Genomic DNA, 57,671 nt, shown 5'->3' with positions numbered 1-57,671 from the left:
AAAAATTTTGTGTTTATATTTCAATAATTCCTGAAAATTCAATCTATAAAAAATGAAAACCTTACAAAACCACCTCATTCTTTTTGATGCCGAATGCCCTATGTGCAACCTGTACACCAAAGCTTTTGTGGCCACGGGGATGTTAGATGAAAATGGCCGCGAAGCCTACCAGCAATACCCCGCCGAAACCTGCCCCCTACTTAACAGGCAGCGTGCTGTTAACGAGATAGCCCTTATCAACCGCTCAACAGGCGAAGTAACCTATGGTGTGCGCAGCTTGCTAAAAATATTTACCTCGGTTGTGCCTGTATTAGGGCCGTTGTTCAGTTTTGCACCACTAGTGTGGTTGTTAAGTAAGTTTTATGCTTTTATATCATACAACAGGCGGGTTATTATCCCCGCAGTTACCGATGATTATCAATACCAACCCACTTTTCGGTTAAGTTACCGGTTGCTATACATCGCTTTTACCTGGTTTATTACTGCTTATATTTTAACCGACTACGTACATTTAATGCAAGGCGTACTGCCACAAGGCAATACTTACCGCGAATATTTGGTATGCGGCGGTCAGTTAGTTTTTCAGGGGCTCATCATTTGCTTTATAGCGCGAAATAAAATATGGAGTTATTTAGGCAACATGATGACAATTTCTTTTGGTGGTGCCCTGCTACTGCTGCCCGGCTTAATTGTTAACCATTGGTTTAGCATTAACCCTGTATGGTATGCGGTTTATTTTATGGCCGTTGCCGGCACGATGTTTTTAGAACATATACGCCGCACAGGCTTATTAAACTTGGGTTATTCACTATCAATAAGTTGGGCAACATACCGTGCCTTAATTTTAGTAGCAATTACTTTAATTAAATAAACCCTCATGAAGTACAATAAAATAATACTGGCAGGTGGCAATGGTTACCTGGGTAAAGTTTTAACGGCATATTATCGCGATAAAGCAACCGAGATCGTTATTTTAAGCCGAAGCCCCAAAGCAGTATCCGGCAACGTAAAAACATTAGTATGGGATGGCAAAACGCCCGGCGATTGGGTAAGCAGCCTGCAAGGTGCGCAATTATTGATAAACCTTTGCGGCAAAAACGTAAACTGCCGCTATAACAAAAAAAATAGGGCCGAAATTTTTGCATCGCGCTTAATACCCACAAAATTATTGGGCGATGTAATTGAAAAAATGGAGCAGCCGCCACAATTGTGGATCAACATTACATCGGCCACCATATACCGCCATGCAGAAGACCGGCCACAGGACGACCTGCATGGCGAGATTGGCAGCGGTTTCTCGGTTGATGTTTGCACCAGTTGGGAACAAACCTTTTTTGCTACCCATACACCAAAAACCCGTAAAGTTGCACTACGCATGGGCATTGTGCTGGGCATAAGCGACAGTGCGTTCCCTTATTTGCTAAGGCTGGTAAAATTTGGTTTGGGCGGCCACCAGGGCAACGGCAGGCAATACGTAAATTGGGTACACCAACAAGATGCCGCCAAATGCACCGAATGGGTAATGGAAAACCCGGATTTAAACGGATCCATTAACTGCGTTGCCCCCTACCCTGCTACAAATAATGCGTTAATGCGCACTATCCGTAAAGTTTATGGAATGCCATTTGGCTTGCCTGCACCAGCCTGGCTGCTGCGTATTGGTGCCCTTGTAATAGGCACCGATACCGAACTGATATTGAAAAGCCGCTGGGTATTGCCTACGCGTTTGCTTAATTCGGGCTATCAATTTTTGTTCCCTAAGGCCGAAGATGCCGTTAAAGATATTTTGAGTGGCAACAAATAAGTTAATACATGTCAATTAAAAACTCACTACAATGAAAATAATTTTACCTCCAAAACTAAAAGGTTTTTTGTTTCCTAACCTGTTTGTAATAAGCATTATCGGCCTTACCAAACTCGCTTTTGCCGAAGAAAGAACCGGCCAGGGTGTCTTCATTTTTTCCGAATTTATTATTGTTCCGGTATTGATGGGTATTTTAAGTACCTTTTGTTGGAGAAACGTGCAATTAAAAAGTGGACAGCTAACCTGGTATTCGTGCGTTAATTCATTTATAGCCATTTTATTGAGTGTAATATTTTTACGGGAGGGTGCAATTTGCCTGCTTATTGTATCGCCGTTAATTCTTTGTTTCGTTATTGCCGGGGCATCTTTAGGGCGCAACATGTTTAAGAGGAATGATACCACACTTAACGTGAGTATTTTAGGACTGCTCGCCCTTATTTTTGTGATCGATTCGGCTTCCAGACATCAATATGAAAACATGGTTTCCGATAGCATCATAATAAATGCTCCACCCGACAATGTTTGGAAAAACGTAGTGAGCTTTGCACCAATTAAGCAAAAAAACAACTATTGGTTGTTTAATTTAGGGATGCCCAGCCCAATGGCTACCACGGTTACCGGGCATTATGTTGGTGCCGGGCGTAAATGTATTTTTAGTAATGGTTATGTATTTGGCGAAAAAATTGTAACCTACAACCAAAACAGCAACCTAACGTTCGATATTATTGAACAGCCCCGCGACCCGGAAATTATGGGCCATATTGATATAGAACGCGGTCAGTTTTTGTTAAAGGATAATGGCAACGGCACAACTACCCTGGTGGGCAATAGCTGGTACAAGTTGTATGTTTTCCCGGTTTGGTATTATGATATTTGGGCACAAAGCATTACCCGTAACGTACACCTGAGGGTGATGGAGCATATTAAGGAAATTAGCGAAAAGAGATAAATTTTAACCACCTGTTTATAACAATACCGCATTGTAAAAGCATGTTTAAATTTATTATCAAATACCTGGGTTTTTTAAAAGTTGTGCCAATGGTTGCGCTGGTGTTTGATTGTATGCTAAAGCTACTGATGTTAATAACCAACCCAGCCATTGCCAACTATATTGACGAACTTGAAGCAACGGTATTACGCTGGCCCGGCACCAGTACAACTTTGCACAAGTACGGAGGCATACAATTTAACTACCGGGGTACCGAAATTGGCCACATACATAGCAACAGTTTACTGGATATATTGCTCAGCCTAAAAACTAAACAAATGCTGCTTGCCGAAGGCAGGGCAACAGACCATCATACGTTTATCAAATCGGGTTGGGTTAGCTTTTACATCAAAAATGATAGCGACGCCCGCTACGCGGTTAAATTGTTAAAGTTGGGGTATCAAAAACATACAAAATCAGTTATCCAATAAACAATTTAACCAGCATGAAACTATACCAATTAATTATTGTTGAGGTAACATGGCACCGTTACATTTTACCCTCAGCAATCAACTTAAAATAATGGTTATACCCGACACCCAGGCCCACCTGGACGGGCATTCTATTATTACTTACACTTACAGTATTTTTTTAGATATTGATGCGGGTAACCCCATGGTTAGCCGAAGCAAGGAAAGTACCCTGCACCTGGAAGACATTAAAGACCCCAACTACTATGGCTATATCACCTTTGAAAGACCAGATAGTATTTTTGGTTACACGCCCGACGGAGAGCAACAACTAACCCGCAACGAAGTTGAAGAAGTTATAGAGCACCTGAGCGATATACGCGATAACCCGGCACTATGGAATGGGTTTGGGTATAATTGATAAGAGCTTTGACAACTCTTCAAGGAGTTGTCAAAGCTAAACACGAATAGAAAAAATCTAAACACAAGCGAATAGAAAAAGCTCTTATACCTCCTAAAAATTTTCAAAGTTACCCAAGGCGCATTTGCACATCCGCACATCAACCCTATTTGCACATTACCTCGGTTTATCCTTATCCAAAACCTCAAAAAATATTTGCAGCCTGCTGCCGTTGGCATCAACAAGGGTTAGTTTGTGTTTGCCTGCCGGGGGATTGAGGGCTAACTGGTGATAGTTTACGGTTTCGCCGATGTACCTATCATCCAGATGCCAAAATATTTTGATGCCCGATTGGCGGTGCGCGGCTGTGCATACCATGCGGCCGCGCGAGCCGTCGGCTTCCAGCGGCACGTAGACTCTTGCGCCATCTTTAGGGTATATTAAATCCATAGGCCGTTGCTGTGTAGTCGACTGGCAATCGGCCCAGAAAGGCGGCAAGGGTTTATACTGGTAGTTTTTTGCCTTATAATAAAATTCCATTGCCGGTGGCAGTACAAACCAACTTTGATGCAACATATTGAGCGGACCTTCGCAGCCGGAATTTACCTGCCATTTGCCGCTACCATCTAAATGAATAAGCTGGTGCCAGGGGCAAACGGGAGCCTTCAATCCGCTTTTGGGAACAAGTAGCGTATCTACATCATTACAATTATCGCCGGCACGGAAACCACTTTGGCGGCACACGGCAACATGCGCCATTTCGCCGTAAGGCATATCAAACCAATCGCGGGTAACGGGCAGTAAACGAAAAACCTCGAACAGGATGGGTGCGGCTGTATTTACGCCGATAAGTCCCGGTCGGCCCTCGCCATTGGTATTGCCAACCCATACACCCACCACATAGCGCGGCGTAACGCCAATTGCCCAACCATCGCGAAAGCCAAAGCTTGTGCCTGTTTTCCAGGCTATGCGCTGGGTACTGCTAAACTGCTGCCACAGCATCTCGTCGCCGGGGCGCATAACTTCTTCCATTGCCTGTAAGGTGTAATAAATGGACGCCGCGTCCATTATTCCGCCTTTTTCTAAAACAGGTTTGGGGGCCGCGGTTGCCGTGTAAACGGGGCTATGAAAATCGGCAGCGTTATATAAACCTTTGTAACGGCTATAATGGTTAAGTACCCGCGCCATATCTGCGTAAGCACCGCTTAATTCCCAAAGGTTGTTTTCGCCGCCACCCAGTATGAGCGATAGGCCGTAATAATCGGCAGGCTGTTTAAGCGTGGTAACGCCCATCTTTCGTAACAAAGCATGAAAACGCTCGTATTTATACTGCTGCAACATGCGCACGGCAGGCACGTTGAGCGAACGCGCCAAAGCCTTTGAAGCAGGTACTGCACCATCGTAACCCAAATCAAAATTTTCGGGATGATAACCTGCTATCTGGGTTGGAATATCCGGAATTAAACTATTGGGCAATATCAAACCATCATGCATCATGCTCGCATACAGCAGTGGTTTTAAGGTACTGCCGGGGCTGCGGGGGGCGCCTATTACATCCACATTGCTTTGAAGCTCCGGGTCCTCAGTATGGAATATGTTGCCAACGTAGGCCAGCGTTTGCCCGGTTTCCACATCAAGCACAATAGCTGCGGCATTCCTGATGTCGTTAGCTTTAAGTATCTGGTGATGACGTTCTAAAATATCAGTTACATTTTGCTGTAGAGCGCTGTTAATTGTGGTTGTGAGTCGCGTCCCGTTTTTATCGTTTGCGGAGTGGTCGTTTTTAAAACGGTCGAGCAAATGCGGTGCTAACTGCGGCAAAGGCATGGGCCTGTCGGGCACGGGTTCCAGTTTAGCCAGCTTGGCGGTGGTGGCATCAATGATGTGTTGGGCGCAAAGCCTATCTAACAATAAGTTGCGTTTTTTGATAAGGATGAGCCGGTTTTTACCGGGATGAACCAGCGACGGCGAATTTGGCAAAACAGCCAAAGCTGCCATTTCGCCCCACGAAAGTTTATCGGCACTGCGGCCAAAATACCGCCACGATGCGGCATCTAAACCAACCACATTACTGCCAAATGGCGCATTGCTGGTATATAAAGCCAGTATTTCGGCTTTTGAATGGGTAAGTTCCAGGCGCATGGCGCGCACAAGCTCTATCAGTTTTTGCCAAACCGTGCGGTGGTTGCGGGTTGCCAACCTTATAACCTGCATAGTTAAAGTACTTCCGCCGCTTACTACGTGTTTGTGGCCCATGTTTTGTTTAATGGCGCGGCCCAGAGCAAGCACATCAAAACCGGGGTGATGCTCAAAGCGTTTATCTTCGAAAGCTATGATACAGGCCTTAAATTTAGCCGGTACTTTAGCGTTATACGGAAAACGCCATTGCCCGTCGGACGCGATGGAAGCACCCAATAGCTGCCCCTGACTATCGTCGATAACAAACGAAGTTGGCGCATTAAACAACTGCCGGGGCAAGCAAAACCAAAATGCCACCAGCAATGCCAATGCTATACAACCAATAATGAGTCTCTTTTTAAATTTCACAACATCTTATCGATAATTATGTAATTCCGTCCACAGGGATAAATCGTCTGTTTGGACTTAGTCTGTTGTGGACTTATCGCTTACAAAAGATTTCTCCCTGTGGACGGAATTACATTGCGTTGTTTAGAATACGTAAACTCAACCGCTACTTAACCACCTCAACCCATTGCCCTTTATTTAAAGCGCTAATTGTTGTGTTGTACATCGCTTCGCAATATACGGGTGGCTGGTAAAATTTGCCTAAATATGCGGCGTTTAACATTACGTAATAGGTTACTTCCTTATTTTCGAACAGGCTGAAATAGGTGTTTACCCGGTCGTCGCGGATGTCGCGATAGTCAGATTCTGACGATTTAAAAGCTTCGTCGTTGTCCATCATCCGGGTGTTCAATATTTCCCAACCTGAGGGGAATATCTGCGAGAGTGCCATGTTATCATACCTGCCCCTCCTTCCCGGATTTTTTATGGTTACCGAGGCCACAAAATCGGTACCCTGTTTTAGTTTTGAAGCATCAACCGGGATGCCTTTGAGCGAGAAATAACTCACCTTCATTTGTAAAATATCGGGGTTATTTATCGGCTTCACGTTTTCGCCGGTAATAGGCTGCCCCTTTTGTATGAGGCGAACGTATAGCCGGTTTTTACCCGTATTCTGGATAGCTACCTTGCCGGTTTGCAACTTAACCGGTAACGACCACAGATAGGTACCCGAAGATACACTGCCTTTTGCACCGTTATTTTGATAGTTAAACAACAGCTTACTTCCGGATGCGTTTTTGCCACAGTATTCGGCAATGGCTACAAGGCAATAGGCAGTAGTTTGGGTACTATACCAGTCGTTTTGCGAAAAACGCTGTGCAACCGTGCGTAATAAACCCGCCGCCTGTGCTCGCTGGCCTAACAAAGTTAAAGTTTCGAGTATCATGGCCTCGTCGCGCAGGTCGCTGCCGTAGGTGCCGTACAGGGTGTAGTAAGGTTTAATAGTTGTTGGCAAGTTGCTTATCATGCGCAAGCCTACTTCCGCTTGGCCGGCCAGTTTGTATGCAGAGGCAAGCCTCCATTTGGCTTCTATGCTTATATACGGAAACTCTTTAAGCCTGTTCATGGCGCCAAGCTCGGGGGCGTGAGCCAGGGCCAGTAAGTATAAACGATAAGCCTGAACCAGATCGGCACCATAAAAACTGCGCGAATCGGGCGCCCACGAAAGGGCTTTTTGCTTTTGATAGTTTTTCCAATGCTCAATAAACCCGGCAGGTAACGCATAGCCTGCAGCCTGCGCGGCTAACACAAAATGGCCTGCATAATTGGTTCCCCATTCGTCGGGTTCGGGGCCGTCGGGCCAATAGCTCAGGCCACCGCCTTTGAGTTGGAAGGCTTGCAAACGGGCTATGGCTACCTTAATATTACGGTCGGCAAAAGCCTTTTGCGACGGTGATAAATCCGTAACCTGCCCCAAATACAATTGCGGAAACGCTGCCGATGTAGTTTGCTCTACACAACCATGCGGATAATCTATCAGGTAATCTAAGCGTTTTGCTAAATTAAGTGCCGGGATATTTGAAACTTCCATTGTAGTTTTATTGGTTCCGGTTACACCTATGGCGTTGTAAGCGGCGTTCCAGCTTTCGCCGGGAGCAAGTTCCTTGTCAATAATTTGGGTGATGGGCGGGTTAGGGTTGCGCACATTTAGTTCTACATCAAAGGCTGCTTTTTCGTTACCGCTTTGTGCAATTACGTGCACTTTGCCTACGCCAATAAAGTTTTTCACCGTTAAATCGAACGTTACCATTTGCTCGCCAGGTTTATCAAAATTGATGGTTTGCGAATTATTGCCACCCAGGTTATCAAACGCGTTCGATTGTATTTGGATGTTAACTGTGCGCACATTGTTTTCCATAGCAAAAACGGTTACCGGCAACTGTATCTTTTCGCCGGGGCCCAAAACGCGAGGCAGGGTAGCGAGTATCATTAACGGTTTTTTAACAGCAACAACTTTATCGGCAGTGCCATAGGCGGCCTTGTGCCCGGCAATTACCATGGCCTTAACCGAACCTATGTATTGCGGCAGCGTAAAAGGATGTGTTTTTGTTTGGCCGGCGGCTAAATGGAACGGACCCATAAATTTAACCACAGGCTTAAACCTGTTTACCGATATATTTTTGTTGAGCGACCGCCCTCCGGCATCACCACCTATGCTTAAAATACGTTCCAGGTCGCCGCCAAAGGCTCCTATTACGTAATCAAACAAGTCCCAGGTTTTTACGCCCAGAGCCTCACGCGCGTAAAATGCCGAATGCGGGTCGGGAGTTTTAAAGTTGCTAATATCCAGTAAACCCTCGTCAACAATAGCCACAGTATAAGTCATTTCCTTGCCCGATGCTTCGGACACGGTAATGGCCGACCGTGTTTCGGGCCGTATCTTATCGGGCATATTAATAACGGGTTTTAATATGGTGGCCGGGTTTTCAACCAATAGTGGGATTGCGCCATACATGCGTATAGGCAAATCGTTAACGGTTTGCGAGTGCGGTTGCAGCAGCGTAACGTTAACAAACACGTTGGGCGCCATAGTTTCGTCAACCTTAAAATGATATTGGGTTTCGCCTTTTTGCGTATTTATCCAATCGGTTTTTAAAACCCGTGTACCGTTTTCAAAACTGATAAGTGCACGGCCATTGGCTGGCGTTGGTATGGTTAACACGGCATCCTCGCCCACGGTATAACTCGGTTTGCTTGATGTGAACGAAAGCATTGATGCTTCGGTAGGGTTATCCTGCTGTAAACGCTGCGCGTAATTAGGCCAATCGAAGTAAACAATTTTGCCTGTGCTGTGGCCGGTTACATCGTCTTTAACCTTAATGAGGTAACGGCCCCAATCCTGGTCGTTAATTTTGAGGCCCCATTTAGCACGGCCATTTTCCAGTGTGATGGTTGCCGTGCTAACCAGTTTGTTGTATTTATCCTGCGTAAAATTGCTTACGGTATTCCCGGTATTATCCCACCACCAGCTCCATTTAATTTTATAAAGTTCAACCTGTACCTTGCGCTGACCCAGCATCAGGTTGCCCTTGGTATCAACATCTACAACATCAAAATAATGCGGCTGGCCGGTATAAAGCATCCCCGAAAGGGCATTACCCTTTTCGGCTTTAATGCCTACGTAGCCAGGGTAAACGTTATATGGCATACTAACCTGGTTAATACTAAAGTTGCCTCCGGGCTCAAAAACCTTAACCATAAAGTTAGCTTTAAGCTGGCCGGGTGCTTGCTTTTCTACATTAATATCGGCATCTATTTTGGTGTTGCCTTCGGCATCTAAACGCCCGTCGAAAACGTTTTGCACCTGGGTATCAAAATTAAGTGTAGGGTCGTCAAAGTCGTAACCTTCAAAATCCTTAAAAGTTGTTTTTTGTGATGACAGATAAGCATCAACCTTGGCCTTTAAATTTTGCGCTATGCCGCCAAATAACCATTTGGCATTGAGCATGCCACCTGTATTTTGCCCCTTGGTTAATTGGGTTTGGTTACCAAAGCTTAGGTTAAGCTTTAGGCGGTTAGGCATTATGGTTTCTATTTTAATATTTTTTTCGAAAGTGGCTCCGCCAACTTTCACCTTGGCTGTCCAGTTGCCGGTAACATCGGATGTTTGGGTGGCCAGGTGGAAACTGTAAAAACCATCTACCGAGTTTGTGCGCGTTACGGTACTGTACAACTGCCCCATCGGGTTGTAAAAATTGAGTTCAACAGGATGGTCGGCAGGTAACTTATTTTGTTTGTCCTCCAAAATAAACGACACATAAATGCTATCGCCCGGGCGCCATACGCCGCGTTCGCCGTATATAAAACCTTTTATACCGTTTTGTACCTGCTCGCCACCAACATTAAAGCGCGTTAGCGGTAACGAACTTCCATCGTCAAGCTTTAAATAGCCACGTTCATCGCCGCGTTTAGCCACTAACAGGTAGGGTTTGCGTTTCAAATCAAACTTAGCCAGCCCGTAGTTATCGGACGTTACTTTGGCGATGATCTGTTTTTGATAATCCAACAGATTGAGCTCAATACCGGCAATGGGTTGTGCCGTTAAAATATCGGTAGCTATAACAACCATGCTGTTATCGGTGCCGCGCTTGGCAACCAGGCCAATGTTTGATGCGATGATATTGCGCGTGGCCCATTTTTGTTTGTTGTAGTACGAATCGGTACAGGGGTTATCCCTATCGGCCCAGTTAAAGCCGGATGGGTAATAGCTATCATATCTCGACCAAAAATCATCGTCCTCGTCGCTCACGTTGCCGCCACTGCTACCATAGCCGCCGCCATAATATTCGCTATCTTCTTCGCTATCAGGCTTAACAGCGGCGCCGCCTGCCTTGCAACTGTATAACGAATACTGTTTGCGGAAACCAATAATTACCCTGTAAATTGCCCCCGGTTCGGCGCGGAACAATTTATCAATATCAAGCATAAAACGCGTTTTTTTATTGAGGTTAACCGTTTTATCGCCATCTAACCTAATGGTTTTTTGTACAATGGGTTTACCCACGCGGCGCAATTCGTTATCGCCGTTAATATCATTATTTTGAAAGTACTGGGGTACATTATCTTCATATATCTTAATAATGGTAACATCTACCGCGTTTAAGTTAACGGCCTCAAAAGGCATCAGCAATTTACCCGAACTTGGCAATATTACGCCCTTGCCGGGGATGGTAACGGCAGGCAGTTTGTTTTCAAAAAATACGTTGGCGGTATAATTTTTCTTTATTTTTTTGTGAGCAATGTTTTCGATGCCCTGGTTTACAAAAACGGTATAATTACCATCTAACCGCTCGGTGGTGTAAACCTTTACCGTGCTGCCTTCAATGGTGTAGGCAGGCTCGGTGGTATTGCTAATGCCTATCAGCCCGTTTAGCTCCTGCCCTATCATTATCGCATCCGAAAACTGAACAAGCACATATTGTTCCTGATCCTGAACGGCCTTAATATCCAGCACGCGGAAATCGCCAATGGCGGGTATCTCAAATTTTTGATAGCCCTTTTTATCCAACCCCAGGCTGCTGCCGTCCCAGGTTACGGTAAGCGGGTTTATGGTATTTGGTAAACGTTGCAGTTTATCAATAGTAAAGTTATGAGTGTGGGTATAGCTGTTATGCTGCCAGCTAATATGTACCGCTGAACTGTAACTCACGTTTATCAGTTTTTCTACCGTTTCGTTTTTTTCGTCATCGGCGGTTTGGATAACGCCGTCAAGTTTCATCTGATCGGCTGAGGTGCGGGTTGCAGTTTGCAAGCCGGTAAAAGTAACGGTAAAATCGGGCTTGGTAGTTTGGAACGAAAACACAAAAGTTTGGTAGTGCTGGGCAACTTTTATAACCTTGCCCAGCTTAAAAGTGGCAGTGTATTGCTTATCTGCATCCAAATTTTTTTGCGGCTTAAACTCAATGGTGCGTGCATCAACCCAGTAAGCCTTGCCTTTTACCGCAGGCGAAATTTCGAAAACGCCGTTAGGCAGTGTTTCGTTTTGCACATGGGTACCCTGCACCTTATCGGCAAGGCGGATACGGATAGTGCTTTCTTTAGAAATAATACCCGAGGTGTACGACTCGATGTATTTACTAAACGAACTATCAACCATAGTTTGGGCTGCCCGGTGCTGTAACGAATACGCAACTAAGCCTACTAAAACCAGAAACAAAATTGCAGGCAAAATGCTCGCTTTACTAAAAAGAGAGCTTTTAAATGATGACATGTGGGGTTGGATTTTGTGATGGAAATTAGCTAATTTTTTAAATAAAAAAGCAATTTTGAAAAAATATTTATTTGAAAACTATAATATATTTACGCAACTTTTAACGGACAGTCGGCAGAAAAAAATTAGCAATAACAGCCTATTTACAACTGTAAAAAAATACCCCAAACTGAAAAAGAAACATTTTTATGGCTGGTTTGAAAGATAAAATACTACCTTGACCACGATTTTTTTTAAGCCCCTTATGCGGAGATACCTCATTATAGCAACCTCATTATTACTGCTTACTAACCATGTAAACGCCCAAAGTAAACATGACTATTGGGACGACGTGCAAACCATTAAAAATTTTGATAAAATGTACAAAGCACCCGCGCATCCGGTGCTGTTTGTGGGTAGTTCGTCTATACGTAAATGGGACGATGTGGAATATACATTTGCGCAATACCACGCACTTAACCGCGGCATTGGCGGTGCAGTAATAAACGATATTATTTATTATGCCGACGACCTGATTTTTAATTACAAACCACGACAAATTGTGCTTTACGTTGGCGAAAACGATGTATTGAGCCCCATAAACAATGGCGATACTATTTTTAACAGAACGCTAAGGTTATATAAACATATCCGCGCCCAAATGCCGGGGGTGCCTATAGTTTATATCTCTATTAAACCAAGCCCTTCGCGCCAGAAGTATATCCAAAAAGTGATTGATGCCAACAAACTGATAAAAGCCTTTTTAGCCAGCGAAAAAAATGTGGTTTATGTTAATATTTTTGATAAAATGGTTGATAAAGAAGGCAAACCCCAACCAGAACTTTTTGTTGCCGATATGCTGCACATGAACCGCGATGGTTACGATATATGGAAAAAGGCCATTAAACCACATCTACTTAAAGAATAAAACAAACAATTAACCCGTTAAATGCTTTTGAGCATATGAAAGTACTTGCCATATCGTTAATAGTTTTAGGAGCGGTGATGCTCATTTGGACAGGATTTACTTACACACGCAAAGAGAAAGTAGTTGACGTTGGTCCCTTACAAATATCTGCCGATCGCCAACATAACGTTAACTGGCCACCCTACGCCGGTGGCATTTTAATTGTTGCAGGTGTAGTGGTTTTGGGTGCTGCCAAAAAATAAGCTTAACTGTTAATTTGGTAACTGGCTATTGGTAAATTACCATTTACCCAAATATCTCTGATAAGGTGATCTACTTGCCTCTAAGCACCGTCTAAAACCGGTTGATGATCGTATTTAACGAGCGACCTAAGCTTAGTTTCGCCGGCTTAGGATAAAAACTTTCAACAGGCCCCTCCACGCGTGCCTTAGGTATTTCAACAACCTTTGCAAAAATATAGCCTAACCTTTTATTCTCTTCGTCAATAAAAGTAAATAATTCGCCAAGGCAGGAATGTACAGATTGCAAAAATTTGTGAAAGGCGGCACGTGGGTTTTCGTAATCAGGGATATGCCAATCGCCCAAATTGCATAGCATTCATATTTGCTTATATTTATCAATCTTAACATTTAAAAAATGGATGTATTTATTTTGCTGCTGCTCCTGGTGATACTCATCGTTCAGTTTACCCAAAAAAACAGCTACAATGAGAAACTTAACGAACTGCAAGACAAAATACTGAGTCTGCAACAACTGGTTAAGCAAAGTATACAAACCAAGCCTCCCACTGTTGAAAACCCAAAGCCATATACGCCGCCAGTTACCGAAAGGCCGAATGTGGTTGTCACAGATAAAATACCTGAGACGCCTAAACCCGCAGCCCCCCCAATAAAACCCGTACCTGCGGAATTTATTGAACGGCATGAAAAAGTTATTGCCGCCCCTACCTCCGTTATTAAAAGGCCGATAATGGCGTCGGACACGCCACCACCCCAATATCAGCATCCGGAACCAGAACTATCTTTTTTTGACAAACACCCCGATTTGGAGAAGTTTATAGGCGAAAACTTAATTAATAAAATTGGCATAGCCATATTGGTACTGGCAATTGGCTTTTTTGTTAAATACGCAATTGATAATAACTGGATTGGCCCGGTTGGGCGTGTAGGCATTGGCGTGCTTTGCGGCGGTATACTAATTGGCCTGGCTCATGCTATGCGCAATTCTTACCGGTCGTTTAGTTCGGTATTGGTTGGCGGTGGGCTTGCCGTTTTATATTTTACTATAACGCTGGCCTATCACCAGTTCCATTTGTTTAGTCAAACTACATCGTTTATTATACTCATTGTTATTACCTGCTTTGCAGTTGCCTTATCGCTACTTTATAATAAGCAAGAGCTTGCCGTAATAGCTTTGCTGGGTGGCCTAAGCAGTCCGTTTATGGTAAGCGGCAATCAAGCCAATTACCACGCCTTGTTTATCTACATCATCATTTTAAATACCGGTCTGTTGGTTATTGCCTATAACAAGCTATGGCGTATATTAAATATTACCGCATTTGTATTAACCATACTGGTTTGCGCAGCTGTTATTTATACCCTGCCCAACGCGGCTAACACAACCTGTTTTTTATACACCAGCATATTATACCTGCTTTATTTTGGCATTAACGTTGCCAATAATGTAAAAGAAAACAAAACCTTCATCGCATCCGATTTTACAATTTTACTGGTGAACACCGGCTTGTATTTTGGCGCAGGGCTATACCTGCTCACAGCAATGCAACACCCTGAATTACGCGGATTATTTTCGGCAGGTTTGGGTGGCATAAACCTGGTACTATCATACATATTATTTAAAAATAAAAAAGCAGATGCCAATATCATTTACCTGCTTATTGGCATAACGCTAACTTTTTTATCCCTCACTGCGCCAATACAGCTACATGGCCATAATATCACTTTGTTTTGGGCTGCCGAAACTGTGTTGTTGTACTGGCTGTACCAAAAATCAAAAATTGAGTTAATGAAATTTACTTCGTTAATTATATGGATAGCTATGCTGTTAAGCTTATTGATGGATTGGATAAATGTTTACGGTTCAACCACTTTGGCACTTAGCGTTATTGCCAATAAAGGCTTTATAACTACGCTGGTGGTATCGGTTAGTTCGTGCCTTTTGGCCACCTTGATAGCTAAAGATGAAAACAAAGAAATTTATAATGTACAAATAAGCATTAACCTTTATAAATACACAGCATTAGTATTGCTGTTTTTAAGTGGCTTTTTTGAAATTAACCATCAGTTTTTAAGCCGGTATCCTAATACGGCCCTAAATAATTTGTACCTGATGCTTTATGCGCCGGCATTTGTTTACGCGTTTTATTTACTATCAAAAAAACTACCTGCAATAAAACTCAATTGGCGCATAAGCGCAGCTATATTGGCGATGTGCATAACAGTTTACCTGGCCTTTAGCCCACAGTTTTTTGATGTACAGTACAGCATATTGGTGGATGGTAAAATATCCGCTATGCATTTTGCGGCGCATTGGTTAGGTTTTGTATTTGTTGGGTTGCTATTTTATCAGTTGGCAATGATAGCCAAAGAGCATATACCCGAGGTAGATATGATAACCTGGGTACTATCGGCAGCCATTGTACTATTTTTGAGTTTAGAAGTTTGTTTGGCTAACAATGAGCTATTTTATTCCAGAGCTACCACTATCAATAATATGGAAACCAACTATATTAAGGTTGGTTTGCCCATACTTTGGGGACTGGCATCGTTCGCGCTGATGTGGTTGGGTATGCGCAACAAAGTTAGAACCTTGCGTATTGTATCGTTAACCTTATTTACAATTACATTAGTTAAACTGTTTGTTTTCGACATTCAGAATATTCCGCCTGCGGGCAAAATTGCGGCATTCTTTTGCCTGGGGGTATTGTTACTCATCATATCGTTCATGTATCAAAAAGTTAAAAAAATTATTGTTGAAGATGCTAAACCACAACCAAATGAATAGAGGCTTTTTAACATTATTGCTGGTTTTAATTTTTAATTTCCTTTGTGCGCAACAAGCATTTAAATACCGCGCTAACCTACCCCAAGTAGATTCGGCGGGGTTTTATAAAATTGCTTTGTTGCCATCGTTAATAGCAAAATGCCAACCCGATTTGGCCGATATACGGATAAACGACGCCAATGGAAAAACCGTTACTTTCATTTTTGGCGACCAGCTACCTATTGATGCTAAGAAAGATTTTGTAACTTTTCCGCAAACAAAATATAAACCGCAAACAGACACGGCAAGTATTTTTATAGCCGAAAACGTTAATCGCTTTGCCATAAATTCATTAGCCATCACTATCCGTAATACGGCGGTGAGCCGTACAATAAACCTATCCGGCAGCGACGATTTGAAGCATTGGTATGCAATAAAGGAAAACATTGAATTAGCAACACCTAACGCAGCTCATAACGCAACATATCAGCAAAGTTTCGATATTCCTTTCAGCAATTATCGTTATTTTAAGATCGACGTAAATCATAAAAATAAAGATGGTATAGCCATTGTTAATGTTGGTATTGATAAAAAGCAAATTATACATTCGCCAACTTATACCCCAATCGAAGGCAGCAGTTTCTCCCAAAAAGATAGTGATAAGATAAGTTACATCACCGTTAAGTTTGATGAAGCTTATCAAATTAATCAACTAAAATTACAAATTGCAGGTGCTAAGTATTATAAACGTAAAGTGCGTATTTACCAGGTAAATAATGGCGAAGAGTCGCTTGTTAATGAAACTGAGATCACTTCGCTATCAGCACCGCTGCTTAATTTATCGGCTAAGACCAAAGTAATTAAGATACAGATTTTAAACGATGACAATCCGGCGATAATTGTTCAATCAGTAAAGGCTTTACAGTTAAACAAATGGCTTATTTGCTATCTGGAAAAAAGCCAGCAATACCACCTTTTGTTTGGCGATAGCACAGCCGTGGCACCGCAATACGATTTGAATGCCTTTACCGATAGCCTCCACCAACAGTTACCGGTTATTGCGTATACAGGTATAATCGCTAATCCGGCACATCTTGTTACAGCGAGCAAACCCCCTTTTACCATACCTCAGTGGGCAATTTGGGTTGCTATTGTGCTTGTGGTGGGCGTATTGGCCCTGCTTACTTTTAAAATGACGGCCGAAGTAAACAAAAGATCGGTTTAGTAACTGCGGTATATCAATTATTTTTTAAACCTATCTGGTGGTTGGTGTAATCGGTTAAATATTCGTTGCTGATAAAAAAGTCGAGGCTAAAAATAGTACGGTAATCGCCGGTATTATTGGGGTTTTGTATTTCGGTTAAATTGGCGGTACTTGCTGTGTAGTACGAATAGGTAAAACCCATATTCGTTTTTATTGATACCAATGTGTTTGCAGGCAAATTGCCAATTGCGGAAGCGGTTTTATCTTCAATAACTGTAACTGATGGCGTACCGGTATCAAACAGTATTTGTCCGTCGATAGTTTTGCCGCTGTACGTGATAGTTGCCGATATATTTGCCGAGTACCCGCCCGAACTTGAATAAGTAAGCGGGTGCATAATAAAACCGGATGAAGTAAGATCGGACGGGATGAGGCCGATAGTTAATAAACCGGCCATGTAAGTACCCGTTGAATTAAAGCCACCGCTGGTAAGCGTGGCCAGCTTAAAGCCGTTGGTTACACCACTGGGTATATCAAAATAACTTAGCGGACTAGCTATTAAAGTGCTTGCATAACTGGTGCCCGGGCCCACGCCAAAAACATCGCTCGAGTGCGCCTGATATACGTAGCCTGTTTGGTCAACAATTTTGTAGTATAAAAAAAACGGTATACGCTTGGTTGTAATCTGCCCCCGCGAATCGCCGAGTTTTATGGCTGCATATGCCAGGTAACCATACTCTTTAGTGGAGCTTATGTTATCGCCATAGGCCATTATTAGTTGCCGGCCTTTAATGGTAATGCCGTTGGTAACTACCGAATCGCCGGTAAAGGTTATGCCCGAGCTGGTTATCATGGCATCGGGTATCAGGCCATGAGCATCCATCGTCATGCCGGTAGATCCCGTATCAAATGCACCAACAAAAGTAGTATCTTTAGTACCCACCTTTGATACCACAATAAATATCCTTTTATTAACCCCGCTTGCATACTCATAAAGACCAAGAGTAGCTATTGGTGTAGCGGGTGCAGGGTCGTTATTCTTTTTTTTACAAGATGTAAATACAGATACCGAAACCAGCAAAAAAAGCAAAAACAACTGCTGATAAGTATATATTTTTTTCATAGACTGTTACAATAGATTAAATAAAGCGGGATTGTGAAGTATAACGTAAAAGCCACAATGTTGTTATAATGGTTAATTATTTTCTGCTTGTTTAATCATAAATTATTTAAAACGGTACCCCACGGCTAGCCTGCTCATTTAAACACAAATAAATTTGGAATAACTATTTTTAATTATTTACTTTGAAAATAAAAGTACTTTTATAAATTTACAACATGAAACGAACGCCAAATCAGTCAATTAATACCTTGTAAAACAGTTACCTATTTTTTTATCCATAAACTTTGAAATGCAAAGTACTTTAATAATATGAAAAAATTAAAATCTCTCCTTCCGCCAGACGGCGTATCAACAACCGGGCTGGTACTGGTCATTTTTTCGGCAATTATATTTGCCTCTACCGCACGGCTTGAGCATCGCTCAATTTCGGGTGTTTTTTTTATCAATTACCTGCTATCGGTTGTCTATCTGCTCACCGTATTTATCCGCACCTTTTCGCTGCACGGGTGGAAACTATCCCACGGAAAACTGGAGCACACCGTACTTTTGTTAATACTTTGGTTTATAAGCGCATTTGCCTTAAACCGGGAGATGGCTGTATTTTACAATTCGGTTAACTGGTTATGCATATGGCTTTTTATTTCGAGCGTAACATTATTGTTTGTTGCACTTTATAAACCACTCTCGGGTATTTTTAAATACGTGGTTTTTTGCCTGTTGGGTGCTGCATTATTGTTATTTACCTATTACACCATTTTTTTACTGCCACTTTATATCATCAGTTTTATAGGTATAATTGCCATAGGTATTTCACTACATACGTTTGTACCATTGCTGCTAACTACAGTTACGGCAATTATTGTGATAAGAGCCGCAAAGCAGGATGCCAAGGTAATATATGCCGTGCTATCGGGCTTTTTACTACCTGTTATGTTGTGCGCTATCTTCTTAATTAAATGGAATACAGCCAACAAACAAATAAACCTTATACTTAACCAGAGCACTTTAAATGGCACTAAATTGCCGGCCTGGGTGCTGGTTAGCCAACGTATCAAAAAATCGTCATTAACGGAGCGTATGCTTAAAGCTGGCCTGGTTTACCATGCCGCCAACCCGGATGGCAACCTATTTTGGAGCGGTATGCCTTCGCACTCCTTCGACCAACCCAAAGAGCATGATCCGTTTGTGGTAATAGCAACATTATTGTTTAAAAAACCAAATCTGGACGAGGAGGAACGCATCAAGATACTAAAATCAATGTACGATGCCCGCCACCATGCACAAGAACGCTTATGGAGCGGAGACGAACTGGAAACTGTTAGTGTTATCAGCAACGTTAAACTTTTCCCCGAATACCGGATGGCGTATACCGAAAAAACCCTATCCATCCGTAATAATTCGGTATCAACCTGGAGCAAGCAGGAGGCCATTTACACGTTCCATCTTTCAGAAGGCTCAGTTGTTTCGTCACTTTCGTTGTGGATAAACGGCACCGAACAAAAATCAAGATTAACCACTAAGGCTAAGGCCGATTCGGCTTACCACCAGATTGTTGGAGTTGAATCGCACGACCCGTCAGTTATCCACTGGCAAGAAGGTAATACGGTAAGCGTAAGGATATTCCCCGTTACCTCTACCGACAACCGAAAGTTTAAAATAGGCATTAGCAGTCCGCTGAAAAAAACCGGCAACCGACTTGTTTATGAGAACCCGTATTTTGAGGGCCCAGCAGCCGATGGTGCTTTGGAAACGATGCAACTATCATTTTCGGAGCAACCAAAAAATTTATTAATACCTACCGAATTTGAAAAAAGCAGCACTGATGTTTACCGCGCCAACAGAGATTATGAGCCCGACTGGGAAGTATCTTTTAGCGCGCCTGCACTTGCTAATGCCGTTTTTGCTTTTGCCGATACCGCCTACCAGGTTAAACAATACAGTGAACAGTTGGAAACTTTTGACCCAACCGCCATTTACATTGACCTTAACAATGCCTGGAGCAAAGAAGAGCTAAAACAGATTTTAGATGAAGTTAAAACCAAGCCGGTTTACGTATTTCAGGATAAACTAATAAAGCTTAATGCCGATAACCTAAACGAGATTTACCAGTTGATGGCCGATCAGAATTTTACGTTGTTCCCTGTTCAGGAAATTGCGAATGCAGATAAGGCTTTGCTCATCTCTAAAAGTAACGAAACGGCACCTAATTTAAACGATTTAGATGGCAGCGAGTTTGCAAGTGGCTTAACTCATTATTTAAAGCACAAACAGTCTATCAGGTTTTATAATATTGGCGATAAAACAAGTCCGTATTTAAAGGCTTTGAAAGAATTGAGAGTACTAAACTATACCAGCGGCACCGAAACCAACCTGTTGGCCCTGCTAAACAAGCACCAGTTTGTAAAAAACCAGGAAAACGATTCCCTGGTAGTTTTAAACGGTGCGCAATTAGCCATCCAAAAAACAAAAGGTGCCCCTACCCTAAACGCTCCCGACCATTTGCTGCGCCTGTTTGCCTACAACGATATTATGAAAAAAGTGGGCACAAGTTATTTTAGCGGTAGCTATATACAGCCTGATATTATAAATGAGGCCCAAAAAGCTTATGTAGTTTCGCCGGTATCAAGCCTTATTGTACTGGAAACAAAAAAAGATTATGAACGCTTCGGTATCGACGAAAGCAAGAACAGCCTCAAAAACGCTTCGATGCAATCATCCGGCTCGGTACCCGAGCCGCGCGAATGGCTAATAGTTATAGTAGCCCTTGTAGTTATATGCTGGCTCACTTACAAACCTAAAATTGGCGAGCAAAACAATTTAATATGTTAGCCATTGCATTAAAAAAAGCACAAGGCAATTACACCTGCCTTGTGTTTTGTTTGGTTTACCTAATTATAGCATTGTGGCTTGTACCGGGCTACTTTAGGTGGGATAGTAATGTGTACCTGGGTTTAGGCCTTGCACCCTATATATGCACGCTAAACAAAGAGCAATTATCGCTGCGGTATACTTTACCTGCGTTTTTAAGTATAGGGCTGGCCATTTTATTGCCTGTAAATACACTGCTATTTATAGCCATGCTATTTGCTGCCTTGCTATTTATTGAATGCAGTATAGGCAAAGTAAATTCGGCATTTGTATTTTTAATTTTGTTAATCTCGCCCATATTCGGGCACTTTACACACCTGTTTGAGTTTCCGGTAAGGCTATGGCTTACTCAGGTAGTAAGCCAGGTATTAAGTTTAGCAGGAACAACCGCAATAGCAGCCGGTAACCAAATACAGCTATCAAAATACCAATTCTCGGTAGACCCCGCCTGCGCCGGGCTTAATATGCTTGTTACCTCGCTTATTATTTGCTTGTTTACGCTTTGCTTCTATCAGCGTAAGCTTAAACGCCAGTTAGGGCTTTGGCATATAGCTTTGGTATTTACAATAACCATTGCTTTAAATGTGGCCTGCAATTTCTTCCGCATATTGCTGCTTGTGTTTTTCAAAATTATGCCGGGCACCTTTTTTCATGATGCTGTAGGTATTGGCTGCCTGTTACTATACGTAATAGTGCCGTTAACAACGGTTACTTCGCCCTTTATTAAGCGTTTCGGGCATGTAAAATTGCAAAGAGAGGCAGCTCATATTTCAGAAAATACCGAAGTTAAATACCTGTGGTTGCATACTATATTTTTAATGGCTATTGTAATTACCTCTTTCAGGCTTGTAAAAGCCGATAGTTTGATAACATCCCCGCCCCCGGTAAACCTGGCAGGATATAAAAAAACATGCTTAGATGGTGGTATAATTAAATTTGAGAATAAAGAGGCACTCATTTATGTTAAGCCAACCCTATTTTTTGCACCCGAACATGACCCTATGATATGCTGGAGAGGCAGCGGCTACCGCCTGGAAAATGTAAAAGCCGAACAAATAAGCGGCCATAATATTTATACTGCCACATTACAAAAAGGGCCATACAAAATATTTGCCGCCTGGTGGTTTGATAATGGTAAAACCCAAACCATAAACCAACTAACCTGGCGCTGCAAAGCGGCACATGGCGACGGAAGTTTTTATTTAATTAATGTAAACGCGGCTACAGCGCAAAGCCTTAATAATAAAGTAACCGCTTTATTTGCCAAACCTTTTAAATTTTGATAATGAACACCACCTACATATACAAAACCATTAAACGTATTAAAATTTGCATCTGGATAATAATTACCGGCCTGGCTTTGAGCGGCTTAACAGCTTTCCCGATAGAGACCGAACTTAGTTTATTAATTAAACACAGCACCGCCTACCCGGCTGTAATGCAAAACTGGTTAAACCAAATTTACCATGCCGTAAAAACAACAAACCAAACTTACCCCTACCTAAGTTACGGTACAGATTGGCTTGCTTTTGCACATTTAATGCTTGCCCTACTATTTATAGGGCCGTTAAAACAACCGCTCAAAAATAAATGGGTTATACAATTTGGTATGATAGCCTGTATTGCTATTTTTCCGCTGGCCTTTATTGCAGGTGGTATTAGGGGTATACCCCTATTTTGGCGACTTATAGATTGCTCTTTTGGGCTGCTTGGTATTATCCCGCTATTGATAGCCTCCATAATGATTAATAAACTGGAGAACACCATTTACAAAGGGCTATAAAAACACCTCCCGGCCACCGGTTAAAATTAAAGTGAATAACATGGACTCCGTTACGATGGTAATAATTGATTAACATCGTAATAACATTTCCTTTTTGTTGCACCTGTACTTTTGCGGCTATCTATTTGGCGTAAAATGCAGCAACCAGAGTATAGGTTGTATGGGGTTATTGCTATATTTATTCAATCCATTTCTCCAGGTTATGATGTTATTTAAAAAACTGACAGTTATAAAAAAGTTGCTATTAGTAGCAATGCTATCTGCCACTTGCTTTTTAGTAAAGGCACAAGTACCCGGTAAAATAGAAAAAACAAATCAGGTTTTATTGCCAAACGGTTGGAAACTTAGTCCTGCCGGTCGTGCTTTACCTTTGGGCGATTTACCTTTAAACATACAATTGTCCTTATCAGGCAGGTATTTGGCAGTTACCAACAATGGGCAAAGCACCCAATCGCTGCAACTCATTGATCCGAAAAACGAAAAACAACTTGACGAAATGGTAATGGGTAAAGCCTGGTATGGCCTGGCTTTCAGTCGCGACGAAAAGAAAATTTACGCATCGGGCGGTAACGATAATTGTATACTAACCTTTCAAATTCAAAACAACAAACTTGGTAAGCCCGATACTATAAAGTTGGGAGCGCCCTGGCCTAAAAATAAAATTTGCGCCACCGGTATTACGGTTAACAAAAGCGATAACCGTTTATATACCGTTACCAAGGAAGACAGCAGCTTATATGTGATAGACCCCATAAGCCGCCAAGTTTTAAAACAAGTTAAGCTGCCTGCCGAAGCATACAGTTGCGTGCTTTCGCCGGATGAAAAGATTTTATACATCTCCATTTGGGGCGGCGACGAAGTAGCTTGTTATAACACCATTACCAACGCTTTAACCTATATAAAAACCGGCAACCACCCTAATGAGCTAATTTTAAATAAAAAGGGTACCGTTTTGTTTGTTGCCAATGCAAACGACAATTCGGTTTCGGTTATTAATACCGTGACTGGTAACACTGTCGAATTAATTTCAACAGCATTATACCCAACCACCCTTACCGGATCAACTACTAACGGTTTAGCACTATCGGCAGACGAAAAAACACTTTACATAGCCAACGCCGATAATAATTGCCTTGCTGTGTTTGATGTATCAAAGCCGGGCAGCAGCCAAAGTTTGGGTTTTATACCTGTTGGCTGGTATCCTACAAACTTAAAAACACTGGGCAATAAAATTTTAGTTGCAAACGGTAAAGGTTTTACATCAATGGCTAACCCCAATGGACCAAAACCAATTAAAAAAACCGATAACAGTGGCTATAAAAAGGGCGCAACCAATACAAAAGAACAATACATTGGCGGCTTATTTAAAGGCACGCTATCAATAATAGACGCGCCTACGCCCCAGGACCTTAAAGCTTATACCAAACAGGTTTACCTTAACACTCCTTTTAACGACAAGATTGCAGCACTGGCGCCCGGCGAAGAAGGAAACCCGATACCAAGAACGAGAGATCAAAAATCGCCCATTAAGCACGTTTTTTATATTATTAAAGAAAACCGCACCTACGACCAGGTTTTAGGTGACATGGCCGAAGGAAACGGCGATACCAGCTTGTGTATTTTTGGTAAAAAAGTTACGCCAAACCACCACGCTATTGCAAGCGAGTTTGTGTTGCTCGATAATTTTTATGTTGATGCCGAAGTTAGTGCCGACGGCCATAACTGGAGTACTGCTGCCTACGCTACCGATTTTATTGAAAAAACCTGGCCAACAAGCTATGGCGGCCGTGGAGGTAACTATGACTCGGAAGGTACCCGTAAGATTGGCGACCCGCGCGATGGGTATATATGGGACTATTGCAAAAGAGCCGGCATTAGTTACCGCACCTACGGCGAATTTGTTGACGATGGCAAACCCAACATTAAGGCATTACAAGGGCACTTTTGCGAGCAATCGCCGGGCTTTGATCTCCAAATTAAAGATTTAAAACGTGAGGCAGTTTGGGCACATGATTTTGACTCCTTGCTTACAGCTAACGCTGTACCTCAGTTTAACACCATCCGTATATCAAACGACCATACAAGCGGGCAAAAAAAGGGTGCCATATCGCCTATTGCTGCCGTTGGCGATAATGATTTAGCTATCGGGCTTTTTATTGAACACCTCTCGAAGAGCCCGATATGGAAAGAATCGGTTGTGTTTATTTTAGAAGACGACGCGCAAAATGGGTCAGACCATGTGGATGCACACCGTTCACCCGTATTTGTGGCAGGGCCATACGTAAAGCGTAATGCTGCTATTCATCAAATGTATTCAACATCGGGCGTATTGCGCACCATCGAACTTATACTTGGGCTTCCGCCGATGAGCCAGTACGATGCATCTGCCGTACCCCTATTTGATTGCTTTACCAACAAGCCCGATTTTTCGCCATACATTGCAAAACCGGCACAGGTTAATTTGGAGCAACGGAATGTGGCCAGCAACGGCAGCAGTAAACGCTCACAATCTTTTAACCTAACTAAAGAAGATGCCGTGCCCGACCTGGTTTTAAACGAAGTAATCTGGAAATCGGTAAAGGGCGAAAATTCTGTTATGCCTGCCCCTCGTCGTAGTGCATTTGTTATTCTCGAAAAGAAAAAAAAGGATGATGACGATTAGCCATTCGTCCATATAGTTGTATTTGGCAAAACCATCACTAAACCAGAGGTATCAATTTATTTAAAACAAAATTTGAATGATTGAAGAAACCCGCATCCCCACGGCTATTTGATTAGGTTAAACAGATAACAAAACACATCTATATACCTTTGCAGTACAAAAAATGGTGATAGACGCCGAGTAGCAGTGCTTTAAGCAACATGATTGGCCGTTGCATTAAAGGGTATTGTTTGATAAAACGTATAAGAGACTATAAACTGAACAAAAAGTTGGTTGAGGTATTGGCATAAAAAAACAGCACGCAAAAACACAAATTAAATAGCGGCACGATTAAATATGCCGCTATTTAATTTGTGTTTTTACGTGCTTGCTTACTCTTATCAATATTTCGCGGACACGCGTATTTTCTAAATTAAAATTATTCTTTTGGAGCCGGTGGTTTGCCTATCAAATCCATAAACTGATCGAGTTTTGGAGTGATGATAATTTGCGTGCGCCTGTTTTGGGCCTTGCCACCATCGGTACCATTATCAGCAACAGGGTTATACTCGCCACGGCCACCAGCGGTTAAACGTTTAGGATCAACCCCATAGTTGTTTTGCAATGCCTGCACAACCGACGATGCCCTTAGCGCGCTCAAATCCCAGTTATTACGGATATTTACCTGCTTAATAGGCGCATTATCTGTATTACCTTCAATCAGCACATCATAGGCCTTATAATCGGTAATGATCTTAGCTATTTTAGCCAACGAAGCACCGGCCTTGTCGGATATTTCATAACTACCAGATTTATAAAGCATATTATCCGAAAGTGAAATATAAACCACTCCTTTAAGCACCTTTACATCAACATCTCTTGCTTCGTCGGATGTTAACGACCGGGTTAAATTATTGGTTAATACCATATTTAACGAGTCGCTGGTATTTTTAACGTTTACCAGATGTTGAATGTATTTGTTAGACGAGTTGATCTCATCAACTAGTTTAGATATATTGGTATTTCCTTGGCTTCCAGATGTTAAGCACTTATCCAAAGCCGATTGCAACGATGCCAAACTCGCTTTTTGTTGTGCAATTTGCTCTTCAAGGCTCGTAACCCTGCTCCTTGAACCCGAAAGTTCAGACTCGGTAGTTTGATATTTAGCTGTAAGATCGCGATTGGCAGTTTGCAAATTGCCATAATCACTTTGCAACTGGGTGTACTGTTTTTTACTTACACAACTTTGGGTTAAAACGGCTATTAACAGCACCAGGGGTGCTAACTTTAAGTATTTCATAGTTTATTATTTGTTTATCAAATATTTACAACAAGCAACAAACCTTAAACGGTAAAGTTTTTTATTTATTTTATGAGTTAATGATCAGAAATTTCATGCTTGTAAAACACGGATAAAACGCTGCAAAATATAGCTAAAGGAAACCAATGCTTTACCTCCAAAAAAAAGTAAAACAGCCTCGGTCAACAAAATAAAAGTAATACTTGCAGCTTATTCGCTTAGTTTTGAAAATGCGAAACAGGCTAATATAAATAGTTAGACTATTAAGAAGTATAGAATAAAACGATGTGTTGTATTGGCATTTTTCTTTAGCGCGGCCGCTTACAAACCATACTATTTTATAGCTTCTTTTATTTTTCCGGAAAAACGAATGGAGCTTTTAAAGAGCAATTGTTTTATTAGTTAAAACCGCAACTTTATCTTTATACGTGTCGCTAATAGGAATTAATTGCTGATTGATAGAGATTCTACTTCGCTCAATAAAATTAATTTTAGCCAAAGCTATAATATATGATTTGTGAACACGCACAAACAGGTTTGCAGGCAACAGTTCTTCCAGGCTTTTCAAACTTTGCTGTGTAACTGTCTGACCTGCCATTGTGTGAATAATTACGTAATCTCTTGCACCTTCCAGATAGTAAATTTCATCGAGATTGACTTTAACAATCCGGTAATCGCTTTTTATAAAAATATAATTTACCGTCACCGGCATCATCGTAACAATAGCTTCTTGCTTCTGTAGTATGCCGTAAAAATGCAGCTGTGCTTTTTCAACCGCTATCATAAATCGTTCTATTGTGATCGGTTTAAGTAGATAATCAATAACATGGTATTCATATCCGTCAAGTGCATATTCGCTGTAGGCTGTGGTAATAATTACCATACAGCGCCTTTGCAAAATCTTCATAAATTGGAGGCCATTTAATTCAGGCATTTGCATATCTAAAAACACAAGGTCAACCTCATCACTCTTGGCCAGGCCAAGTGCCATTAATCCATCAGATGTGCTTCCAATTAAATTTAGTCCGGGTATTTTGGCGATATAATCTGCCAACAACTCCAAAGCCAGTGGCTCATCGTCCACTACCATGCAATTGATTTTCCTGCCTTTATTCATGTATTTTAATACTAAGGTTAACCGTAAACAAATCTGCTGTTTCCTCTATATTTAATTGATGCTTAGCTTCATAAATTAACATTAAACGCTTTTTCACGTTATCAAGCCCGATACCACCCGCCTCATCTTTATTAAAATTACTCTTTTTATTAACTATCGTAAAATTTAACTGATCTTCCTCCACAGATAAATCTATCAGTAATGGTTGCTCCGTATCTTTCAGATCACCATGTTTAAACGCATTTTCAACAAAGGGAATGAGTACTAAGGGCGCTATAAGCAGCTTGCTATTAGGAGGAACATGGATATTGATTTGTTTTGCAGGTTCAAAATTATAACGCATCAGTTGCAGATCGATATAATTAAGTAAATACTGTACCTCTTTATTTAAGGGTACCAGTTCCACTTTTTCGTAAAGCATATAGCGTAATAATTCGGACAACTTGCTAATAGACGGCAAGGCTTTTGCCGAGCCCTGGTAAACCAGCGTGTAAACGTTATTGAGGCTGTTAAATAAAAAATGGGGATTGATCTGCGAACGCAAAAAAGACAGCTGGGCATTTCGGTTCTGCAACATCAATTCGCTTTCCTTTTTTTGATTGTAAACAGAATATTGTATAAAGAAAAACACTACGCCGAACCCACTGTAATAAATGTTAAAATAAATGTTATCCAAGAAATATCTTAAAGGCTGACGCATGTTTTCACTATAGTTGTGAAAGCCCCAAATACGATACACCAATACTTCCTGCACCAGATACCGGCAGACAATCATTATAGGTATGGCAAGCAGTAAGTATACCATCACAGATATACCTTTTAGCCTCCGTTTGTAAAAAAACTCAGTGAAATTAAAATAGGCAACAATGGCACCCAGCAAAAAGCAAAATATACTCGAAAACTCCGAAACTATCCCACGCTTATATTGCAAATACCTGTACATACCATACCCATTTAGATAATTATTTATCTGCCAGTTAAAATCAGTAAACAGGTAAAATGCAATAAAATATACAGACAGCAACAACAGCTTTGGCTTCATAACTCAAAAATAACTTATTGGCAGCTAATACAATTACATAATCCTCGTGACTTGGATGGTTGTCTGCAAACGGGCATTTTTCATCTGCAACCGCTTTGCAGATGAAAAATACGCCCTGGCAACGCTTTTTAACTCTTTTAAAGATTTTGTTCTTTTACTTTTTATCAGCGTAATACTTTCATGTCATCAATACGGATCACATGAAAAATATGTACTTTTTAAATTGCCTATTTAGCCTGCTATTGCTACCGGTATTGCTGTTGGCACAGCAGCAAAAGGAGGTTAAGGGTACCATCTATACAGAAACCGATATGCCGCTGGCCGGTGCTACGATCTCTGTATTCGACTATAAAAGCAACAAACGGATCGGTAGTACCACTTCCGATAGTACAGGAAATTTCAAAATAACGATCAACAATACAGAAGCTTATCTATATATTACCCATATCGGTTTTTTACCTTATAAGGTAAATATCATAAATACAGGGGCCGTGGTTGTTAAACTAAAACCGCAAACTCAGGATTTGAGTGAAGTAGTCATCAAGGCTCAAAAACCACTTATTGAGCAGCAGTTTGACCGTATGGTGGTTAATGTGGATGGAAGCCCTAAAGCTGGAATGAACGCTGCCGACATTTTAAAAAAGATACCAGGAGTAAATATTATTAACCAAAATGAGATTGTGCTGGAAGGCAAAGGCGTAACCATTAATATAGATGGTAAACCAACGCACTTAAATGGAAATGAGTTGATGAATTTGCTAAACAGTACACAGCCTACAGGTATTAGTAAGATAGAAGTTGTTTATAATCCATCGGCAAAGTTTGATGCACAGGGCAATGGCGGAATTATCAACATTAAAACCCTCAAACGCAACAAACCGGGTTATGATGCCTATTTAAGTTTGACTGCCGGGCACGGCTGGAAATATTTTTCAAACAATGATATTTCAGCGGGATTAAACTATCGAAGCGGTAACAATTATATTTTTGGCACTTACAGTTATGGCATTGGCAAACAATCGCAGGAAATACAAAAGAACACTTACCTTACCGACATTAACCAGCGTCTACTGGATTCTATCGCTTATGCCATCCCCTATCACAGTCAAAATATCCGGATGGGTTGGGATCATTATCTAAATAAAAATGATGTGATAGGCATGTTATTTACCGGATATGATAGTTATAGCATCCCCAATATTAACACACAAACCGGTATCTACAACTTAAAGGCCACAAACAAAGATTCTTCCCGGTATAGTGTTTCAACTGATCCAAGAAGGAGTATAGGAGGCAATGTTAATGTTAACTACAAGGTTGTGATTGACTCGGTAAAGCATCAGGAGATCAGCATGGATGCCGACGGTGGTATATTTAAATATAACAATGACAACAATTTGAGTTTGTTAGCTTTTAATGAACAGGGTATTGCTTCATCGCCTTTGCAGCAATTGCTACAGAGCGGCAACACGCTATCGCACATATACAGTTATAAAGCAGACTATTCACAAAAATATTATAAAGGTATATTAGAAGCAGGCATAAAAGCCAGTTATGTAAAAATAAATAATGAATTTGATGTACAAAGTGGTGTTGCTGGCCAGCCGCTTAATAATGAAGGAAATAATGACTTTATTTATCGGGAAGCCGTATTGGCAGGTTATGTAAGCACCAAGCAAACATTCGCCAAGTTTACTATTCAATTAGGTTTGAGAGCAGAACAGACTTATACTAATGGAAATTCTGTTACAGTTGACAGCATAGTTAAACGCAGTTATTTGAACATCTTTCCAAACGTGGTTGCCGGATATAAACTTAAAAACAGTTCCTTTTCGCTTTCTTATTCAAGGCGCATCGGCAGGCCGCCTTACAATTACCTTAACCCATTTTTTATCAACAACAGCGCCTACGCCGCCAATAATGGAAACCCTTATCTTAAACCTTCCTTTACAGACAATTACCGGCTAGGATATAATATAGGAAGCAAGTTCAATTTTTCTGTCACATATAGTAATGTTAAAGATGTGATCACCGATCTGAAATTGGTGAATGACCAAACTAAGGTTACCACCAACATTAAAGCCAACCTCGCGCATAACAACAATGAGGGCTGGTTGATGCAGTTGTATTACCGAGCCCCGCACGGCTGCGCACAATATTTAAATCGCTTTGGGCGCCTGCAATATTCCCTTGCTTAATGCGCGCTTCTGCCCTGATTAAATATTGTTCTGATAACCTTAAAACAACATCGTACTCGCTTGGCTTTAAATTGGGGTTGTAATCTTTATACTTAGCTCCATAATAATAGTCTGTGCCCTGATAATTAAACGTATTGATCCAATGGGTCTTTCTCAGGTCGCCGGACTCAAAACTGTTGATCAGGCCGGGCAACAGCACATACTCCGGGCCATATAAAGCTCCGTAAAGGCTGCTGGTTCCATAATAGGTTGCATCAGTTGTAACGGTATGGCCGGTTGACTTTTCGGGGTTAATGGCCCATATCGTTTCGGGGCTAGCCTTTAAAAATACATTGTCAATATTTCCCCCGGTTTGCAAACTGTACAGACTATTTGATATAACCGCCGAGGCCGCGCGTTCCGCGCCGGCATTGTCACCCGTAGCCATGTACGCCTTAGCCAATAATGCCGCAGCCGCGCCCTGGTTGGCCCTGTCGCGCCTGTTATTGTAGGAAGTATAGTCTACCGGAAGGTTTTTTTGCGCATCAACCAAATCGGCGATGATTTGTTTATACACGGTAGCAGTATCAGATCTACCCGCGGCTACGTTAGTTTTTACATCCGTAGTGGTAATGAGCGGCACCGGCCCAAAAAAATTGGTAAGGTAATAGTGGCTCAACGCACGCACAAATTCCGCCTCGCCGGTGTAGCGCAATTTTACCGCGTCACTCATCCCCTTGGAGGCTTGAATGTTTTCGATTATACTATTGGCCTGAAAAATTGTTGCGTACATGCCAGACCATAAATTTTGTATGTTACCATTATCAGGCGTTAAGGTATTCGTGCCAAAAGGCAAGTAAAAAGAAAAGGCATTGGTAGGGTCAGACTCATCTGCAGACAAGCTGCCCAGGTAGCCAATTGTTGTGTACGGAGAACTGCTATTTATAAGACTTGCGTAAAGCCCGGTCATAGCTGTTCCGGCACTGGCATCTGTTCCAAAAACCGCAGAAGGTACAGATTCGGTTTTTGGCGGATCAAGTTCTACCAGTTTTTTACAGCCGGTTGTCAACAGCGCGATCAACAGGTAAAGGAAAAAAAGCACCCTGTTTTTCACGTCTGAATTTGTGGATTTCTTGCTGCCGGAGCAAAGCAATCTATTTAAATGAGTTGTAGTCATGATATTAAAATGAAAATTGTAAACCTCCAACAAAAGCACGTAAAGGTGGTACCGCAACAGGACCGGTTTCGGGATCGATGCCCGGATAAGATTTTCCGCTAAGTGTAAATACGAAAAGGTTTTGCCCGCGCAGATAAACGTTGATTGCTCCTGCTCCAAGTTTTTTTGTAACCTGAGCAGGCAAATTGTAGGATAAGGACAAGTTGGTTAACCTGGCGTATGATATCTTGCTGAGCAAAGCGTCTGACTGTCGAAAGTTATTAAAGTCGGAAGAATAGCTCCTGGAAGAAAAAAGTTTAGATAAGCCCAGGGAACGCATTTGCGACACAATAGCCTCAGGTACATTGGATAAACCACCCGGAGGTGCCGACAGATAAGATAAAATACCTTGATCAACCGCTCCAACGGTATATTGAAAAAACACATTAAGCTGTAAGCCTTTATACCTGAAGGCATTCCCTAGACCGCCAGATAAATCCGGCGTGCTTTTTCCGGCGTAAAGCAGGTCGCCTATTCCCGTGTTGTAGCCCTGGCTTGTTGTTATTACACCGTCTTTATCAACGTCTTCATAAGTTGGTAATCCGTTGGCACCAATGCCGGTGTAGTGCAACAGATAAAGCGCTGAAAGAGGTTTACCTACAACATACGCCGAAGCAAAAATAGATTTGTCAAGTCCGGCGTATGACAAAAGCTTATTCGAAGCAAAGCCGGCATTAAAGGTACTTGACCAGGAAAAGTTAGCTGATTTTATATTATTACTAACTAAAGTAAATTCCCAGCCGGAATTTTCAACTTTTGCGTCAAAATTCTGCACGTAACTATTAAAACCAGTTTGCGTAGGCAATGGGGTTGGCAACAGCTGATTTGAAGTAACTCCACGATAATATGCTGCACTTAACAATACTTTATCCTGAAATAAGCCGATATCTAAACCGACATCAGTTTTATGTGTTGTTTCCCATTTATAATCAGGGTTTGCCAACCTTGCCGGGGATAAGCCATTAGCTCCTGAATAGTAATTATTTACGCTGCTGGAGTAAGTAGACAGGTAAGAGTAATTTTGCACACCATCACTGCCAATTGAACCATAACTGGCACGCAGCTTTCCAAAGCTAAACCAATCGGGTTTGTTTTTCAGCCAGCTTTCGTTTGTGAAAATCCATGCGCCGCTAACCGAACCGAAGTCACCATAAAGGTTATTTGGTCCAAATTTTGAAGAACCGTCACGCCTGAAATTAGCGTCTAAAACTATCCTTTTATCCCAAATATAATTTACACGACCAAGTAACGAAGCATAGCTGTAAGCGTTGTATCCGTTAAATATCTGGTAACTGGTAGCCAGGGAAAGGTTATTTAAGAACTGATCTGACGGAAAGCCGCTTGCACTGATCAAAAAAGGTTGTTCGTATACCGTTTTTTGTAATGTACCGCCTACAAACGCGGTTAGGGCCCCTTTGCCTACGGTTCTATGGTAGTTTAATTGTGGTTCTACCAGTAAGTTTTGGTTGTACGATTCAGTATAGGATGCAGAAGGCGTTGCATAAGCCAATTGGGAGGGATCAAACGATGTAGACGGCTGTAGGGAATTTTGATTTGACTGTGTTTTATTGTATCCTAAGTTTACCTGTGCATCTAAGCCCGGTAAAATGGAATACTGCAAGTTGATACTCGTACTCATGTTGGTCATCGCATTTTTGTAGCTCATATTAAGCTGCGATAAGGGATTAGCAATCCCTGGTATCCCGTTATACCAATATAGTTGGCCTGCGGCGTTGTACAATGGAAAATTAGGTGGTAAGGTAAAAACGTTTTGGTAAAAATTAATGTTTGCCAAATTACCGGTAGCATTGCCAATCAAAGCCGACACAGATGTTTTAAAACGCTGGTCGTCACTAGCGTAAGTTAAACCAAAATGAACCCCGTAATTGCTTGAAGAACGGTCATCATTAAAAATTGAACTCTCACGACCATAACTACCCGAAATGATAAATGTTGTTCCGCCTGAACCTCCTGAAAAGGACAAGTTTGAACTCAATGTATGGGACGGCTTCCCCAGCAAAAGCGATTTAAAATCGGTGGGAGTTGTTTGGCTCCACTGTGTAAGGTCCGGCGCGTTGCCAGCGGTGGGGGTCCTGCTATCGTTTGCAAACGCCTCTTTTCGCAGTGCCAGGTAATCAGTCAGGTTAAGTACCGGTAAAGATGAAGGTACATAGCTATAGCCGGTATTTGCCCCCACAGACATATTTGCTTTACCAGCTTTTCCTTTTTTTGTGGTGATCAGAATGACGCCGTTAGCGCCTCTTGATCCGTAGATACCGGTAGCACTTGCATCTTTTAATACTTCAATGCTCTCGATATCATTGGGGTTGATGGTAGCTAAAGGGCTGCCATTACCATTTGGACCAATTAGATAGTTATAGTTCCCATTCTTATCAGCGTTTGATGATTGCTGATTAATAGCCGACGCAGGAAATGGCACACCGTCAACAATAAACAACGGCACATTTTTGACAACATTGGTAGAGTTTGGGATACCGGCATTGGGGTTTATGGAGCTTTGCCCACGAATCTGCACATCAATGTCTGAACCCGGCAAACCGCTTGTTTGCCTTATTGTTAACCCGGCAACACGCCCTTCAAGTGCTTGCAGAACATTGGTTACGGGCTGGTTAGCGATGTCGCTTGCTGGTATCTTAGCAGAGGAGCCCGTACTGTATCGTTGACTGGTAGTTTGTCCATAACCTAATACTTGAACTTCATCCAATTTATTAGTGTTAATTTTAAGAGTTACAGTACCCAAATTACGGGTTATAGGCACTGATAACTCTTGGGTAATATACCCCGTATAAGATATGCGCACCGTGGCATCAGCCGGCACACCAGCCATGGTGAAGTAACCGCGGTTATTGGTAAGCACCACTTTTTGCAGGCCAACAATTACAACGTTAGCACCCGGCAGTGTTTCGCCATCCTCACCTACAATAATTCCCGAAAGCTCATCTGACCTGGAGATGTTGTTTAACTTTGCAGGATCAGTTGTCCCGCGTGTAATAACTATGGTTTTGTCATAGATAAAATATTGCAGGCTCACCTTGGGTAAGCACGAGGAAAGCACAGTCCTGATATCCGCATTTTTAAAATCGGCATCTACAAAAATGTTAGCCAAATCTATCTGCCCTGTTACAAACACGTAACCGGTTTGGTTTTTGATAGTTTTTAAAACTTTTGATAACGGAGCGTGTTTAAATTTTAGCGTAATGTTGTTATCCGTTTGGGCGTGCGCAGTATTGAAAACTAAGATCAATAATAACGTTATTATTGAAAGCGTGAAAACGGGCCTTTGAAGTCGTTTAATGGAGATTTTACGAAAAAAAAGAGCAAAAGAATTATATTTCATTAATTTTGCTATTAATGGGTTAATAAATTAATTACTTGATGATTTCCCAAAAGGGATGCATTAATCCGCCTTAGCCGTAAAGATAGTTCAGTATCTTTGCGGTTTTTTCAGTATTAATGAGAGAGTTTAATGAATCTTTAGTCTATTTTTTCCATATCATGCGGGTTGGGTTTAACAATCAGTTTATTTCCTTCAATTTTAAAATTCACATTTAATCTACCCAGGATCGCAAACAATTGCGAGGCCTTTACATCACGATAGATATCACCGTTGATCGTTATATCTGGCACTTTACCTTCGTATTCGACTTTGAGATCATACCAGCGGGCAATTTGCCGTAAGGCACTATTTAGTGGGGCATGCTCAAAATGGAACAATCCATTTTTCCAGGCCATCGCCATTTCTATGTCAGCCTGTACTACTTTAATGTTATCGCCACCCGCCTTAATAACTGCCTGCTCACCAGGATGCAGCAATTCGCTATGTGCATTATTACTAATGCTTGCACTGCCTTCAACAAGTGTTACCGCCATCACTGGTTCGTCCGTGTAACTATTGATATTAAAAGCGGTACCGATGTCGTTAACAGACTGCCCGTTAACCACTACTTTAAAAGGCATTTTCACGTTATGTACAACTTCAAAGTAGGCTTCGCCGGAAAGTTTTACAATTCGCTCCCTTCCTGAAAATGCGATAGGATATTGCAAGGTTGAACCTGCGTTCATCCATACTTTTGTTCCATCCGGGAGTATAACGTGGAACTGCCTGCCATTGGGAGTCGTCAAGGTATTATAAGCAATTGAAGACGGTGAAACAGTACCTTTGTTATAAACGATGGCACTATCACTTGAGATTTGAATATGGTTGACCGATTGGAGCGACTGGATTCCCGATCCGGATTTTCCAAGTACTACATGCTGGCCGTTGGCTAAGGTAAGAATTGCGCCGCTTGTGCCTGGCAAAGCATCTGTTTTAACATTTGCCGACTGATAGGCTGCCTGCTTTTGAGAATGTAAATAGAAAAAAGATCCGGCAGCCGCGAACAGTAAGATGGAGGCCGCGGCAACGTAACGCGGCCACCGCCTGATAACTACAGGTCGCCGCTTGAGTCCGATATTTTGCTCAATAACGTCAAACATCTCCGCCTTTAGGTTGCCTTCCTCGTCCGGATGCTCAGCGTCCCATTCATACGGTTTTAATTGTTCAAGCCGAAACCAATTGTTAAGCAATTCTCTTTCCTGGTGGGTAGCGGAGCCATCCAGGTATTTAGCAACAAGTTCATCTAAGTTTTCAGGGCGCATATTTACAGCAACTTTACTGTATGTACCAAAATGGCGGGTGCAACCCTTGCTCAGGTTAAAATAATTTTAATTTTTTGTAATCTTATTAGTTACGCCAGTATATCATACATTTTATTCATGCGTGAAATATGTATAATCACTTGATGGTATACCTGACAGTCTGTTCTGTCCAGGTCGGCTTTCCGATCGTGAATATGCCATTCCTAAAGTATAAGGGCTCTATACCCATCTGCGGTTTAGGCTCTGCCATTTCGTTCACCGACGGAAATTTTTGCCCTTTATAAAAAACATAGTGACAGGAACTCCACAGTTTACCATCCGGCCCCTCAAATATGGCATTATGGCCTGTTTCGCAATAAGGGTCCGGCGTATCTTCAAAATCTCCGGCAACTTTAGCAATTTCTCCTCTGTAAGCTTTTTTTCGTGTTCCAAATATCGGTTCGGGCGATGCCAGCACCCAGGGTCCTAATGGAGATCTGGATTTTAGCAAGCCTACTTCGTAGCCCCTTGTCCAGGTAGAAAAGAACATATAATAGACACCTTCACGCTTCAGTACGAACGGCCCTTCGATACCGCCCCACATCCAGCGAGGATTAATGCTTTCGCGGGCGGTACGGAATTTTTGCAGCTCCCCGATGATCTTCCCTTTCTCCAGGTCGAGCTTGGCCTGGAAAAGCCCGTTGCCGCTGCAATACAGATACACCTGCCCATCCGTATCTTCAAATAAGGTGGCATCATTGTTATATTGCGGCGTTAACGGGCCATTCACCAGTTTATAGGGGCCTGTGACCTTTTGCGCACTGAATAGCCAGATACTGTGATTGGCCATCCCTTTCGGATCTTGCGGCGTTACTTTGCCACTATTAACGATAAGCCAGAACTTTCCTTTAATATAGTGGATCTCGGGTGCCCAAAAACGTCCGTTGTATGGGCAGTCGGGCGGAAGCTTTGATGCATCGATCAGCCAGGAGTCCTGCTTCCAATGGATCATATCGTCAGAAACTAACAGGCGCACACCAGGATTAGGCCCCGTCCATACCGGCAAAGAAGTGCCGGTACAGTACCACTTTTTTCCAACCCGGATGATTGCATGATCGCGCATTGAAATCGTTGTATCCTGGATGATCGGATTTTTATATTTAAATACGTGAGTTCCGGGAGATATTAACCCGGAAGTGTTACTTTTTACATAGGCAGGTCGCTCTCCCCCGGTTACTTCCTGCGCTTTGAGAGCGGCATTAAAGTTCAAGCATAGAATGAAAAGCAAGAGCACCTTAGGCCAGGTGCTGTTTAATAATCTCGGTGTGAATTTCAAAACTTAGTTACTATGAATGTAATTGGATAGTTACTTACTTTGAAGTAATGTTATCTGAATAAATGCCATGTTGCTGATGTGGTTAATAAAGATAGCATTCCGGAAGTTTTGAGATTTGCGCGGATCAGTTTTAATCCCTTTGTAAGGTGGCCTTCCACTGTTTTTTCGGCTATGTTAAGCTCTTCTGCGATCTGAGCATTACTCCAGTCACGTATACGGCTGTAATTAACCACCACGGCGCACTTTTCAGGCAGTGCTTCTAACAATCCGGCCAAGTATTCTTTAATGAATAAATCTTCAATTTTATCATCTACGGTAGCTAATTGTAAATCACCAATTTCAGCTAATTCGATATGTCGGTATCTTCGTTGCCTTTCAATTTGCTTAAAAACTGAAAATTTTACTGCGGTTGCAAGGTAACTGCCCGCATTCCGTACTTCAATATCTGTACGGCGGTTCCATAAACTAATGAATACTTCCTGAACAATTTCCTTGGCAGAAGACTTATCGCGTAAGAGATTATAGGCAATAGCGAGTAACTTATTCCAGTAGCGATCATAAAGCGTGGTAAAAGCCGAATGGTTACCTTCTAGCCGGATCATTTCCAGCAGAACTTCATCACTACAACTTTGTAACACATCCGTTTGCATTGATCATCAATAGTTTTCCAAAGATAAATGTAGTGAAATTTTCAAATAATCAAGTAATTGTTCCTTTTTTAACGATTTCTCAGAGCTTTAAAGCCATTTTCTATTGATTTTGCTACTGTAAATTCACGATCTGTTCATTTAATCGTTTTGCAGGAATGATTTTTCGTAAAAAAATAAACAGATTGCCTTCTTTTTAAATTAAAGAACGATATGGTTATCGTAAAAAGTAAGATAATATCCTTGGATATTCCTTTTTATTATAAGGTTAAATTCTCTTTCACCGGCGATTCAGCGTACAAAATGTTTTGATTTGAAAACACATTCATCTAAACTACTTCAAAATAATATACACGATTTGAGCAAAACGAAATAACTTACATGGACATCATTTGTCCGGATAGCGCATCCTCATTCGCTGGCGTTTGCGCCCCACTTTCCTCTGTTCCGGTTGAATTTTCAGCAGTTTTCCGCTCTTTTAAGATACCTATTTCGGTATCAATCAAGCTTTGAATATCATCAAATCCTTATTCATTGTCGGGTAAATGTCCGATGCTAAAACTGTTGGTTTAAAAATCGCTTGTTTTTGATTTCGTCAGCCAGAGCAGCAGCATAATCTTCATAAGAAATTTTGCTGCCACCATGCACGTCAAAAACCATATTAGTGGTTCCGCGCCTGTATTCACCCGTGCGCTCACCTGGTTCTATATGATTGGCCGAGTCCGTAAAAGAATTCCCACACAAAATTAATTTGTTAACCCAGGTGCATGAACGCCCGCTGCCGCAGAGATAATTTTGTATCAACATTTAAAAACAAAATAATCATGACAACGAAAATCTCTTATGCAATCGCATTTGTACTAGGCATGGGAATGGTGTTCCTGGGAGCCCGCTTTTTTTTCTCTCCTGAAGTCGCAACAGCCGCATTCGGCATCCGCTTTAATGCCAATGGAGATTACTCCTTTCATCACATCAAAGGTATCCGGGATATATTTTCCGGGATATTGTTATGCGCTTTGGTGTTGATGAAAGAACGCCGGGCTCTGGGCGTGATGTTATTTGTGGCAACGATCATCCCGGTTTCCGATATGATTACTGTATTAAGCAAAAGTTATACCAGTGTGCAACAAGCGGCGCCACATATCGTAGCGACCCTGATTTGCTCAGTGGTTGGCATCCTTTTATTGTCCGCTAAACCTTCAATCAAAGAACCATCAAAATAAATCAACATCATGGAACAGTTAAGAATTTATACCCTTGCTGACAAGGAAACTGCAGCACATTATTTTAAAGACCATTGGTCTAAGCACCGGATCAACCTTCCCAGGTTCGGATTTGAAGTCAAAGGTGTTTGGATCGGCAATACGCCCGGGGGAGCAAACCAGGTCGTAGCCCTTGTATCTTTTCCGGACAATGCTGACGTAGACGGGATGACCGAACGCTATATGAAAAGCGCTGAATTTGCAGACGATACAGCAGGCTTTGATAGAAGCAAAATCATTCATGTAGAAACTTTAATATTAAGGTCTGCAAACTAAACTGATTTTGCTGCACGCCGTTTTTTATCGTACTTAATTTAAAGTCATGATAGTTAGCTTATCGCTCATATTCTTTTTAATTAATTGAAAGACTTCCTAAATTCCAGTGGCGAAAGGCTGGTCTTTGATTTAAATAAAGTACTAAAGGATTGGGGATGTTCAAAGCCCAATTGATAGGCTACTTCGCTAATTGATAAGTTGGTGGTGGATAACTTTTCTTTCGCTTTGTCAATGAGCTTCAGATGGATGTGCTGTTGAGCATTTAACCCGGTCAGGGAACGGAGCATATCGCTTAAATAATGCGGCGAAAGATTGAGCTCGCAGGCCAGGTATTGTACCGTTGGAATTCCCTTATCCGCTGCTTTGTGCTCGAAATAGGCGTTCAATATTTCTTCCAGTTTCTGTAAAAGGTCATGATTGACCGCTTTGCGGGTAAGAAATTGGCGCTGGTAGAAACGGTCGGCGTAGTTTAAAAATAGCTCGAGCTGGGAAATAAGAACGTCCTGGCTGAGCCTGTCGATCCGGCTATTGAGTTCCTCATCGATCAGTTGGGCCATGGATAAAACGGTCGCCTTTTCCTGGTCGGATAGATGCAATACTTCCGTTGCCGAATAGGAAAAGAAATTATACTGATGAATCTTTTTGGCTAAGGGATAGTTCTGCAAAAGGTCGGGATGAACGAATAGCGTAAAGCCGCTAAAGTCCAGGTTCTGATCGCTCGTTCCGGTTAGCTGGTTCGGTGCCAGGAAGAACAGACCACCCTCGTCAAAATCATAATAATGCTGCCCGTACCTGAATTTACCTTTCAGGTTGGGTTTATAGGAGATCTTATAAAAGGCCAGCATGAACTGTTTACAGGTGCTGTCCGGGATCCGAATTTTGCCATCGGTGTTATAGACTAAGCTGATCAGCGGGTGCACGGGCTTTGGAAGGCCCAGCACCCGGTGAAATTCCGACAGCGATTCAAATTTATAAGTAGTGTCCGTTTCCTTTTTCATTTGATTGTTACCAGGGTATTTCCGTGTTTTCCCAGCTGGTAAAGGTACCACTCGGATCGTTAGGTCCATAAAGGCAGACCCTTACCACTTCGCGTGAACCATCTTCAACAGATTCGGTGCCTTCGAAGCCATTCAGGGCGGTGCTGGTGAAAGCAGGCGATACTAAGTTAAGCTTTATACCGGTGCCTTCCAACTCGATCATCATCGCCAGTGACATGGCGTTAAGCCCGGTTTTGGAGGCGGCATATACGGGGCCATAGAAAGCCCGGTAAGGGAATGCAGGGTCGGCATTTGAAGCCAGTGAACCCACACCGCTGGATACGTTGACGATTCGAGCGCCTTCAGACTTTTTCAGCAGCGGCAGCATGGCCTGGTAAACGGCTAACACACCGAACACATTGGTTTCCCATACGGAGCGCACTTCATCTAGGGAGGCGGTACTTGCTTTGCTGATCTGTGCATATTCCGCCAGGCTTAAATTGCCTTTATTAGTGTTAGATATCGCGGCATTGTTAACCAGCAAGTCAAGCCTGCCGAATTCCTTTTCTATGCGTTCTGCTGCAGCATTTATTGAAGCCTGATCTGTTACGTCGATCTGGATGGCGATCGCGCCATTCCCGATTTCTTTGGCGGCTGTTTCGCCTTTTTCAAAATTGCGTGAACCCAGTAAAACCGTGACGCCAGCCTTAACTAATTCTTTGGCGACCTGCAGGCCGACGCCCTGGTTAGCCCCGGTGACGAGGGCGATCCGTTTGTGTTGATTTTTCATAACACAAAGATCAGGCACCGCTTCCGGCGATTTATAAGCTAATTGCGGATTTTCGTAGGCTAATTGAAGGAATGCCTGAACTCCATCGGCGAGAGATTGGTCTTGGTCTTGAAAAGCTTGCTGAACGACTGCAGGTGCTCAAATCCGAGTTCGTAAGCGATCTCACTGACGGTGAGATTTGTTGTTGAAAGCTTTTCCTTGGCCAGTTCGATCAGCTTATTGTGCAGATGTTGTTGCGTATTCTGCCCGGTCAGGGATTTTAGCAGACCACTGAGGTAGCCGGGCGAGATATTTAAATTCTCGGCGATGTAAGTAACGCTGGGCAACCCTTTTTGCGCAAGCGAGCCGCTATTAAAGTAATTAGTAAGCATATCTTCCAGTTTGATCAGGATTTCGTGACTGGCGATCTTGCGGGTGATAAACTGACGCTGATAGAATCTTTCGGAATAGGTTAGCAAGAGTTCCAGCTGGGCAATGATCACGCTTTGACTAAACCGGTCGATATTGGCATGGTATTCCTGCTCGATATTTTGCGTGATGGTCGTGAGCATCGTTTCTTCCTTGTCAGATAGGTACAGCGCTTCATAAACTGAGTAGCTGAAGAACTCGTACTGTTTAATAGTTTTAGCCAGCGGCGTATTCCACAAAAAATCAGGGTGGATCAGGATGATCCACCCTTCGGGCCGGTGCAGTACGCTGCCTTTTTCAATGTCCATACCAAAAACCTGACCGGGCGACATAAAGAACAACACACCTTCATCAAAATCGCTGGCCTGCTGGCCATATTTGAATTTGGCGTTCTTCATCCTTTTCAGTGAGATCGAATAAAAATCATAGGTTAAACTGAATGAATTTTGTGCCAAGGGCCTGTTAAAGTCATCCATATGCACCACACTGATCAATGGGTGTGCAGGATTAGGTAGGCCCGCCGCCCGGTGATATTCGGTGATCGTCTGGAAACGGAATAGCTGGTGGTTGTTCATAACACAAGATACTTATTTTTGGTGATAGACTGCGGCGAACTCCTGAGCGAAATCAGCAAGTTTAACCTTGCCCATTTTGGGATTATTTTGATGAAAGTTTTCCAGCGTCTTGCCGCTGTGCATCGCCGCCTGCATTTCCACCAATGTTTCCGCCAGCTTTTCAGGTACTTTGGCCATTTTTAATCCCTGCAGCATTTCCTTGTCCGAAAGCAACGCCCATTTTAACCATGGCTTGCCCACCGCGCTGCCAATTATCCTGGCAGCTTCGTTACAGGTCATTTCTTCGCTGCCCACGTAACGGATGGTTTTTTCTTTCGGTTGTAATAGCAGCTCCTCAGCAACCGCATCGGCGATATCCTTTGGCGACACAAAAACGATCCGGTCATCTCCACCATAATTCCCCATTAGCAAACCGGTTTTGCCGGTAAGCAAGGCCCAAAGGCCGGAGTAGCGTAGAGTCAGGAATTTACCAGCTGTGCCTTGCACAGCGACAACCTGCTGGCCTCCCCCCAGGGCGTAAAACGCCAGTGCCAGGAAAGGCAGGATGATGAACGGTAGTATAAGCAGCATCTTGCGCTTATCCATTTTTTTCTTTGTCATTTGAAATAGTTTTAAAGGTTAATGATTCAGTGAATTAAAGTCCTGTATCAGCAGGTACAGGCAATAACTGCCAAAGGTGGCGCAGAACAAAATCAACAGGATAAGCCAGCGTTTGCCCGATATTCCAGCCGTCCGGCTGTTCAGGTAATCCGCCGCCTGCCGCTGTTTTTGTAAAATGGCACCTGCGATCCGGCCTGCGCGCTGTTCCTGACGAGGGCTTAATGCCTTTGGTTTTCTTTTAAATATCCTCATGGCTGTTGCGCATTAGTCGCATCGCTGTTTTCCAGTATTTGCCATTGCTGGATCAGAAAGCCATGCGGGTTATCGTCCGTTTTATCGCCCAGGTCACGTATCACGCCCTGGGTAACCAGTTTGCGGATAACCGTATTGCTTGCCCTGACCAGTTTCTCGGTGGCGTAACAGGTGAACCGGTACGGCGCGGTATTGATATCCAGTTTGATGCTGTCAATTTCCACTTCCTGGGAGATATTGGCAGAGATCAGGTTATTGTAATAGCCAGACTCCACGAGGTTATCATATTGCTTTTTAGCGGAATTGTCAGCCAAGTAGAGTGCTTTGCTGATCTTCTTTTTGATCTCCTTATCATCTGGGCTCTGGTCAAAGAAATAATGATGAAAGTCCTTAATGTGGTCACGCAGTTCAACCGGAAGATTGGCCTTACGTGTCGAGGCAAATGCCTCGAACACCTTGCCATTGTACAGGATATGCACCCGCTGCTGCGCTTCAGTAACGGCCTTGTAGGTCACAAACGACCATAGGCCACAGATCAGCACATTAGCCGCGATCAGCACCAGGCTAAACCGCTTGATGTGCTGAAAAGCCGTGTCGATATTTTTGAGTTGTTTAAACATAATGTGTGTTTATGATTTACCGGATATCTTGTCTTTGAAATAGTCGTTATCGTCGGACTGGTCGCCGCTATTGAGCCTGCGGTAGATATTGCCCATGGCATCAGCCGCCATTCCTGCGCCGGTCTGTGCCGTAGAAGCAGCGGCACTGGTGCCGCCAACCACTAGCGTGTTGACCTTTTGCAGCATCGCGTTGCCTCCGCCAGCATGGACAATGTAATTGGCCACGTTGGGTACGGTGAAATAACCGACGATGCCAATCACGAGAAATACCAAATAAGCCGTATCGCTGGTTGAAAAGAAAGTATCACCAGCTTGCCCGATCTGGTTGATATCGATTTTGAGCATATTTTGCTGTATCTTACCCAGTATGGCGCCGAAGATATTAGCGACAGGCAGCCACATAAAGATGTTGACGTACCGCGCCATCCAGACCGTGAGCGTATGCTGAAAGCCGTCGTAAACGGCAAAGCCAAATACCAGCGGCCCGAGGATCGCCAGTACGATCAGGTAAAAGGTGCGGATGGTATTAATGCACAAAGCCGCTGCTGCAAACAAAACCTGTAACACTTCGCTCATCCATTCCTTGATCGAATTGCGGAAATTATAACTGGCCTTATCCATGTAGAATTTTACGTCATTGCCCAGGCCTTCAAACATGCCTTCCTTTTCCCGGTTCGGATCTTCAGGATGCGTGTACTTGTAGGATAAGTACCCAGCGCCTTGCCACATTAACTGTGGTAGGTTTCCAAGAACTCTCCCCCGAACCGCACGTACCTGTCTCCAGGTATACGGCTCTCCGTACAATTTATTCAGTCTAGCTTTCCCGCGTGTAATTTGTCGTGACATGTTGAACATAGTGCTAAAGTTTTTCTATTTCTTGCAATCATTCTTTTCTCCCAATCCTTTTTACCTTTCAGGTCTTTCAATTTGCGAACGTGGTGCATTTCGATATCATCGTTGGCGCCACAGTATTCGCATATCTTGGCTTTCAGCCTATCAATGAGGCTATTTCTGCCACCCCTTAGGGTAATTGTTCTTGGGAGGTTGTCCACGAATGCACTGCGTGCATCCTTTTGACGCTTGAAGCCCCCATTGTAAAAGCGACAGAAGCGTGTTTTACCTTCCTTGTTTTTATACCAGATGGTAAATACGCCGTTGACATCCCTCTTTCTCTTTTCCTTGCTTATCGACGTTTGATACTTCATCGCATAAGTCTTGTACATGCTGTATTCCAGCACATAGGAGAAGGAGTTGACATACGAACTGTTATTGGCAATTGAATAATAATTGTAAAAGCCTCGGATTTCTGCATTGACCTGACTAATGATTTCCAAGTCGTCAAGGTCCTTCATATAACCTCGGAAGCGTGGTTCCCAAACTTCTTTACCATTTTGAATATTGATTTTCATCGCATCGTAGGCAAATAGTTTTTTCCTCATTACTTCTGTGGTCACAGCCAGCACGATTTTTCCTCCTAAAGCTCTTACCTTTCTTCCACGCTTATCCCTTCTAGTTTTGTTGGACTTGCGTGCAAAAACATCATATCCTAGGAACTTGGCAGGTTTCTTTGCATTGGTTATAAGGGTTTTTTCATCAGATAGCTCTAGTTTCAGTTTTTCATCAAGGAAAGCCTTGATGTCATCCTTTATCTTTTTGCAATCCTCTTTACTACCGATAACGCCTAGCATAAAATCGTCCGCATACCTCACATACTTTAGCCTTCTATAGTCATCATCCATCCTGTTAATGGAGGAGATTTGACTTCTTTCCAGTTTAAGTAAGTTGATGTCTTTAATCATTTGCTTTTTAACTTCCTTGTCTTCTACACTTTTTAGTTGCTTTGCCAGTTGGTATATTTTTGGCTCATAATTTTTGTACTCACGTTGCACTTTGGTTTTCTTCCCTTTGTCGAACCTGCCGATGTATTCCCTGATGTATTTATCAAACTTATCAAGGTAGATATTAGCAAGTATGGGGCTAATTATGCCCCCTTGTGGTGTGCCACTATATGTTTTATGGAACACCCAATCCTCGACATACCCTGCGTTGAGGAACTTTCGGATTAACCGAATGAACCTCTCGTCTGCGATGCGTTCTTTCAAGATATTTATCAATACTTCGTGATTGATATTATCAAAAAAGCCCTTTATGTCGCCTTCGATGAACCATCTGGTGGCGTTGAACGACCTTTGCATCTGAAGTAGGGCTGTATGACAGCTTCTTCTCGGGCGAAACCCGTGTGAAGTGTGTTCAAAACTCCCTTCGTAAATGCTTTCAAGGATCATCCTGATTACTTCCTGCACCAGTTTGTCATCAAAAGAGGGTATTCCAAGCGGACGCTTTTTACCATTCTTTTTAGGTATATATGTCCTCTTGGAAGGATTTGGCTGATAAGTTTCGTTTCGCAACGATGCAATCAGCCGTTCAATTCGGGACATACTCATTCCATCGATGGTGCTACCATCGACACCTGCCGTCATGTTACCTACTTTGCTGTAGATTTTTTGATAGGCAGTGTAGTACATCTCTTCATTGAACAGAACCTTGTACAGCTTTTCAAACTTATAATCCAAGTTTCCGCTGTGCTTAGCTAGACTGTTCAATACTTTTTCGGGATTTCTCATGTCTCTCACATTTTCCTTTAATCGTATTAAACTAAATTGACTGCCTCCCTTCGCCATGTACAAGGCTTTCCCTTGCTCGGACTACTACGGAGGCTCCGTTGCCATATTGGATATTCAGGGGCAAATCCCCATAGCCACGCCAGTGGCATTCCAACTTAGAGCAATCCCCATTTAGATATATGGTAACTATTGGCGCGATGGATTGTCGGATGCGATGTTCGTCCTTTTCTGCTTATTGCAGCTCTGTCATGGGTCTGTTTATGCTGTAACTACTGGTACAATGTAGTACAGTACCCATGTTATGACGTTTATAACTGTCTTCCGTCATAGTCTAACCGATTGACCATTCAGACTATCGTTCAATCAATCCAGATTTCATCCTCATATCCATCTTTTCAACTCGCCACTCAGTCGCAACACGACAATTAGTTGACTTGTGGCTTTTCCGACATGCTACACTCACCGTCCAGTTTCCCTTTCGGATAAGTCGGCTGTTGAGAGGCGTATTAAAACACTTGCCTCGTGGTTGCCAAGCCACATTTACCATATACCCCTATGGGCGCACATACCAGCGATCCATATCACCATGCCCGCTCTCGCCAACGTACATTTGCCATTGCCTGCTTTGCTTTACTGCTGCTTCTTTCTGTTTCAACAGTGCCGCTATCGCGTCATCGGAATTTTTGACCATCGCAGCGGTAGCCATAACCACCGGCTTGAGTACCCCGTTCAGCAACGGGATAACGGCAGTTTGAAAAGCGATAATGGCAGCGCCCAGCATGAACGGCCTGAGTAAAGGGTAAAAATCCACCGGTTCGGCATTGGCAATGTGCCGCCAGACCCTGGAAGCGATGTACCATAATGCCCCGAAACCGGCCAGTCCCTGTGCCACACCAATGAGGTTACCGCAAAGCGGTATCATTTCGTTATAGACGTTATCCAGTATCGGCTGCATCCCGCCCAGATAGTCTGCCAGCCCTTCGGCATGGGAACTAAAAGGCAAAAGCATGGCCAGTGCCGCAATAAATGCGGTCATTAAAATTGGTTTCTTCATAATTGCTACTTTAAATTGTAATAGGCTGCTGTTCCTGATATATCATCCTTTTCCTTTTGCCGTTGCAGGTTGAGTACAGCCGTTTCCCGGTTGAACGAACGGAGAAAAACCAGTTTATCCTGCGTATCGGCATGGATCTGGTCAATCACCTGCAAGCGTTCATCGTCGCTCATGCGCAATTTTCCGGCAGTGATGACCATGATCAGCCGGTCGAGGTTTTCCAGGCTTTGGTTAAATAAAATCCCATAAACCCTGCCCAGGTAATCCAGTTCCCCCGCATTGAAATTACCGCTGCCACTGAACCGCTTATAAGCGGATTTATATTCGGAAACTAAGGCAGACTGATCGCTGATGATATCCGCAATCTTGTAATACTTGCGTACCTCGGGGCTAACTAACATTAAGCCATCCAGAAAAGTCTCGTGCAGGGAAAAATTGCCCTGGGCGATGTTTTTTACCGAATTATAGCCTGTCGAAAGGATGGTATAACCTTTTTTCATATCGGACAGAATCTGCTTGAACTGCGCCAGCTTTTCCACGTTCAATAACAACTGCTGAATCTCGGTAGACTGCGCTGATGCACCTTGCAACCCGAAAAAGGATAGCAATAGACCTAACAACGTGATTTTAATTGTTTTCATAATACCTCCTTAATGATTGTGTATCGTTTTGCTGCTGCCTCACCTGAATAACCAGGAGCGTAACGTCCGCTGTAAATTGCTGCGTAAACGCATACTTGTCCAACGTGCTTTCATAGACCTTGCCCAATCGCTGCAAACGCTCGTCGTCTGTCATTTCCAGCTTGCCCGACGTAATGATCAGTTCCAGTTCATCCAGGTCTTTACGGCACAAGTCCGTGATAGCCTGCCTTACTGAACTGATATACGACTGATTATCGGCAGGCAATATATCCAGTCCATCCAACTCATTGAACCGCTTTAGCAATTCAGTTTGCATGGATAAAATACCATCAACCCGCTTATCGTTCCGTATCACCGGGTTGACCCGTTTTAGCGAACTGATGTAAAGCGAATGCAGGTCAAATTCCCCGCTTGTGATGTCCTTAATGGTGCCCAGCCCGGATTTGGCAATCGTGTAGCCTTTCTCCAGAAAGCCGGTATAAAGCTGTAAGGCCGCGATCTGTTGCAGCAGATACTTTTTTTGGGTGCTCGTCTGTTTAAACCACTCGGCAAAAGTTTGTGCCCGGCTAACCGAACTACAGCAAACCAATGCCAGGACACAAAAGCAATAGCCACATTTTTTAATTGACCTCATAAATCTGCTTTAAGGTTTTCACTTCCAGCGCCGATTGAGAACGCTGTATGGACAGCGTAATATTCTGCTGGTTGAACTGCTTTAGGTCCGAATAATTATCGTCCATTTTGGCCGAAGCTTCATTGATCAGCTCCAGCCGCTTGCCATCGCTCATCTGCGTTTTAAAGGAGTTGGTAACGATAAACACCTGGTCAAGATTTCGGATACTCGCCTCCAGTATCCCTTTATAGACCGATTCCATGTGCGTCAGCTCGTCCGGGCTGAAATGGTTGTCCTTATTGAACAGCGCAATCGCCCAGTGATATTCGCGGACAATGTTGGTCTGTGTTTCTGCCAGATGTTTGACTTGCTGATAAGTAGCGATCATCGCTTTCACTTTGACCAGCTCATCATAGTAGTTTGCATACAGCTTCCGCTGTCTTTCCGTCCAGTCGGATATCTCGTCCAGCTTAAACTTGGACAACTGGTTCTCCACCGTTTTTTGGGCGTTTTGCAGCCAGATGGTCTGGTTCTGCAGGCGCTGCACCTTCAGGTCTATGGCCTTCACTACTTTTTTGATTGCCGCCTTGATCACCTCCGCAATTATCACCTGTGCATTTGCCCCGGAGGGCAAAGCCACAAGTATGGTCGTGGCGCTCAGCGGCAGAACAACCATATAGGTTCTTATCATTCTTTTTAATTTATTTCTCATACATCATTCAGTTAATTAATTCGCCGGTAGCGGCTGCGCTCTAAAACCAATAATCCTTTTTCAAAAGTCAGCGTGCGGCCTTTACGGCTTTCTGTCATCACCCTGGTATCAGGGTCATAAACCGCTTTCCATTCCTCGTTATGCCATTGCAGTTTGCCTGGTTTGCCATCTTCAGCGATCTCACGGTAACCAGTTTTGCGGTGAATGAGATACTGCTGTTCCTGCACATGCTCCACTTGCAGCGTGTCGTCAGCAACACTGAACTCGCCGGAGGCATGATTAACGTAGATGCCGTTAAAATCAGGCTGTGAATGGCAACCGAAAAAGCAAATAAGTAGTAAAGCGATAAGCGCCAGGCCTACGTTTTTTGTTGATTGTGTTTTGAATACTAGTTCCATAATGAATTGAGTTAAATGGTTAAAAAATCTTCGCTCCGTTACGGAGCTCAGCCGCAAGCACGGCGATCCCTTTACGGATATCGCCGTACTTGGCGGCGTATTCCTGTACTTTCATTTTCTCCTTTTCTTCGGTCGAATAGCAGAGGTATTCTTCCAAACTTACCTCGGTACGGTACACCTTACTCTGCTGTCCGCCAAGCGAAATGAACACTTCCTTGTACTTTTTAGTGGGATCATTGGCTTTGTTCATGGATAGGATCTGTGCCTTTTCCTTGTCCGTCAAGCCCATGAGCGCCTGTACATCGTCAAACTTGTTCTGATACTTACTCTGGTCAAGCAATATCTTACAGTCCGAGTTATTGATGATGGCCTGCTTCACGATGGGGGATGATATGATGTCCTCGATCTCCTGGGTAACAACTACCGCCTCACCGAAAAACTTTCGCACGGTCTTAAACAAGTACTTAATGTATTCCGCAGTACCTTCACGGGAGATCGCTTTCCATACTTCTTCCAGTAAGATCATCTTGCGCACACCTTTCAGCTTGCGCATTTTGGAAATGAAGACCTCCATGATAATGATCGTCACGATAGGCAGCAAAATGGCATGCTCCTTAATCTCGTCCAGCTCGAACACGATAAAGCGCTCGTTAAGCAGGTCAAGGTTACTGGTGGCATTCAGCAGATAATCAAACTCACCGCCTTTATAGTAGGGGTTTAGTACATACAGGAAATTATCCACGTCAAAATTCCGCTCCTGTACTTTTCCGTCCTCCAGCACTTGCAGGTATTCCTCCATCAGGAATTCATAAAAGGAATTGAAGCAGGGGAACACGTCAGGATGTGCAGGCAGGTATTCATAATATAGGGTCAACGCATTGGAAATGGCCACATACTCCGAACGGGTATAACTTTCATCATCCTTTTTCCAAAGCGTCATCAGTAAAGTCTTGATGCTTTCCTTTTTTTCGGTATCCAGCGTATCGCCTTCAGCGATATAAAAAGGGTTAAAACGGATGGGCGATTTCTCCGAATAGGTGAAATAATACCCGCCCACCAGGTCGCAAAGCCCTTTATAACTGTGGCCCACATCTACCAATACCACCTGCGCGCCCTGCTCATAGTAAGAACGCACCATGTGATTGGTGAAAAAACTCTTACCAGAACCGCTCGGGCCAATGATAAACTTATTGCGGTTGGTCGTCCAGCCCCGCAGGATGGGTTCATCTGAAATATCCACGTGTAACGGATAACCCGAAGTGCGGTCGCCCAGGCGGATGCCGAAAGGCGACAGGGACGAGCGGTAGCTAGTTTCCATATTGAAGAAACAAACCGCCTGTTCGGCGAACGTATCAAATGTATCGTTCATGGGAAAATCGTTACCCGGCATCCCCGCGAACCATATCTGTGCCGCACCATCGGTTTCCACTTGTTAAAGACCTTCACGGCACCGATCAATCCGACAACCGCGCCAATGGCATACATCAGGTTACAGCCTGAATCAAAGTAGCCTTTGACCTTATTGGTCGCTTCATTTATCCCCGCCGCGCCATCCTGGCAATAAGCCGCTACACTGCAAAGCATCTGGTACACGCAAAGTGTTACCGTCAACAGCCAGCCTTTGGCAAGCAATTGTTTTTTATCACTGTGTACACTTGCCCGATTCATCTGAACCTTTAATTTTTTCTTCATGCTGTCTTTGTTTAGTTTTCCAAATCGGCAGTACCTCATTGTACCGCCTGTTTTTTCGGAATGGAAACCAAACCCGACCCGCAATTAAAAAGACCAAAAGAACTATACCCAAAGGCTGTCCAGTTCATCATCGGACAAAAAGAAAGGCACATGCTCCCGGATAAAAGCGTTAATCGCCGACAGTGCCGGACTGGAAGCAACCGCAGGGTACTTGCTTTTTACCAGGGTGAAAAGAGACAGGAAATACTCCTTACCGCCGTCTTCTTTCTCCAGGATGCTGCAAATGGATTTTACTTCCTCCTGCACATCTGCCAGCAACCCAAGCTGTTCGCCCTTATCCACGAAAGAAAAATCCTCCGCTGATACCAGTGCCACCCCTTCGTCCAGTGCAGACTTGCCCATCAGGTCATCCGGTGACGAATACTCAAATTCTTCCACCTCATTTTGCCAGCTATGCGGTAAAGGTTCGGCATCGGCCTTACTGCCTGACAACAAGCCGAAGACTTCTTTACGGTAAAACAGCAGCCCGATCATCAGGAACCAAAACAGGCTGAACACGCTTGCGGCCAGTAAAAAGTCCGGCCATGAAAATGATTTTAACATAATATTGTTGTTTATTATTCCGGCTGCTCCATTGCCCCCGGATCACAAAATCAAAGGTCAGGAAGCCGGAAACGGGCTTATCAGTAGTACTGATAAATAAATCTCAAGACCACCACAACACTAGTTTAAACGGCCATTTCCCAACAGTTCATCCGGGTCAAAAGCATCGTCTTCGTCCAGATAGGCTATAAAAGCCGCCTGTAAAAAATCGAAGAAATGCGTGCGCGAAATCCTTTTGCGCCGTTTGATCTCGGCCAGCTTATTGGCCGGATTAACGATCTTCAACCCAAAACTTTCATTCAACCAGCGGAAAATCTCCGCCAGGGTCGCTTTCCCGTCATTCAACTGTTTAGAGAGATAAATCCCATAACCCAATTCCACCACATTGATCAATTCGCCCGTCCATTCAAACCATTTTTTACCGGCAATCGCAGCCATACCCGTAGCGCCCATAATGCCATTACCGACGCCCGGAACCGGGCGGTCAAGCGCTGTTAATTCGTTCAGGATATATTCCTGCAACATTTCATAGGCAATAAATTTGGAAAAGAGATAATCCCCGCTGGTCGAGTAAACCGGGTCTAATTCGGGCACATCATGCAGTAAGGGCGAAGCCATGACCGCACCTGGAATAAACAACACCTCATCCATTTCCGTGAAACCCGAACGGTAGTATTCATAGTAAAAAGCATGCTGATTAAAATAGCGCAGTATAAATTCCAGTTCCTCCAGGTAGAATTTGCGGAGGATATCCGGCGGACCTGCCGGTCTTTGGGCCAGTAGGGTATACAAAGCCACATGGTAGATCTTTAAAGCATAATATTCCGGCTTCTCAAACTTGTAAAAATAAATCTGTTCCAGTTTCTCTTTAAACGGATTCCCAAGCACCGAAGTCCTGACATCCTTTAGATACTCCCTGATCAGGGCAATCGCCTCGTTGAACTTTTCCACCAGACCCAAGTCATCGTTACCTGAGATCACTTTAAGCTTGCCCCGTAATTCACGAAACGCCACTTTGAAATTGTTTTTACGCATATATGATGATTTAAATAAACCTGCTGACGCCCGAAGGCTACCATTAATTAATCAGCAGAATAAGTATCATTTTTCCATAGGCACATCCAATTGGTTTCAGCCAAATGTGCGCCCAAAAGCGTTAAAAAAACAATAGTGAAAATTCACGATTTGTAACAGACATGCGTCAAAACAGCGTAGAGAGGGGACAATTCAGGAATTATCCCCATAAAAAAAACCGTGCTATTGTCCCGGTTTTTGGTAGAATTTATTGAGCAGGGCAACCCTGCTATTGACCCCTGATTTTTTATAAATCTTTTGGGCGTGGGAATCGACCGTTGAATTAGAAATGTGCAACGTTTCCGCGATCTCAGTATAGGTCATTCCTTTGGCAAGCAAGAGACAAACATCGATCTCTCGTGCCGTAAATTGGAAGAGATGGCAGTTCTCCAGGAAAACCACCGCCATCGCTTCAGTAATTTCCAGCATTTGAAAGGGAATGTCCGGTGTTTCCGCTGGCGGTTCTTCCACCTTTTTATTAGAATTATCAGAGACATCCCTTACTTTCTTAGTTAAAAGGTAAACAACCAAAAATAAAACTGCCACATTTATAGAGATATGTACCCAGAGCGCCGACAGGTTTCCCGAAATACAATTGTAAATAATGATCAGCAAACATAACATCGTAGCACGCCAGTGCCTGCCTTCACCGGGATGGAAATAAACACGAATAAACTGGAAACAGAAAAGGGAAATATCAAGCAGGATAAATATCCAGGAAATTAAAGGTAATTGAATTTTGATCGTACGCATAAGCAGTTTAAGATTATTAATAAGATTAATTTAATAACCGCTTATTCGCATGGAGAGTAGCACAGTAAAATTCAGATGGGGAAGTCAGATCAATGCGCCTTTTAACCTGCGGAGAAGCAGCTAACCGACAGCAAACCTGCGTTCGCGAGGGTGTCGCCATGTCCGGACAAAAAGGTGCCGCTAAGTACCCCGACTCCAAAACAAGGCTAGCCCGCGCTAACGCAGGCATTACACTTGTCTTCCTTGGTCGATTCAAAAGTTAGCGGCTTTATTTTGTCCGGAAGGTTAGTGAACGCTATCGTTCTATGTTATTAAAGACTTATGTCTGTTTCGTATTATCAATTTTAACCAGTTGTAAAGATAGAAAATAGTTAGGGCTTATCAGATAGCGCAACAAGACTGCGCCAGTTAAGCTGTTTATTGTCAAATGGAATTTTAATTTAAGTATGGTTTTCATAATAAGTATTTGTAAGAACGTAAGTTCTTAAATTGTTATTAAACCATGCCTCTAAAAAAGTGACTCCAGAGTAAGTTTTAACTATTAAGCAAGCAATCACCTGATTATAAACGGCTTATTTTAAGGGAGTTTATCTTCCCTGATTAGTTTCGCCCTGGTGTTGCGCAAGGTGCTTTCACTGATCAAAAGATAAGAAGCTACATCCGAATCTACCATCAGCCCACCTGGCAGGTAAAACTCCGGGAAATCCTTTTTATAAAATTCATAAACCACAGATTCTGCATCACGTTTCAACAGGTGAACGCGCTGTAAATCTTTATCAGCAGCATCCGCCATCACCAATCTTGCCAGTTCCTCGGCATCAGGAAAAGTGGCATAAACCGTTTTCATGTGGTTGTAACCTATTTTCATTAGGTAAGCGCCGGGAAGCGCTACCCATTCATAAACCGAAGGCTGCTCACTGGTAAAGCTTTTACTGGCGATGATCGTATCCTTGCCGTAGATGCCGACAACCTGCCTGTCACCGTTTTCGCCAAAACCATAACAGGCTACAAAGCCAGCAGAAACAAAAATGGCATCAGTCACCGTACTGTTGTGTTCATACAAAATCTCGCGCTCGGGATATAAGCGCCCGGTCATTACTGCCTGCAAAAATTCCCTCAGCGCCTCGGGCTGTACCTTATAACTGCATAAAATTTTAAATAAGCGTTTGATAATCTCTTCATGGTTTCTCATAGATTTAGATTTTAGAAAATAGCAGATAGAAATAAAATATTAACGTAAGGTTTTTACATAGGCAAAATCGAATTTGAACTAAAAAGCGTACCCGGCGATCAGTCCGGGATACGCTCACTTTAACTAACTACTAACTATTTATTATTAACTGTGTATAAAGAACGGAGTTCCGGCAACGCTGACCCTTGTTAGTCCAGGTCATCGTCTTTGGATATTTTATAAGCGATAAAAATGGCAAAGGCTACAATGAGCACTATTCCGATTTTAAAGCTCATGTGTATTGTAATTGTTGTTTCAAATTCTTCAGCATATCGTTTACCATTGCACTCAAATCATATTGAGGTTCCCAGCCCCAGTCATGGCGTGCATGGCGGTCATCGACGCTAGCTGGCCAGCTGTCCGCAATCATTTGCCGGTAATCGGGTTTATAATACATCTTGAATGATGGTAGTTGTTTTTCCACTTCAGCCGCTAACTGCTCGGGCGTAAAACTTAACGCGTGTACATTATAACCTGTCCGTACTGTCAATTTTTCCGCTGGGGCATCCATTAATTCCAACGTAGCGCGTATAGCATCCGCCATATACATCATCGGCAATGCAGTATGTGGCTTGATGAAACTGGTGTACTGGCGGTGCGTAAGCACTCGGGTAACCCCGTATTGTTTTTTTGATTTCCATAATAACGGTGAGGGCATATTTCCATGGTTCATTTTTCGTCAGTATTGCAATCAGGTTCATGATATACCGGAAAGTTGCAGGACTTGGCGACATAGCACATTTCGTTAGCTTTCTTGTGCAAGGCGATAGCATTTTCTATCATTTGCGGCTCACTAACATAGACAACCGGCTTTAGCGTTACCGACTCAAACTTCCCGCTGCCGTTGGCCGTTTCGGTCATTATACCTGTTGCCTCATCTTTGTATTTAACCACAACAATACCGTTCTCTGCACACAAATGGAGATACCATAACATGTGGCATGAGGATAACGATGCTACCAGCAGTTCTTCTGGGTTGTATCTGCTTTTATCTCCTCTGAACGCAGGGTCTGAAGAGGTTGGGATCACTGGCTTTCCAATAGAGCTTACCTCAATCTGTCGTTCATAAGCAGTGTATGATGATGTTCCCGATCCGGTGTTGCCGGTCCATTCGATCTTTACATTATAATGGTGACTTTTATTCATATCAATACTTGTTTGTTATTTTGATTCATAGACATGCCTGCCAGTTTCGGTTGCCAGTTTTGTGGCAAAAGCATTTCCAGGTATTTGTCCTCTTTCGGAAGATAAGCTAGTCTTTGCATCACATCGGTAAGCCAAACCAGCGGGTTAATGCCGTTGAGTTTGCAGGTAGCCGTCAGGCTATACAACATGGCGCTGCGCTGCGCACCTTCGTGTGAACCGCTGAACAGGTAGTTCTTTCTGCCAATGGCCACGGTGCGGATCGCTCTTTCCACCTGGTTGTTATCGATGGTCAGTTTGCCATTGCTGCAATAAAGCGTCAGCTTATCCCAGCGGTTCAGTGCATAGTTGATCGCGGCACGCATTGGCGCATCGATGCCGCCTTCCTGTTTAGTCGCCCTTAACCATGTTTCTATTTGGGCGAGTATCGGCACTGATCTTTCCTGCCTAACCGCTTCTATCTCGTCAAAGGA

50 protein-coding genes and 3 pseudogenes (2 of these 53 cut by a window edge) are annotated in these 57,671 nt (G+C 43.0%); 17 read left to right on the top strand and 36 right to left on the bottom strand.

Annotated features, from left to right (window positions below; genetic code table 11):
• From BDD43_RS12830 to BDD43_RS12805, 6 genes are all read left to right on the top strand, one after another.
• Position 1 carries a 1-nt sliver of a GbsR/MarR family transcriptional regulator gene (locus BDD43_RS12830; protein WP_121198042.1) on the top strand. The gene continues 506 nt to the left of window position 1, outside the view, so a 1-nt sliver of its 507-nt coding sequence is all that appears in the window; its start codon lies off the left edge, out of view; the stop codon is cut by the window's left edge — 1 of its three bases falls inside, at position 1.
• Between the two features lie 51 nt (positions 2 to 52).
• Entirely contained in the window at positions 53 to 871 is an 819-nt protein-coding gene (locus BDD43_RS12825; RefSeq protein WP_121198041.1) for a thiol-disulfide oxidoreductase DCC family protein, read from the top strand.
• A 6-nt stretch (positions 872 to 877) separates the two neighbouring features.
• Entirely contained in the window at positions 878 to 1,804 is a 927-nt protein-coding gene (locus BDD43_RS12820) for a TIGR01777 family oxidoreductase (protein ID WP_121198040.1), read from the top strand.
• A 31-nt stretch (positions 1,805 to 1,835) separates the two neighbouring features.
• Positions 1,836 to 2,753, top strand: coding sequence for an SRPBCC family protein (locus BDD43_RS12815; RefSeq protein ID WP_121198039.1), 918 nt, complete (start codon positions 1,836 to 1,838; stop codon positions 2,751 to 2,753).
• Between the two features lie 41 nt (positions 2,754 to 2,794).
• Positions 2,795 to 3,223 carry a luciferase domain-containing protein gene (locus tag BDD43_RS12810; RefSeq protein ID WP_121198038.1) on the top strand — a complete coding sequence of 143 codons (429 nt, stop codon included), beginning with the start codon at positions 2,795 to 2,797 and terminating at the stop codon, positions 3,221 to 3,223.
• A gap of 91 nt (positions 3,224 to 3,314) precedes the next feature.
• A complete protein-coding gene (locus BDD43_RS12805; protein WP_147425628.1) occupies positions 3,315 to 3,623 on the top strand; it encodes a hypothetical protein in 309 nt (102 codons plus the stop codon).
• A 156-nt stretch (positions 3,624 to 3,779) separates the two neighbouring features.
• On the opposite strand, the gene pbpC is transcribed toward BDD43_RS12805, so the two are convergent.
• Entirely contained in the window at positions 3,780 to 6,149 is a 2,370-nt protein-coding gene (pbpC, locus tag BDD43_RS12800) for a penicillin-binding protein 1C (protein WP_121198036.1), read from the bottom strand.
• Positions 6,150 to 6,294: 145 nt separating this feature from the next.
• A complete protein-coding gene (locus BDD43_RS12795; protein WP_121198035.1) occupies positions 6,295 to 11,898 on the bottom strand; it encodes an alpha-2-macroglobulin family protein in 5,604 nt (1,867 codons plus the stop codon).
• 244 nt (positions 11,899 to 12,142) lie between these two features.
• Between BDD43_RS12795 and BDD43_RS12790 the strand changes: the two genes are divergently transcribed.
• Complete coding sequence (locus BDD43_RS12790) at positions 12,143 to 12,805, top strand: GDSL-type esterase/lipase family protein (RefSeq protein WP_121198034.1); 663 nt, start codon at positions 12,143 to 12,145, stop codon at positions 12,803 to 12,805.
• 35 nt (positions 12,806 to 12,840) lie between these two features.
• Positions 12,841 to 13,047, top strand: a complete 207-nt coding sequence (locus BDD43_RS12785) for a hypothetical protein (protein ID WP_121198033.1) — start codon at positions 12,841 to 12,843, stop codon at positions 13,045 to 13,047.
• Positions 13,048 to 13,138: 91 nt separating this feature from the next.
• Here the strand turns inward: BDD43_RS12785 and BDD43_RS12780 are convergent, their stop codons facing one another.
• Positions 13,139 to 13,402: a hypothetical protein gene (locus BDD43_RS12780; RefSeq protein ID WP_121198032.1), complete on the bottom strand. Its 264-nt coding sequence runs from the start codon at positions 13,400 to 13,402 to the stop codon at positions 13,139 to 13,141.
• 39 nt (positions 13,403 to 13,441) lie between these two features.
• Between BDD43_RS12780 and BDD43_RS12775 the strand changes: the two genes are divergently transcribed.
• Both BDD43_RS12775 and BDD43_RS12770 read left to right on the top strand, forming a co-directional pair.
• The gene (locus BDD43_RS12775; RefSeq protein WP_121198031.1) at positions 13,442 to 15,829 is read left to right on the top strand and encodes a DUF2339 domain-containing protein; all 2,388 of its coding nucleotides are present in this window, start codon (positions 13,442 to 13,444) and stop codon (positions 15,827 to 15,829) included.
• Positions 15,822 to 17,033, top strand: coding sequence for a hypothetical protein (locus tag BDD43_RS12770; protein WP_121198030.1), 1,212 nt, complete (start codon positions 15,822 to 15,824; stop codon positions 17,031 to 17,033). The genes BDD43_RS12775 and BDD43_RS12770 overlap by 8 nt, the downstream gene beginning before the upstream one ends.
• 13 nt (positions 17,034 to 17,046) lie before the next feature.
• Here the strand turns inward: BDD43_RS12770 and BDD43_RS12765 are convergent, their stop codons facing one another.
• Positions 17,047 to 18,135, bottom strand: coding sequence for a pepsin/retropepsin-like aspartic protease family protein (locus tag BDD43_RS12765; protein ID WP_121198029.1), 1,089 nt, complete (start codon positions 18,133 to 18,135; stop codon positions 17,047 to 17,049).
• A 309-nt stretch (positions 18,136 to 18,444) separates the two neighbouring features.
• Here BDD43_RS12765 and BDD43_RS12760 point away from each other — a divergent pair, with 309 nt between their 5' ends.
• From BDD43_RS12760 to BDD43_RS12745, 4 genes are all read left to right on the top strand, one after another.
• The gene (locus tag BDD43_RS12760) at positions 18,445 to 20,964 is read left to right on the top strand and encodes an XrtN system VIT domain-containing protein (protein ID WP_121198028.1); all 2,520 of its coding nucleotides are present in this window, start codon (positions 18,445 to 18,447) and stop codon (positions 20,962 to 20,964) included.
• On the top strand, positions 20,958 to 22,286 hold the full coding sequence (gene xrtN / locus BDD43_RS12755; protein ID WP_121198027.1) for an exosortase N: 1,329 nt from the start codon (positions 20,958 to 20,960) through the stop codon (positions 22,284 to 22,286). The genes BDD43_RS12760 and xrtN overlap by 7 nt, the downstream gene beginning before the upstream one ends.
• Positions 22,287 to 22,288: 2 nt before the next feature.
• Entirely contained in the window at positions 22,289 to 22,786 is a 498-nt protein-coding gene (locus BDD43_RS12750; protein ID WP_121198026.1) for a hypothetical protein, read from the top strand.
• A 202-nt stretch (positions 22,787 to 22,988) separates the two neighbouring features.
• Entirely contained in the window at positions 22,989 to 25,448 is a 2,460-nt protein-coding gene (locus BDD43_RS12745) for a bifunctional YncE family protein/alkaline phosphatase family protein (protein ID WP_121198025.1), read from the top strand.
• 418 nt (positions 25,449 to 25,866) lie between these two features.
• Here BDD43_RS12745 and BDD43_RS12740 read toward each other — a convergent pair whose 3' ends face one another.
• The 3 genes from BDD43_RS12740 to BDD43_RS12730 form a co-directional block, all read right to left on the bottom strand.
• The gene (locus BDD43_RS12740; RefSeq protein ID WP_121198024.1) at positions 25,867 to 26,727 is read right to left on the bottom strand and encodes an OmpA/MotB family protein; all 861 of its coding nucleotides are present in this window, start codon (positions 26,725 to 26,727) and stop codon (positions 25,867 to 25,869) included.
• 379 nt (positions 26,728 to 27,106) lie between these two features.
• A complete protein-coding gene (locus BDD43_RS12735) occupies positions 27,107 to 27,844 on the bottom strand; it encodes a LytR/AlgR family response regulator transcription factor (RefSeq protein WP_121198023.1) in 738 nt (245 codons plus the stop codon).
• On the bottom strand, positions 27,837 to 28,886 hold the full coding sequence (locus tag BDD43_RS12730; protein ID WP_121198022.1) for a sensor histidine kinase: 1,050 nt from the start codon (positions 28,884 to 28,886) through the stop codon (positions 27,837 to 27,839). Before BDD43_RS12730 ends, BDD43_RS12735 begins: the two co-directional genes overlap by 8 nt.
• A gap of 200 nt (positions 28,887 to 29,086) precedes the next feature.
• On the opposite strand from BDD43_RS12730, the pseudogene BDD43_RS30590 reads away from it, so the two are divergent.
• Positions 29,087 to 30,940: pseudogene (locus BDD43_RS30590) on the top strand (outer membrane beta-barrel protein); the annotation flags it as partial.
• A 22-nt stretch (positions 30,941 to 30,962) separates the two neighbouring features.
• Here the strand turns inward: BDD43_RS30590 and BDD43_RS12715 are convergent.
• The 7 genes from BDD43_RS12715 to BDD43_RS12690 form a co-directional block, all read right to left on the bottom strand.
• On the bottom strand, positions 30,963 to 32,240 hold the full coding sequence (locus tag BDD43_RS12715) for a RagB/SusD family nutrient uptake outer membrane protein (protein ID WP_121198019.1): 1,278 nt from the start codon (positions 32,238 to 32,240) through the stop codon (positions 30,963 to 30,965).
• Between the two features lie 4 nt (positions 32,241 to 32,244).
• Positions 32,245 to 35,544: a SusC/RagA family TonB-linked outer membrane protein gene (locus tag BDD43_RS12710; RefSeq protein ID WP_162847062.1), complete on the bottom strand. Its 3,300-nt coding sequence runs from the start codon at positions 35,542 to 35,544 to the stop codon at positions 32,245 to 32,247.
• A gap of 230 nt (positions 35,545 to 35,774) precedes the next feature.
• Positions 35,775 to 36,938 (bottom strand): FecR family protein, encoded by a 1,164-nt coding sequence (locus tag BDD43_RS12705; protein WP_121198017.1) that lies wholly within the window; start codon positions 36,936 to 36,938, stop codon positions 35,775 to 35,777.
• Positions 36,939 to 37,074: 136 nt separating this feature from the next.
• Positions 37,075 to 38,211 carry a glycoside hydrolase family 43 protein gene (locus tag BDD43_RS12700; RefSeq protein ID WP_262707451.1) on the bottom strand — a complete coding sequence of 379 codons (1,137 nt, stop codon included), beginning with the start codon at positions 38,209 to 38,211 and terminating at the stop codon, positions 37,075 to 37,077.
• Between the two features lie 92 nt (positions 38,212 to 38,303).
• The gene (locus tag BDD43_RS12695; RefSeq protein ID WP_121198015.1) at positions 38,304 to 38,903 is read right to left on the bottom strand and encodes a sigma-70 family RNA polymerase sigma factor; all 600 of its coding nucleotides are present in this window, start codon (positions 38,901 to 38,903) and stop codon (positions 38,304 to 38,306) included.
• A gap of 374 nt (positions 38,904 to 39,277) precedes the next feature.
• Positions 39,278 to 39,406, bottom strand: a complete 129-nt coding sequence (locus tag BDD43_RS30800; protein ID WP_262707412.1) for a hypothetical protein — start codon at positions 39,404 to 39,406, stop codon at positions 39,278 to 39,280.
• A gap of 49 nt (positions 39,407 to 39,455) precedes the next feature.
• Positions 39,456 to 39,707 (bottom strand): NAD(P)-dependent oxidoreductase, encoded by a 252-nt coding sequence (locus BDD43_RS12690; protein WP_121198014.1) that lies wholly within the window; start codon positions 39,705 to 39,707, stop codon positions 39,456 to 39,458.
• A 17-nt stretch (positions 39,708 to 39,724) separates the two neighbouring features.
• On the opposite strand from BDD43_RS12690, the gene BDD43_RS12685 reads away from it, so the two are divergent.
• Both BDD43_RS12685 and BDD43_RS12680 read left to right on the top strand, forming a co-directional pair.
• A complete protein-coding gene (locus tag BDD43_RS12685) occupies positions 39,725 to 40,123 on the top strand; it encodes a DUF4267 domain-containing protein (RefSeq protein WP_121198013.1) in 399 nt (132 codons plus the stop codon).
• A 9-nt stretch (positions 40,124 to 40,132) separates the two neighbouring features.
• Positions 40,133 to 40,438 (top strand): NIPSNAP family protein, encoded by a 306-nt coding sequence (locus BDD43_RS12680; protein WP_121198012.1) that lies wholly within the window; start codon positions 40,133 to 40,135, stop codon positions 40,436 to 40,438.
• An 80-nt stretch (positions 40,439 to 40,518) separates the two neighbouring features.
• Here the strand turns inward: BDD43_RS12680 and BDD43_RS12675 are convergent, their stop codons facing one another.
• The 22 genes and pseudogenes from BDD43_RS12675 to tnpC form a co-directional block, all read right to left on the bottom strand.
• Positions 40,519 to 41,436 (bottom strand): helix-turn-helix domain-containing protein, encoded by a 918-nt coding sequence (locus BDD43_RS12675; protein WP_121198011.1) that lies wholly within the window; start codon positions 41,434 to 41,436, stop codon positions 40,519 to 40,521.
• 7 nt (positions 41,437 to 41,443) lie between these two features.
• The gene (locus tag BDD43_RS12670; RefSeq protein ID WP_121198010.1) at positions 41,444 to 42,205 is read right to left on the bottom strand and encodes an SDR family NAD(P)-dependent oxidoreductase; all 762 of its coding nucleotides are present in this window, start codon (positions 42,203 to 42,205) and stop codon (positions 41,444 to 41,446) included.
• Between the two features lie 59 nt (positions 42,206 to 42,264).
• Positions 42,265 to 43,188 (bottom strand): helix-turn-helix domain-containing protein, encoded by a 924-nt coding sequence (locus BDD43_RS12665; protein WP_121198009.1) that lies wholly within the window; start codon positions 43,186 to 43,188, stop codon positions 42,265 to 42,267.
• A gap of 12 nt (positions 43,189 to 43,200) precedes the next feature.
• Complete coding sequence (locus BDD43_RS12660) at positions 43,201 to 43,788, bottom strand: Rossmann-fold NAD(P)-binding domain-containing protein (RefSeq protein WP_121198008.1); 588 nt, start codon at positions 43,786 to 43,788, stop codon at positions 43,201 to 43,203.
• A gap of 18 nt (positions 43,789 to 43,806) precedes the next feature.
• Positions 43,807 to 44,040 (bottom strand): hypothetical protein, encoded by a 234-nt coding sequence (locus BDD43_RS12655; protein ID WP_121198007.1) that lies wholly within the window; start codon positions 44,038 to 44,040, stop codon positions 43,807 to 43,809.
• Positions 44,037 to 44,660 carry a conjugative transposon protein TraK gene (gene traK, locus BDD43_RS12650; RefSeq protein WP_121198006.1) on the bottom strand — a complete coding sequence of 208 codons (624 nt, stop codon included), beginning with the start codon at positions 44,658 to 44,660 and terminating at the stop codon, positions 44,037 to 44,039. The genes BDD43_RS12655 and traK overlap by 4 nt, the downstream gene beginning before the upstream one ends.
• A 9-nt stretch (positions 44,661 to 44,669) precedes the next feature.
• A pseudogene (locus BDD43_RS12645) lies at positions 44,670 to 45,362 on the bottom strand (conjugative transposon protein TraJ); the annotation flags it as partial.
• A 107-nt stretch (positions 45,363 to 45,469) separates the two neighbouring features.
• Positions 45,470 to 47,284, bottom strand: a complete 1,815-nt coding sequence (locus BDD43_RS12640) for a reverse transcriptase domain-containing protein (protein WP_121198005.1) — start codon at positions 47,282 to 47,284, stop codon at positions 45,470 to 45,472.
• Between the two features lie 553 nt (positions 47,285 to 47,837).
• Positions 47,838 to 48,338 carry a hypothetical protein gene (locus BDD43_RS12630; protein WP_211339673.1) on the bottom strand — a complete coding sequence of 167 codons (501 nt, stop codon included), beginning with the start codon at positions 48,336 to 48,338 and terminating at the stop codon, positions 47,838 to 47,840.
• A gap of 5 nt (positions 48,339 to 48,343) precedes the next feature.
• On the bottom strand, positions 48,344 to 48,979 hold the full coding sequence (locus BDD43_RS12625) for a TerB family tellurite resistance protein (RefSeq protein ID WP_121198004.1): 636 nt from the start codon (positions 48,977 to 48,979) through the stop codon (positions 48,344 to 48,346).
• Positions 48,966 to 49,613: a hypothetical protein gene (locus BDD43_RS12620; RefSeq protein ID WP_121198003.1), complete on the bottom strand. Its 648-nt coding sequence runs from the start codon at positions 49,611 to 49,613 to the stop codon at positions 48,966 to 48,968. Before BDD43_RS12620 ends, BDD43_RS12625 begins: the two co-directional genes overlap by 14 nt.
• Positions 49,600 to 50,283 (bottom strand): conjugal transfer protein TraI, encoded by a 684-nt coding sequence (locus BDD43_RS12615; protein WP_121198002.1) that lies wholly within the window; start codon positions 50,281 to 50,283, stop codon positions 49,600 to 49,602. Before BDD43_RS12615 ends, BDD43_RS12620 begins: the two co-directional genes overlap by 14 nt.
• Positions 50,284 to 50,315: 32 nt before the next feature.
• A complete protein-coding gene (locus BDD43_RS12610) occupies positions 50,316 to 50,702 on the bottom strand; it encodes a hypothetical protein (RefSeq protein ID WP_121198001.1) in 387 nt (128 codons plus the stop codon).
• A gap of 19 nt (positions 50,703 to 50,721) precedes the next feature.
• Positions 50,722 to 52,128 (bottom strand): annotated as a pseudogene (locus BDD43_RS12605) (TraG family conjugative transposon ATPase); the annotation flags it as partial.
• Complete coding sequence (locus tag BDD43_RS12600) at positions 52,068 to 52,394, bottom strand: DUF4134 domain-containing protein (RefSeq protein ID WP_121198000.1); 327 nt, start codon at positions 52,392 to 52,394, stop codon at positions 52,068 to 52,070. The gene BDD43_RS12600 and the pseudogene BDD43_RS12605, both read right to left, overlap by 61 nt.
• A gap of 102 nt (positions 52,395 to 52,496) precedes the next feature.
• A complete protein-coding gene (locus BDD43_RS12595) occupies positions 52,497 to 52,928 on the bottom strand; it encodes a hypothetical protein (protein ID WP_147425626.1) in 432 nt (143 codons plus the stop codon).
• A 189-nt stretch (positions 52,929 to 53,117) separates the two neighbouring features.
• Positions 53,118 to 54,032 carry an RteC domain-containing protein gene (locus BDD43_RS12590; protein ID WP_121197998.1) on the bottom strand — a complete coding sequence of 305 codons (915 nt, stop codon included), beginning with the start codon at positions 54,030 to 54,032 and terminating at the stop codon, positions 53,118 to 53,120.
• A gap of 222 nt (positions 54,033 to 54,254) precedes the next feature.
• Complete coding sequence (locus tag BDD43_RS12585; protein WP_121197997.1) at positions 54,255 to 54,824, bottom strand: LuxR family transcriptional regulator; 570 nt, start codon at positions 54,822 to 54,824, stop codon at positions 54,255 to 54,257.
• A 577-nt stretch (positions 54,825 to 55,401) separates the two neighbouring features.
• Positions 55,402 to 56,016, bottom strand: coding sequence for a Crp/Fnr family transcriptional regulator (locus BDD43_RS12580; RefSeq protein WP_121197996.1), 615 nt, complete (start codon positions 56,014 to 56,016; stop codon positions 55,402 to 55,404).
• Between the two features lie 271 nt (positions 56,017 to 56,287).
• A complete protein-coding gene (locus BDD43_RS12575) occupies positions 56,288 to 56,728 on the bottom strand; it encodes a Rossmann-fold NAD(P)-binding domain-containing protein (protein ID WP_246001564.1) in 441 nt (146 codons plus the stop codon).
• Entirely contained in the window at positions 56,725 to 57,201 is a 477-nt protein-coding gene (locus BDD43_RS12570; RefSeq protein ID WP_121197995.1) for an OsmC family protein, read from the bottom strand. Before BDD43_RS12570 ends, BDD43_RS12575 begins: the two co-directional genes overlap by 4 nt.
• Positions 57,198 to 57,671, bottom strand: partial view of an IS66 family transposase gene (gene tnpC / locus BDD43_RS12565; protein WP_121197994.1) — the end only. 1,386 nt of this gene lie beyond the right edge of the window; 474 of the gene's 1,860 nt are visible here — the last part of the coding sequence; the start codon falls outside the window, past its right edge; its stop codon occupies positions 57,198 to 57,200. Before tnpC ends, BDD43_RS12570 begins: the two co-directional genes overlap by 4 nt.

It is taken from the genome of Mucilaginibacter gracilis (assembly GCF_003633615.1).
Lineage (GTDB): Bacteria > Bacteroidota > Bacteroidia > Sphingobacteriales > Sphingobacteriaceae > Mucilaginibacter > Mucilaginibacter gracilis.
The sequence above is the reverse complement of the archived record's forward strand: the minus strand, read 5'-3'. Positions and strand labels throughout refer to the sequence as shown.

Excerpts from the sequence above, each read along its gene's own strand:
- BDD43_RS12735 (WP_121198023.1), bottom strand. The coding sequence starts at position 27,844 with ATGAATAAAGGCAGGAAAATCAATTGCATGGTAGTGGACGATGAGCCA.
- BDD43_RS12655 (WP_121198007.1), bottom strand. The coding sequence starts at position 44,040 with ATGAGGATATTTAAAAGAAAACCAAAGGCATTAAGCCCTCGTCAGGAA.
- BDD43_RS12825 (WP_121198041.1), top strand. The coding sequence starts at position 53 with ATGAAAACCTTACAAAACCACCTCATTCTTTTTGATGCCGAATGCCCT.
- BDD43_RS12570 (WP_121197995.1), bottom strand. The coding sequence starts at position 57,201 with ATGAATAAAAGTCACCATTATAATGTAAAGATCGAATGGACCGGCAAC.
- BDD43_RS12620 (WP_121198003.1), bottom strand. The coding sequence starts at position 49,613 with ATGAGGTCAATTAAAAAATGTGGCTATTGCTTTTGTGTCCTGGCATTG.
- BDD43_RS12805 (WP_147425628.1), top strand. The coding sequence starts at position 3,315 with ATGGTTATACCCGACACCCAGGCCCACCTGGACGGGCATTCTATTATT.
- BDD43_RS12615 (WP_121198002.1), bottom strand. The coding sequence starts at position 50,283 with ATGATAAGAACCTATATGGTTGTTCTGCCGCTGAGCGCCACGACCATA.
- BDD43_RS12740 (WP_121198024.1), bottom strand. The coding sequence starts at position 26,727 with ATGAAATACTTAAAGTTAGCACCCCTGGTGCTGTTAATAGCCGTTTTA.
- BDD43_RS12685 (WP_121198013.1), top strand. The coding sequence starts at position 39,725 with ATGACAACGAAAATCTCTTATGCAATCGCATTTGTACTAGGCATGGGA.
- BDD43_RS12590 (WP_121197998.1), bottom strand. The coding sequence starts at position 54,032 with ATGCGTAAAAACAATTTCAAAGTGGCGTTTCGTGAATTACGGGGCAAG.
- BDD43_RS12750 (WP_121198026.1), top strand. The coding sequence starts at position 22,289 with ATGAACACCACCTACATATACAAAACCATTAAACGTATTAAAATTTGC.
- BDD43_RS12575 (WP_246001564.1), bottom strand. The coding sequence starts at position 56,728 with ATGAACCATGGAAATATGCCCTCACCGTTATTATGGAAATCAAAAAAA.
- BDD43_RS12785 (WP_121198033.1), top strand. The coding sequence starts at position 12,841 with ATGAAAGTACTTGCCATATCGTTAATAGTTTTAGGAGCGGTGATGCTC.
- BDD43_RS12625 (WP_121198004.1), bottom strand. The coding sequence starts at position 48,979 with ATGAAAACAATTAAAATCACGTTGTTAGGTCTATTGCTATCCTTTTTC.
- BDD43_RS12580 (WP_121197996.1), bottom strand. The coding sequence starts at position 56,016 with ATGAGAAACCATGAAGAGATTATCAAACGCTTATTTAAAATTTTATGC.
- BDD43_RS12675 (WP_121198011.1), bottom strand. The coding sequence starts at position 41,436 with ATGAAAAAGGAAACGGACACTACTTATAAATTTGAATCGCTGTCGGAA.
- BDD43_RS12690 (WP_121198014.1), bottom strand. The coding sequence starts at position 39,707 with ATGTTGATACAAAATTATCTCTGCGGCAGCGGGCGTTCATGCACCTGG.
- BDD43_RS12665 (WP_121198009.1), bottom strand. The coding sequence starts at position 43,188 with ATGAACAACCACCAGCTATTCCGTTTCCAGACGATCACCGAATATCAC.
- BDD43_RS12600 (WP_121198000.1), bottom strand. The coding sequence starts at position 52,394 with ATGAAGAAAAAATTAAAGGTTCAGATGAATCGGGCAAGTGTACACAGT.
- BDD43_RS12680 (WP_121198012.1), top strand. The coding sequence starts at position 40,133 with ATGGAACAGTTAAGAATTTATACCCTTGCTGACAAGGAAACTGCAGCA.
- BDD43_RS12810 (WP_121198038.1), top strand. The coding sequence starts at position 2,795 with ATGTTTAAATTTATTATCAAATACCTGGGTTTTTTAAAAGTTGTGCCA.
- BDD43_RS12765 (WP_121198029.1), bottom strand. The coding sequence starts at position 18,135 with ATGAAAAAAATATATACTTATCAGCAGTTGTTTTTGCTTTTTTTGCTG.
- BDD43_RS12795 (WP_121198035.1), bottom strand. The coding sequence starts at position 11,898 with ATGTCATCATTTAAAAGCTCTCTTTTTAGTAAAGCGAGCATTTTGCCT.
- BDD43_RS12610 (WP_121198001.1), bottom strand. The coding sequence starts at position 50,702 with ATGGAACTAGTATTCAAAACACAATCAACAAAAAACGTAGGCCTGGCG.
- BDD43_RS12715 (WP_121198019.1), bottom strand. The coding sequence starts at position 32,240 with ATGACTACAACTCATTTAAATAGATTGCTTTGCTCCGGCAGCAAGAAA.
- BDD43_RS12760 (WP_121198028.1), top strand. The coding sequence starts at position 18,445 with ATGAAAAAATTAAAATCTCTCCTTCCGCCAGACGGCGTATCAACAACC.
- BDD43_RS12815 (WP_121198039.1), top strand. The coding sequence starts at position 1,836 with ATGAAAATAATTTTACCTCCAAAACTAAAAGGTTTTTTGTTTCCTAAC.
- BDD43_RS12730 (WP_121198022.1), bottom strand. The coding sequence starts at position 28,886 with ATGAAGCCAAAGCTGTTGTTGCTGTCTGTATATTTTATTGCATTTTAC.
- BDD43_RS12660 (WP_121198008.1), bottom strand. The coding sequence starts at position 43,788 with ATGACAAAGAAAAAAATGGATAAGCGCAAGATGCTGCTTATACTACCG.
- BDD43_RS12780 (WP_121198032.1), bottom strand. The coding sequence starts at position 13,402 with ATGCTATGCAATTTGGGCGATTGGCATATCCCTGATTACGAAAACCCA.
- BDD43_RS12640 (WP_121198005.1), bottom strand. The coding sequence starts at position 47,284 with ATGAGAAATCCCGAAAAAGTATTGAACAGTCTAGCTAAGCACAGCGGA.
- BDD43_RS12670 (WP_121198010.1), bottom strand. The coding sequence starts at position 42,205 with ATGAAAAATCAACACAAACGGATCGCCCTCGTCACCGGGGCTAACCAG.
- BDD43_RS12705 (WP_121198017.1), bottom strand. The coding sequence starts at position 36,938 with ATGCGCCCTGAAAACTTAGATGAACTTGTTGCTAAATACCTGGATGGC.
- BDD43_RS12775 (WP_121198031.1), top strand. The coding sequence starts at position 13,442 with ATGGATGTATTTATTTTGCTGCTGCTCCTGGTGATACTCATCGTTCAG.
- BDD43_RS12595 (WP_147425626.1), bottom strand. The coding sequence starts at position 52,928 with ATGATCGGGCTGCTGTTTTACCGTAAAGAAGTCTTCGGCTTGTTGTCA.
- xrtN (WP_121198027.1), top strand. The coding sequence starts at position 20,958 with ATGTTAGCCATTGCATTAAAAAAAGCACAAGGCAATTACACCTGCCTT.
- BDD43_RS12820 (WP_121198040.1), top strand. The coding sequence starts at position 878 with ATGAAGTACAATAAAATAATACTGGCAGGTGGCAATGGTTACCTGGGT.
- BDD43_RS12585 (WP_121197997.1), bottom strand. The coding sequence starts at position 54,824 with ATGCGTACGATCAAAATTCAATTACCTTTAATTTCCTGGATATTTATC.
- BDD43_RS12695 (WP_121198015.1), bottom strand. The coding sequence starts at position 38,903 with ATGCAAACGGATGTGTTACAAAGTTGTAGTGATGAAGTTCTGCTGGAA.
- BDD43_RS12630 (WP_211339673.1), bottom strand. The coding sequence starts at position 48,338 with ATGAAGAAACCAATTTTAATGACCGCATTTATTGCGGCACTGGCCATG.
- BDD43_RS12770 (WP_121198030.1), top strand. The coding sequence starts at position 15,822 with ATGAATAGAGGCTTTTTAACATTATTGCTGGTTTTAATTTTTAATTTC.
- BDD43_RS12745 (WP_121198025.1), top strand. The coding sequence starts at position 22,989 with ATGATGTTATTTAAAAAACTGACAGTTATAAAAAAGTTGCTATTAGTA.
- traK (WP_121198006.1), bottom strand. The coding sequence starts at position 44,660 with ATGTTTAAACAACTCAAAAATATCGACACGGCTTTTCAGCACATCAAG.
- BDD43_RS12790 (WP_121198034.1), top strand. The coding sequence starts at position 12,143 with ATGCGGAGATACCTCATTATAGCAACCTCATTATTACTGCTTACTAAC.